Genomic DNA, 57,671 nt, shown 5'->3' on the forward strand with positions numbered 1-57,671 from the left:
CAGCTCTCAATGTAGGCCCGGGGCGGCTCTCCTGCCCGCTGTGCGGCGCCGGGGCGCACCCGGTCGGCCCTGTGGGCCCGCCGCGGTTCCTCCGCCTGTCGGGGCGGCGCGGGCGACGGCGCGCTCAGTGCGGCGCGGAGACTCCGGTCAGGGCGGTGAGGACCGGGTCGAGGGCCTGGTTGATCTCGTCGCCGATGGACCGGAAGAAGGTGATCGGGGCGCCGTACGGGTCGTGCACCTCGTCGGCCTCGACGGTGGGGGCCAGCAGCCAGCCGCGCAGCGCGGCGGCGGCGCGGACCAGCGCGCGGGCGCGCTCGACGACGCCTTCGTCGAGCGGATCGGGCAGGGTGGCGGGGTCTATCGCCCGGACCAGCCGGGTGAATTCCTTGAGGGTGAAGGTCCGCAGGCCGGCCGAGTGACCCATCGAGATCACCTGCGCGCGGTGGTCGCGGGTCGCGGTGAGCACGAGGTCGGCGCGGATCACGTGCTCGTCGAGGAGTTCCCGGCCGACGAAGCCGGTGGTGTCGGCTCCGAAGTCGGCGAGGACGATCTCGGCGTTCGCCTCCATGGGGGCGCCCTCGTGGCCCCAGGTTCCCGCGCTCTCCACGATCAGCCCGCCACCCAGCGGATCGCCGAGGCGGTCCACCAGGGCATGGCGGGTCAGCCGCTCGGTGATCGGCGAGCGGCAGACGTTGCCGGTGCTGACGTGGAGGATGCGGAAAGAGTCGGGCCGCCCCGCTATGCCACGCCCCTCAGGGGCGGTCAATTGGCCACCTCAAGGTCGGGTACCACCTTGCGGAGCTCCTCGGCCGAGAGCGCCCCGGCCCGCAGCAGGACGGGGACCTTGCCGGTGACGTCGACGATCGACGAGGGCACGATGCCGGGCGTCGGCCCGCCGTCCAGGTAGATGGAGACGGAGTCGCCGAGCATCTCCTGGGCGGCGTCACAGTTCTCGGGGGCCGGGTGGCCGGTGAGGTTGGCGCTGGAGACGGCCATCGGGCCGACCTCCGTGAGCAGCTCGATGGCGACCGGGTGCAGCGGCATCCGGATGGCGACGGTGCCGCGGGTGTCACCGAGGTCCCACTGGAGCGAGGGCTGGTGCTTGGCGACGAGGGTGAGGGCGCCGGGCCAGAAGGCGTCGACCAGCTCCCAGGCCTGCTCGGAGAAGTCGGTGACCAGTCCGTGCAGGGTGTTCGGGGAGCCGATCAGTACGGGGGTCGGCATGTTCCGGCCGCGTCCCTTGGCCGCCAGCAGGTCGGCGACGCCCTCGGAGCTGAAGGCGTCCGCGCCGAGTCCGTACACGGTGTCGGTGGGCAGCACGACCAGTTCGCCGCGGCGGACGGCCGACGCGGCCTCACGCAGGCCCGTCGTGCGGTCGGTCGCGTCGTTGCAGTCGTATCGCCGAGCCATCAGCCGGCCTCCTCAAGCGTGTACGGGTATGACGGGTGGGGCGGGTACAGGTGCGGGGGACGGCCGCCGGTCACGGCAGGGCCTTGCGGGCCGTGGCGAACCGCGGCCGGTTGTTCAGGTCGGGGTGGTCGGCCGCGTCGGCCCAGCCGCGTTCCTCGGCGAAGATCCACGGCACCTGACCGCCCTGGGTGTCGGCGTGCTCGATGACGACGAGGCCGCCGGGACGCAGCAGGCGGTGCGCGGTGCGCTCGATGCCGCGGATGGTGTCGAGGCCGTCCTCGCCGGAGAACAGGGCCATCTGCGGGTCGTGGTCGCGGGCCTCGGGGGCCACGTACTCCCACTCGGTCAGCGGGATGTACGGGGGGTTGGAGATGACCAGGTCGACCTGGCCGTCCAGCTCGGGCAGGGCGGTCAGCGCGTCGCCCTGGTGGACGGTGACGCGGGAGCCGTCGGCGTTCTTCCGGGTCCAGACGAGGGCGTCGTCGGAGAGCTCGACGGCGTGCACCCGCGAGCGGGGCACTTCCTGGGCGATGGCCAGGGCGATGGCGCCGGAGCCGCTGCACAGGTCGACGACGACGGGCTCGACCACGTCCATCGCGCGTACCGCGTCTATCGCCCAGCCGACGACCGACTCGGTCTCCGGGCGGGGGACGAAGACGCCGGGTCCGACCTGGAGCTCCAGGTAGCGGAAGAAGGCGCGGCCGGTGATGTGCTGGAGGGGTTCGCGGGCCTCGCGGCGGGCGATGGCCTCCCAGTAGCGGGCATCGAAGTCCGCGTCCGGCACCCGGTGCAGTTCGCCCCGCTTCACGCCGTGCACGAACGCGGCGAGTTCCTCCGCGTCGAATCGCGGCGAGGGCACACCGGCGTCGGCCAGCCGCTGGGTGGCCTGGGCCACCTCGGCGAGCAGCAGGTTCATCGCGGTTCTCCGTACGTCTACGGGCGGGCGGGGCGGGCTCGGCTCACGCGGCGGCGAGCTTGGCGGCGGAGTCGGCGTCGACGCACGCCTGGATCACTGCGTCCAGGTCGCCGTCGAGCACCTGGTCCAAGTTGTACGCCTTGAAGCCGACGCGGTGGTCCGAGATCCGGTTCTCCGGGAAGTTGTACGTGCGGATCTTCTCGGACCGGTCGACCGTGCGCACCTGACTGCGGCGTACGTCGGAGGCCTCCTGCTCGGCGGCTTCCTGGGCGGCGGCGAGCAGACGCGACCGCAGGATGCGCATGGCCTGCTCCTTGTTCTGGAGCTGGCTCTTCTCGTTCTGGCAGGAGGCGACGACGCCGGTCGGCAGGTGGGTGATGCGGACGGCGGAGTCCGTGGTGTTGACGGACTGGCCGCCGGGGCCGGAGGAGCGGTAGACGTCGATGCGCAGGTCGTTGGCGTGGATCTCCACGTCGACCTCCTCGGCCTCGGGCGTGACGAGCACACCGGCGGCGGAGGTGTGGATACGGCCCTGGGACTCGGTGGAGGGCACCCGCTGGACGCGGTGCACACCGCCCTCGTACTTCATCCGGGCCCACACGCCCTGGCCGGGCTCGGTGGCGCCGTTGCCGCCCTTGGTCTTCACCGCGACCTGGACGTCCTTGTAGCCGCCCAGCTCGGACTCGGTGGAGTCGATGATCTCGGTCTTCCAGCCGACCCGCTCGGCGTAGCGCAGGTACATGCGCAGCAGGTCACCGGCGAACAGGGCGGACTCGTCGCCGCCCGCGCCCGCCTTGATCTCCAGGAGCACGTCCTTGTCGTCGCTGGGGTCGCGCGGGACCAGCAGCAGCCGGAGCTTCTCGGTGAGCTCCTCGCGCAGCTTCTCCAGCTCCTTGACCTCGGCGGCGAAGTCGGGGTCGTCGGCGGCGAACTCGCGGGCCGTCTCGATGTCGTCGCCGGACTGCTTCCAGGAGCGGTACGTCGCGACGATCGGGGTCAGCTCGGCGTAGCGCTTGTTGAGCCTGCGCGCGTTGGCCTGGTCGGCGTGGACCGCCGGGTCCGCGAGCTGCTTCTCCAGATCGGCCTGTTCGCCGATCAGTTCCTCGACCGCCTCGAACATCTTCGGGCTCCTGTTTTCTTCACTCGGGCGTGCCTGCTGGGCTGCGTGATGCCGGCCGGGCGGGGGTGCGGGGACGGGCCCGTGTACCCCCGGCCGGAAAAAACGCCGGTCCCGACGCCCCCGGAAGAGGGCGCCAGGAACCGGCGCAGTGGCTCGCTACTTGCTGGCGGAGCCGGAAGCAGCCTTGCCGAAGCGGGCCTCGAAGCGGGCCACACGGCCACCGGTGTCGAGGATCTTCTGCTTGCCCGTGTAGAACGGGTGGCACTCGGAGCAGACGTCGGCGCGGATGGTGCCGCCGTCGATGGTGCTCCGGGTGGTGAACGACGCGCCACAGGTGCAGCTGACCTGCGTCTCGGCGTACTCGGGGTGGATGTCGCGCTTCAAGGGTTTCTCCTAGGTTCGGGAGGGCACCGGGTCGCACGCGCGGATTGCGCGTCCGTGAACCGGGGCCGACGTACCAGTCTGCCAGGACCGGCCGTATCTCCCAAAACCGGGGGCGGTCCGGAACTATTCCCCCGCCCGGGGGGCGGGGTTCCGGTCAGCGGACGACGCCGCCCGCGACGCCCTTGTCGCCCGCCGAGTGCTCGGTGGCGGAGGCGGGGATGGTCCGGTCCCCCGCGAGCGCGTCCCAGACCTGTCCGGCGCCGGGCTCCAGCGGTACGACGCGGTTCGGGTCGGCGGGGTCGTACCGCACGGGCAGGGTGACCATGTGGACGTTCTTGGAGCCGAGACTCTTGAGGCCGTTGGCGAAGGTGGTGAGTTCCTTCACCGAGCCGAGGTCGGAGTCGGTGGTGACGGTCCTGGTCGCGGTGTCCGCGAGGTCGAACAGGGTTTTCGGGTTGGAGAACACCCCGACGCTCTTGACCTGCTCCATCAGCGCCTTGATGAACGCCTGCTGAAGCTGGATGCGGCCGAGGTCGCTGCCGTCGCCGACGCTCTTGCGGGTGCGGACCAGGCCGAGCGACTGCTCGCCGTCCAGGGTGTGGGTGCCGGGGGCGAGCTTGAGGTGGCTCTTGGGGTCGTCGATCGGGGCGGTGGTGGTGATCTCCACGCCGCCGAGCTGGTCGATGAGCTTCTTGAAGCCGGTGAAGTCGACTTCGAGGTAGTGGTCCATGCGGATGCCGGACATCGCCTCGACGGTCTTGACCGCGCAGGCCGGTCCGCCGACCTCGTACGCCGTGTTGAACATCGCGCGCTGCTGTCCGGCGACGGCCTGTCCGGTGGTGTCGCTGACGCAGTCGGGGCGGGTGACGAGGGTGTCGCGCGGGATGGAGACGACGGAGGCCGTCCGGTGCCCCTTGTTGACGTGCAGGACCATCGCGGTGTCGGAGCGGGCGGTGCCCTCGTCCGCGCCGTACGCGGCGTTCGCGCCGGACCGGGAGTCCGAGCCGAGTACGAGGATGTCCTGGGAGCCGTTGTCGACGTCGCCGGGGCGGTTCTTGCCCAGGGCCGCGTTGATGTCGACGGACTTCAGATTGCCGTCGAGCCTGAGGTACGCGAATCCCAGCCCGGCGCCGCCGACGACCACGGCCCCGGCCAGGGTCCAGGCGGCTGCCACCGTCGCCCTGCGGCGGCGGGAGGGCTTCTTCCGGCGCTTGCCGGTGGGGCGTATTCGGCCGCCGCTCCCGTTCTGCTCGGTCATGGGTCTCCTTCGGTCCTCGGCCTTCCCCGGCTACCCCCAAGCAGCGGTGTGCGGGTCCGGAGACGTCGGGCGCCGGTCACGCCGACGGCACACACATCACCGACAACACCGACTTGTCGGTACTTCATGCGACGTCTCCCTAGGAAAAAGGGTTGCACAGCCACCCGTTGTGTCCGCGTGAGGACAGAACGGACTTCCGGCCCGCGCGGACACCCCGTGATCCGCCGCTCACCTGCGGTTTCTTGACCCATACAGCCATTTCGGCGCCCCTGGGCGACCGCCCGGGATGTGGCAAAGGTCTCGGAGCGGACACGGCGAACGGCACAGGGCCGCCCCCGTCACCGAAGTGGCGGGGGCGGCCCTGTGAAGCGGTCGGTCCGGTACGACGTCAGTCGTTGCCGTTGCCCGGAGCCGGCGTCGTCTTCTGGATCTGGAGCAGGAACTCCGCGTTGGACTGCGTCTTCTTCATCCGGTCCAGGAGGAGCTCGATCGCCTGCTGCTGGTCGAGCGCGTGGAGCACCCGGCGCAGCTTCCAGACAATCGCCAACTCATCGCTGCCCAGGAGGATTTCCTCCTTGCGGGTGCTGGACGCGTCGACGTCCACCGCCGGGAAGATGCGCTTGTCCGAGAGCTTCCGGTCGAGCTTGAGCTCCATGTTGCCGGTGCCCTTGAACTCCTCGAAGATCACCTCGTCCATGCGCGAGCCGGTCTCGACGAGCGCGGTGGCCAGGATGGTCAGCGAGCCGCCGTCCTCGATGTTGCGCGCGGCACCGAAGAAGCGCTTCGGCGGGTACAGCGCGGTCGAGTCGACACCACCGGACAGGATGCGGCCGGAGGCGGGGGCCGCGAGGTTGTACGCACGGCCGAGGCGGGTGATGGAGTCCAGCAGGACGACCACGTCGTGACCCAGCTCCACGAGACGCTTGGCGCGCTCGATGGCCAGCTCGGCGACGGTGGTGTGGTCCTCGGCGGGGCGGTCGAAGGTCGAGGAGATGACCTCGCCCTTCACCGACCGCTGCATGTCGGTGACCTCTTCCGGACGCTCGTCGACCAGGACGACCATCAGGTGGCACTCGGGGCTGTTGACCGTGATCGCGTTGGCGATGGCCTGGAGGATCATGGTCTTGCCGGTCTTCGGCGGGGCCACGATCAGACCGCGCTGGCCCTTGCCGATGGGGGCGACCAGGTCGATGATCCGCGTCGTCAGGACGTTGGAGTCGGTCTCCAGGCGGAGCCGGTCCTGCGGGTAGAGCGGCGTCAGCTTCTGGAACTCCGGGCGGCCACGGCCGGTTTCGGGCGCCATGCCGTTCACCGAGTCGAGACGGACCAGGGCGTTGAACTTCTCCCGGCGCTCGCCGTCCTTGGGCTGGCGCACCGCACCCGTGACGTGGTCACCCTTGCGCAGGCCGTTCTTGCGGACCTGGGCGAGCGAGACGTACACGTCGTTCGGGCCGGGCAGGTAGCCGGAGGTCCGGATGAACGCGTAGTTGTCCAGGATGTCCAGGATGCCCGCGACGGGGATCAGGACGTCGTCGTCGGAGACCGGGACCTCGCCCGCGAAGTCCTCGCGGCCACGGCGGCCACGGCGGTCGCGGTAGCGGCCACGGCGGCCACGGCGGCCACCGGCCTCGTCGTCGTAGCCGTCGTCCTGGGGGCCGCTCTGCTGGCTCTGGCCCTGGCTCTGGCTCTGGCGCTGCTGACGCTGGCCGCTCTGCTGGCCCTGCTCGTCGCTCTTGCCCCGGCGGTCGCGCTGGCGGTCGCGGCGGTCGCCACGCTCGCCACGGTCACCGCGCTCACCACGGTCACCGCGCTGGCGGTCACCACGACGGCCCTCGGCCGTGTCGGCGGCGGCCTCGGCGCGCTCCTCGCCCCTGGGCTCGGCCGGAGCCTCCGCCTTGGCCTCGGCGGGCTTGCTCTCCGCCTTGGTCTCCGCGGGGCTGCCCGCCTGCGCGGTCGCCCTGCGGCGACGGCGCTCGACCACGGGCTGGTCCTCGCTGGCCGGCTGGCCGGGGATGTCGATCTGCTGCTGGCTCGCGGCCTTCTCGGCGGGCTCGGCGGCGGACTCGTCCCCGGTGCGCGCCTTGGAGGTGGCGCGGCGCTTCGGCTTGGTCTCGGCCGTCGCGGCGGGCGCGGCGGCCTTGGGCGCGGCGTTGCCCGCCTGCGCCTCCTTGATGACCTCGATCAGCTGGCCCTTGCGCATCCGCGCGGTGCCCTTGATGCCGAGGCCGGACGCGACCTGCTGCAGCTCGGCCAGGACCATGCCCTCAAGGCCGGTGCCGGAGCGGCGGCGCCGTGCGGTGGTGCCAGTGGCAGCACCTTCGGCGGGCGCGGCGCTGTCGACGGTCTTGTCGGCAGTCACGCCCATCAGATCGGTGGTGTCGCTCACGAAGGGTCCTTCCCTGGAGCGGACGTCGGCCTTCTGGCTCGGCGACCGGTTGTGCTGTCCGACTGCGGTCTTCTTTGCTGACCGTGCCGGGGCGGTGGTCCGCCGGGGTACGGCGGAGAGATGAAAGTGTGCGTGGGGTCCGGCGCGAGCATCCCCCTGCTCGGCCCACTCCTGGACAAGCGAGGGGTGTCGTGCCGGTTCCGGAGCGTGCACGAAACTGCTCAGGCAGGCTGCTCAGGCAGTTGGGGAGGCTCCCGGAAGAATTGGTGGTCCCTGAAGGGGACACGAAGCAACGCGCCACTTAGACGTCGGTTGCAGACTTGAGGTTAACACTACCGGCTCCAACAAACATTCCCCCTCTCACTCACCGGCAATCTTCTCCGCTACGGAGCGAGCGGCAGCACACTCGCGCCCTGGGCGTCGAGGGCGAGGCGATTGGCCGCCCAGCCCTCGCCCGCCAGCCGTGCGGCCTTGTCGGCCGCACCGTCCTCGGTCAGTGCGAGCACGGTCGGCCCGGCACCGGAGATGACCGCGGGGACACCGTCCGCGCGCAGTCGGTTGACGAGTTCCACGCTCTCGGGCATCGCCGGGGCGCGGTACTCCTGGTGCAGCCGGTCCTCGGTGGCGGTGAGGAGCAGCTCGGGATTCCTGGTCAGCGCCTCGACGAGCAGGGCGGCCCGGCCCGCGTTGAAAGCGGCGTCGACATGCGGGACCGTACGGGGGAGCAGGCCCCGGGCGGTCTCGGTGAGCACCGGCTTGCCGGGGACGAAAACCACCGGAACGATGGATGGTGCGGGATCCATCCTGAGGGCGCGCGCCGCCCCGCCGTCCATCCACGCCAGTGTGAAGCCGCCGAGCAGACAGGCCGCGACGTTGTCGGGGTGGCCCTCGATGTCGGTGGCCAGTTCCAGCAGGGCCGCGTCGTCGAGCCGGGCCTCGCCGCCGGTGGTCACGGCGCGGGCGGCCACGATGCCCGCGCAGATGGCGGCGGAGGAGGAACCGAGGCCGCGGCCGTGCGGGATGCGGTTGGCGCAGACGATCTCCAGACCGCGGGGCTGGCCGCCCAGCAGGTCGAAGGCGGTGCGCAGGGAGCGCACGAGGAGGTGTTTCTCGTCGCGCGGCAGCGTCTCGGCGCCTTCGCCCGCGATGTCGATGTGCAGCCCGGAGTCGGCTACGCGGACCACGACGTCGTCGTACAGCCCCAGCGAGAGGCCGAAGGCGTCGAACCCCGGGCCCAGGTTGGCGCTGGTCGCGGGGACGCGCACCCGGACGGCGGCGGCTCGGAAGGCGGGACCGGCCATCGGTTGAACGACTCTCCTTGGGTGGCGGCGGGGGCGGTGAAGCGTTTTCTCCGTGTGGCGGGAAGTCGTGGTGACGGGGAGTGGATTTCCGGGAAACCCGACGGCCACAACGGCCCAGGCACCGCGGCAGACGCGGCGGGGCGGGTTGGGGACAGCTTATCGAAGGAAGGTTCTGTGGCGACATAGGGCGCACAGGAGGCGCACGATGCGTGTCGCACGCGGCGGGTGCGCTCTCGTCCCGAAAAGGGGTGATTGAGCTGGGTTCTTACGTCCGGGGCCGCACCCCGGGCGCGTGCCGGACCCCCCGGGCCCGGCACGCGCGGGGACTCTCAGACGAGACCCAGCTTCTCGGCGGCGGCGGCCGCGTCGACCGGGACCGTGACCGGCTGCGGTGCACCCGCGACGGCCCAGTCGGGGTCCTTGAGGCCGTTGCCGGTGACCGTGCAGACGATCTTCTGGCCGGGATCGACCTTGCCCTCCTCGGCGGCCTTCAGCAGGCCCGCGACGGAGGCGGCCGAGGCCGGCTCCACGAAGACGCCCTCCTGGGAGGCCAGCAGCCGGTACGCGGCCAGGATCTGGCGGTCCGTCACCTCGTCGATGAAACCGCCCGATTCGTCCCGGGCGTCCAGCGCGAACTGCCAGGAGGCCGGGTTCCCGATCCGGATCGCGGTGGCGATCGTCGACGGGTCCTTGACGACCTCGCCGCGCACGATGGGCGCGGAGCCGGAGGCCTGGAAGCCCCACATGCGCGGGGTGTGCGTGGCCAGGCCGTCCGCCGCGTATTCGCGGTAACCCCGCCAGTACGCCGTGATGTTGCCCGCGTTGCCGACCGGCAGGACGTGGATGTCCGGGGCGTCGCCGAGCGCGTCGACGATCTCGAACGACGCGGTCTTCTGGCCCTCGATGCGAGCCGGGTTGACCGAATTGACCAGCGCGACCGGATAGTTGTCCGAGAGCGAGCGGGCCAGCGTCAGGCAGTCGTCGAAGTTGCCGTCCACCTGGAGGATCCTGGCACCGTGCACCAGTGCCTGGCCCATCTTGCCGAGCGCGATCTTGCCCTGCGGGACCAGCACGGCGCAGACCATCTGGGCCCGTACCGCGTACGCGGCGGCGGAGGCCGAGGTGTTGCCGGTGGAGGCGCAGATGACCGCCTTGGCACCCTCTTCCTTGGCCCGGGTGATGGCCATCGTCATGCCGCGGTCCTTGAAGGAACCGGTGGGGTTGGCGCCCTCGACCTTGAGGTGCACCTCGCAGCCCGTGCGCTCGGAGAGGACCTGAGCGGGAACGAGCGGCGTACCGCCCTCACGGAGCGTGACGACGGGCGTCGTGCTCGTGACCGGAAGGCGGTCCCGGTACTCCTCGATGATGCCGCGCCACTGGTGGGTGCCCTTGCTGGTCATGGGTCCTTACTCCCCTTCAACACGCATGATGCTGGCGACACCGCGCACGGTGTCGAGCTGCCGCAGCGCCCCGACGGTTGCCGAGAGTGCGGCGTCGGACGCACGGTGGGTGACGACGACGAGTGACGCCTCGCCCCCCTTGCCCTGCTGACGGACCGTATCGATCGATACGCCCTTCTCGGCGAAGACCGTCGCGACCTGGGCGAGCACGCCCGGCTTGTCGGCCACGTCGAGACTGATGTGGTAGCGCGTGACCACGTCGCCCATGGGGCTGACCGGCAGGCGCGTATAGGCGGACTCGCCGGGGCCGGTGGCCTCGTTGAGCTTGTTGCGGCAGACCGCGACCAGGTCGCCGAGGACCGCGGAGGCGGTCGGCGAGCCACCGGCGCCGGGGCCGTAGAACATCAGCTGCCCGGCCGCCTCGGCCTCGACGAAGACCGCGTTGTACGCCTCGCGGACGGAGGCCAGCGGGTGGCTCAGCGGAATCATCGCCGGGTGCACCCGGGCCGTGACCGACTGCCCGTCCGCGGCGCGCTCGCAGATGGCGAGGAGCTTGACGGTGCAGCCCATGCGGCGGGCGGAGGCGATGTCGGCGGCGGTGACCTCGGTGATGCCCTCGCGGTACACGTCACCGGTCCGCACCCGGGTGTGGAAGGCGATGCCCGCGAGGATGGCGGCCTTGGCCGCGGCGTCGAAACCCTCGACGTCGGCGGTCGGGTCGGCCTCGGCGTATCCGAGGGCGGTGGCCTCGTCGAGCGCCTCGGAGTACCCGGCGCCGCTGGTGTCCATCTTGTCGAGGATGAAGTTGGTGGTGCCGTTCACGATGCCGAGGACCCGGTTGACCTTGTCACCGGCCAGGGACTCGCGCAGCGGGCGCACCAGCGGGATCGCTCCGGCGACGGCGGCCTCGTAGTAGAGGTCCCGGCCGTGCTGCTCGGCGGCGGCGTGCAGCACGGCGCCGTCCTCGGCGAGCAGGGCCTTGTTCGCGGAGACCACGCTCGCACCGTGCTCGAAGGCGGCGGTGATGAGCGTGCGGGCGGGCTCGATGCCGCCGATCACCTCGATGACGACGTCGATGTCGCCCCGTTTGACCAGGGCGGTCGCGTCGGTGGTGATCAGCGCGGGGTCGATGCCCTCGCGCACCTTGGAGGGACGGCGCACGGCGACACCGGCGAGCTCGACCGGCGCGCCGATGCGCGCGGCGAGGTCGTCGGCGTGCGTCGTCATGATGCGCGCCACCTCTGAGCCGACCACTCCGCAGCCCAGCAGCGCCACCTTCAGCGGACGCGTACGCATCATCCGACCTCGATTCCTTTACTTCTGATGTGTGGACCAGTCTCACTCACCGGACGGGCGATTCTGCCACCCGTCCGGATCCTGAGACATGTATTTCATCAGCCGACATCGAGACGCAGGAGATCTTCCTCCGTCTCGCGCCTGACGATGACACGCGCCTGCCCGTCGCGCACGGCGACGACCGGCGGACGCAGGGCGTGGTTGTAGTTGCTCGCCATGGAACGGCAGTACGCGCCGGTCGCGGGCACGGCGATCAGGTCGCCGGGGGCGAGGTCGGACGGCAGGAACGCGTCCTTGACCACGATGTCGCCGCTCTCGCAGTGCTTGCCGACGACCCGGACGAGCATCGGCTCGGCGTCGGAGGCGCGCGAGGCGAGCGTGACGGTGTACTCGGCGTCGTACAGCGCGGTGCGGATGTTGTCCGACATGCCGCCGTCGACGCTGACGTACGTACGCAGCCCCTCCAGGGGCTTGACCGTGCCGACCTCGTAGAGCGTGAAGGCGGTCGGGCCGACGATGGCGCGGCCCGGCTCGACGGAGATCCTCGGGGTGGCCAGCCCGGCGGCCTCGCACTCGCGGGTCACGATATCGCCGAGCGCCCTGGCGATCTCGTGCGGCTCGCGGGGATCGTCCTCGGAGGTGTACGCGATGCCGAGGCCACCGCCGAGGTCGATCTCGGGCAGCTCCACCCCGTGCTCGTCGCGCACCTCGGCGAGCAGCTGGACCACGCGCCGGGCGGAGACCTCGAAGCCGGCCATGTCGAAGATCTGCGAGCCGATGTGCGAGTGGATGCCGACGAGGTCGAGCCCGTCGAGGGTGAGCGCCCGGCGCACCGCCTCGGCGGCCTGCCCCCCGGCCAGCGCGATCCCGAACTTCTGGTCCTCGTGCGCGGTGGCGATGAACTCGTGGGTGTGCGCCTCGACGCCGACGGTCACCCGGATCTGCACGCGCTGGCGCTTGCCGAGCCGCTGCGCGACGTGCGCGACCCGGGCGATCTCCTGGAAGGAGTCGAGCACGATGCGGCCGACCCCGGCGGTGACCGCCCGCTCGATCTCCTCGACGGTCTTGTTGTTGCCGTGGAAGGCGATGCGCCCGGCGGGCATCCCGGCGTCCAGCGCGGTCGTCAGCTCACCGCCGGAGCAGACGTCGAGGTTGAGCCCCTCCTCCTGGAGCCAGCGCACGACGGCGCGGGAGAGGAAGGCCTTCCCGGCGTAGAAGACGTCGGCGTCCGGGCCGAAGGCATCGGCCCAGGCGCGGCAGCGGGCCCGGAAGTCGCTCTCGTCGAGGAAGTAGGAGGGGGTGGCGAACTCCTCGGCCAGCCGGGTCACTTGGATGCCGCCGACGGTGATCACGCCGTCCTCGTCACGGCTGACGGTGCGGGCCCAGACCTTCGCGTCCAGGGCGTTGAGGTCGGCGGGCGGGGCGCTGTAGTGCCCCTCCGTCATGACGTCGGCGTGGCGGGGCCCGGCGGGGTGTGCGGATCGGCTCATGGTGTGGTTCTGCTCTTTCGGGTCTCTCAGAGGACTTCGGGCGCGCTGATACCGAGCAGGGACAGGCCGCCGGCCAGCACCGTCCCGGCGGCTTCGGCGAGGGCGAGCCGGGAACGGTGGGCGGCCGAGGGTTTCTCGTCACCGACGGGGAGCGGGGCGGTGGTGTCGTGGAAGTCGAAGAAGGCCGCGGCGACGGCCTCCAGGTGACGGGCGAGCCGGTCGGGCTCGCGGTACCGGGCGGCGGCGGCGAGCACCGAGGGGTGGTCGGCGAGCAGCGCGCCGAGCGCCGGGGCGTCCACGGCGCACACGTAGGCGGCGCGGAAGCCGAGCTGCCCGGCGTTCCGGCTCAGGGCGCGGGTCCGGGCGTGGGCGTAGCGCACCCGGAAGAGCGGGTTGGTCTCCCGCTGGACGAGCAGTTCGCCGTTCCCGGTGGACCGCGGACGGTCGTGCGGGGCGGCCCGCAGCAGGGCCCAGCGCGCGGCGTCCTCACCGAGCCGGCCGAAGAGGTCGTGGTCGGCGGCGGGCACCGGGTGCACGTGGAGCGTCTCGCCGTCCGCCGTGCGGTCGCCAGTCCCGGCGTCCTGGGCCCTGAGCAGGCGCTCGACGGCGGCGGTGACGACCCGGGCGCGCAGCTCCGTGACGGGGGCGAAGGAGACGGTGGTGCCGGTGAGGGCGTCCCCGTGGCCGTACGCCGTGCCCCGCGCCCCGATGTCGCGCACCAGCGCGCCGAGGTCGCGGGCGGCGGGCAGCGTGAAGTTGAGGAATCCGGGACCGGTGACCTCGACGTCGGCGATGCCCGGCGCCTGGAGCACCCGTCGCCGCAGGATCTCGGCGACGTCCCTGGCGGGCAGCGCGGCGGGTCCGGACAGCTGGAGGGCGACGGCGCAGGCGAAGTCCCCCCGGCCGCCGGGCCTGGTCCGCTCCACCCGTACGCGCGCGGGCACGGCCACGCGCAGGGCGCCCTCGTCGACCGCGCGGCGCACGGCGTGCAGCACGGCCCTGGAGAGATCGGCGGGGGTCACAGCACAAGCGTAGGGGAGGAGGGGTGGCTCACCGCGACCCGGTTTCACCATGCGGTCACCCCGCGGCGCGCTCCGCGGTCCCGGCCCCCTGTCGTCCGGTCGGCGACGGCGGCTCCTCGCGTACCATCAGCCGCTGCACGAGCCGGACCAGCTCGGTCGGCTCGAAGGGCTTCGCGAGGAAGGCGTCGACCCCGGCGGCCACCCCGCTGTCCATCTCGTAGGACGTACAGGCACTGATGATCGCGACGGGCAGATGTCTGGTCCGTGGATCGGAACGCAGTCTGGCGGCGGTCTGCGGACCGTCCAGCCGGGGCATGACGACGTCGAGCGTGACCACGTCGGGCAGGACCCGATGCACCAGATCAAGACACTCGACACCATCGGCCGCGGTCACGACCTCGAAGCCCTCAAGCTCCAGGTTGACCCTGATCAACTGCCGGATGACCTTGTTGTCGTCGACAACAAGCACGCGGCCACACGCCCCTGACACACTCCGAGAGTAGGGGCGGATCCGGGGCTGCGTCCGGGTTTTACCCACTTCCGCCCCCGGACGGGTGGCGCGAAGGGTGGCCGGAAGCGTCCGGAACGCACCGCACGCCCCCCGCTTCTGGCCTGCGGCCACCCCGTTCGGCGCCGCGGAAATACCTGTTCACGGGCACCCCTCGGAAGCTGGTAGTGTTTCACCCGTCGCCGAGCAGGACAGCGACTCGCCCTCGTAGCTCAGGGGATAGAGCATCGGCCTCCGGAGCCGTGTGCGCAGGTTCGAATCCTGCCGAGGGCACCTCGAAGAGGTGTCAGGGGAAAGACCCTTCGATCAGGCTTGAAGCCGGATCGAAGGGTCTTTCTCGTTTCCTCCGCACCCGTGGACTCAGGCGATGCCCGATCCGCTGTCCGGGCCGTCCGGGCCCTCGGTGCCGATCTGTTCCGCGCGCAGGGCCAGGTCCTGGAGCACGTCGGCGGAGGTCACGTCGGTCTGCCCGGAATCGTGCACCTGGGCCAGCATCGCGAAGGCCAGGGTGAACGCGCCGACCAGCTGCTCCACCGCGCCGCCGACCTCCCGGGCGATCAGGGCCGCCACTTCCTGGACCGAGGCGTCCTCGGGTACGGAGATGCGGGGCATCGTCTCGTTCAGCAGCACGGTGACCACGCCGCTGTCGGGGTCCAGGTCGTCGCGGTCGACGTTCTCCTCCAGCAGCCGGCGGATCTCGCCCGCCTCCGTGAGGATGCCCACCACCCGCTTCACCACTTCGCTCTGCTCCATCCGGCGAGCATAGGCGGGCGGCCGCACGGACGGGTCCTGCCGTGCGGAAGAGGCGTGCGGCACGGCGCCGTCCGCACCCTTCCGCCGTCCGGCAGAACCGGCCATGGCCCGCGAAGACCTCGCGAACCACCTGGTGAACCCCCTGGTGAACCCCCTGGCGAACCCCCTGCGGACCAGGGCACTTGGACGATTCCTGGTCTGCTCGCGCCCCTCCCTCCGGGGCGACGACGGGGACAGCACCGGGCCGACCGGCACGCGACAGACCGACGTGCCGTCCCACTCCGCCTGGGTGACCTCCGTCGGCTGCACCGCGCTGGCGGCCGGCCAGCGCGGCACGTACCGGTGGGAGACCGGCTGGGGCACGCTCAGGGCGAGCCTGTCCGGGGACGGGAAGCCTCGCCCCCCTTCCGGGGCGGCCGTCTTGCGGGGCGGCCGTCGTAGGGGGCTGTCGTCGTACGGGGCTGTCGTCGTACGGGGCTGTCGTCGTACGGGGCTGTCGTCGTACGGGGGCGGGGCGGTTCAGGCGGAGGCGCGTTTGCGGGGGGCCGCCTTCTTCGCGGTCGTCTTCGCGGCGGTCTTCTTCCCCGACGCCTTTCCCGCGGCCTTCTTCTCCGCCGTCCGCCCGGTGGACTTCTTCCCCGTCTTCTTCGCCGTTCCACGCGCGGGCGCCGTCTTCTTCGCCGTGCGCTTCGTCGTTGCGCGGGCGGACGACGCCTTCTTCTTCGCTCCGGTGCCGCCGGACTTCCTGCGGCCGGCGAGCGAGGTCACCCCGGCGACCGGTGCACCCTCCTCCGGCTCCTCGCCGCGGGCCTCCTTCGCCTCCCGGACACTGTTCTCCAGGGCCGCGATCAGGTCGATGACCTTGCCGCCGCCGGTGCCCTGCGCCTCGGCCGGTTCGGGCGTCCGGCCCTCGGCCTTGGCGGCGATCAGCTGCTCGACCGCCTCGCGGTAGTCGTCGTGCAGCGCGTCCAGGTCGACCTCGCCGAGGGTGTCCATCAGCGCGTCCGCCAGGTCGAGTTCGGCTTCCCGGACCGTGACGCCGGACTGCGGGGCGACGCCCTCGGGGCTGCGGATCTCGTCGGGCCAGAGCAGTCCGTGCATGGCGATCACGTCGTCGACCACCCGCAGCATGCCCAGCCGCTCCCGGCCGCGCAGCGCGTACTTCGCGACGGCGACCTTCCGGCTCCGCTTCAGCGCCTCACGGAGCAGGGTGTACGGCTTGGCCGCGGTGACCCCGTCGGCGGAGAGGTAGTACGCCGCGTCCATCTGGAGCGGGTCGATCGAGGCGGCGGGCACGAAGGCCACGATCTCGATCGTCCGGGCCGTGGGCAGCGGGAGCGCGCCGAGGTCCTCGTCGGTGATCGGGATCATCGAGCCGTCGGCCTCTTCGTACGCCTTGCCGATCTCGGCGGCGGCGAGCTCCTGGCCGTCGAGTTCACAGACCTTGCGGTAGCGGACCCGGCCGCCGTCGGCGAGGTGGATCTGGCGGAAGGAGACCGAGTGGTTCTCGGTGGCGTTGAGCAGCTTGATGGGGATGCTGACCAGCCCGAAGGAGATGGCGCCGTTCCATATGGACCTCACCGTTCACCCCTTGTGTCCGGATGGATACCTGTAGATGGTGAATCATGTGATTCTTATCGTATGACGCCGATCACAGAGGTGGCGGGGCGGCGGCTGGCGCTCAGCAATCTCGACAAGGTGCTGTATCCGGCCACCGGGACCACCAAGGGCGAGGTGCTGCACTATTACGCGGCCACCGTGGCGGAACCGCTGCTCACCCACCTGCGTGACCGGCCCGTGTCGTTCCTGCGCTATCCGGACGGCGTGGACGGCCCGCGGTTCTTCAGCAAGAACCCGCCACCGGGCACACCGTCCTGGGTGCGGACCGCTCCGGTGCCCCGCCGCCGGGACGAGGCGGCCGGCCAGGTGCTCGTCCAGGATCTGGCCTCGCTGGTGTGGGCGGCCAATCTGGTGGTGGAGTTCCACACCCCGCAGTGGCGGGCGGCGGCGCCGGGGCTCGCGGACCGGATGGTCTTCGACCTGGACCCGGGCGGGCCCGCGACCGTCGTGGAGTGCTGCGCGGTGGCGCGCTGGCTGCGCGGGCGGCTGGCTGCGGACGGGCTGCGCGGCCACCCGAAAACGTCCGGTTCCAAGGGGCTGCACCTGCTCGTACCACTGGAGCCGACCCCCGCCGAACGGGTGTCGGCATACGCGCGGGAGCTGGCCGTACGGGCCGAGCGGGAGCTTCCGGAGCTGGTGGTGCACCGGATGAAACGGGCACTGCGCCCGGGGAAGGTCTTCGTCGACTTCAGCCAGAACTCCGCGTCGAAGACCACCGCCGCCCCCTACACCCTGCGCGCCCGCCCCGAACCGTCCGTCTCCGCGCCCGTCACCTGGGCGGAGGTCGAGGGCTGCCGCACCCCCGGGGAGCTGGTGTTCCTGGCGGACGGGATGGCGGCGCGGCTGGCACGGTACGGGGACCTGCTCGCGCCGCTGGCCGATCCGGCCGCGGCCGGGCCCCTGCCGGACGCTCCGGAGCGCTGACGGACCCGGTGCGCCGGAGCGCGGGTCTGCGCAGTGCGCCGGAGCGCGGGGATACGCGGTGCGCCGGAGCGCGGCTGACGCAGAAGCGCTGGAGCACGAGTGTCCGATTCACGCCGGTCCGATAGCGCATACCCAGCCGTTTGTCATGCCCGCCAGGAAAAGACCGCATGTGGAGCGCGGATCACCTGAGCCGTGGTGCACACTCCTGGCAGACACTGCTTCGTTGTCATACGTGGGGAGGCGATGGGGTGTTCGCGGGGATCGACGAGGTCGACTGGGTCTCGATGGAGCATGCCTACGGACCGGCCGGTGACGTGCCCGCGATGCTGTGGGGGCTCGCGTCCGCCGACCCCGAACGGCGCGAGGCGGCGCTCGACGGGATGTACGGCGCGGTGCACCACCAGGGCGACGTGTACGCCTGCACGCTGGCCAGCATTCCCTTTCTCTTCGAGCTGGTCGCGGATCCGGGCATCCAGGACCGGGGCAGCATCGTCGAGCTGCTCACCAGCATCGGCGGCATCGATCTGGACGAGGACGACGAGATCGACGAGGACGAGATCGAGGGCGCGGCCAACTACGCGATGGCGGCCACCGCGGTCACCGCGGGCGCCGGGGTGTTCTTCGAGCTGATGTCCGACGAGGACCCGGGCGTGCGTCTCAACGCGCCCCTGGCGCTGGCCGCGTTGCACGACCACCCGGACCGGGTGCTCGCGCTGCTGCGGGAGCGGCTGCCGGTCGAGCCGGACGAGGAGGTGCGGCTCGCCCTGGTCGAGGCGGCCGGGCGGGTCGCGCTGCGGCACCGGTCGCTGGCCGGGCAGGCGGCGACGTGGCTGACCCGGCTGGCGGGCGAGGGCTTCCCGGCCGGGCTGCGGCTGGCCGCGCTCGCCCAGCTGGCCCGGTGCGCCCCGGACGCGCTGCCCGGAGACGTGGTGCGTGTGGTGACGGGAGTGCTGCGGCAGCTGCGCGCGGTGCCGGTGCGCCGGCACGGGGCGGGACCGGCGGTGGGCGGACAGCCCGGTGTGGCCGAGGCGCACCCGGACACGGCCGGGGAGCCGCCCGCCGAGGAGCGCCTCGCCCCGGCGGCCCGGCTGCGGGCGCTGCCCGACGCGCCGGTGCCGCGCCCCGCCGCTCCGTGGACGGCGGACCTGCTGCGCACCCTGCACGCCGGACTCGACGACCGGGTGGCCGAGCGGACGGCGCTGCTGACCGACCAGCTGCGCAGCCCGGACCGCCAGCAGCGGATAGACGCGCTCCGGATGTGCGGCGGGCTGATCCGCACCTGGCGGGGCGAGTACGACGAGCTGGTCCGGCTGGCCGGTGAGCAGCTCGCCACCCCCGACCCACGGCTCGCCGAGGCCGCCTCGCACCTGCTGGAGGAGCTGTTCGGCCTCGCCGCGCCCGCGGCGGACGCGCTGGCGGCCCGGGTGGCGGCGGACCCGGAGTCCTGGGTGCGGGACTGGCCGAGCGGGCCGCCCGCGCTGGGCAGCGCCGTGAAGGCGCTGGCCCGGCTGGGCGACGTACGGGCCCTGCCCGCGCTGGCCGCCGCGCTGGAGCGGCCCGAGGTGCCGCACGACGCGGGCCTGGCCGTCGGCTGCCTCGGGGCGGCGGCGGACCCGCTGACCGGAGTGCTGCGCCGCGGGCTCGCCGCGCTGCCCCTCGACGAGCGGGCGCACGACCGGGCGGGCCCGCTGCTGACCGCCGTGGCCGCGCTGCGGGCGGACGAGGCGCTGCCGGAGGTGCTGCGGGTGCTGCGCGGCGCGCCGGAGTACCGGGGCGAGTGGGTGCGTACGGCGGCGCTGCGGGCGATCGGCTCGTTCGGGCCCGTGGCGCGCGCGGCCGTCCCCGAGCTGCGGACGCTGCTGCGGAGCCCGGGGGCCGCTTCGGCGACCGAGGTCGCGCGGGCGCTGTGGGCGGTCGAGGGGGATGCCGGGGCGGTGCTGCCGGTGCTGGTCGAGGGCTTGCGGGCGGAGCGCGTCCATGAGGTCAGGGGCGCGGTGCGGGCGCTGGGCGGGCTCGGTGAGCGGGCCTTCGTGGTCGCGCCGCGGCTGCGCGCCCTGCTGGGGCACGAGGAGCCGTGGCTGCGGGTGGACGCGGCGATCGCCCTGTGGGAGGTGTCCGGGCGGGCCGGGGAGTCCGTCGCGGCGCTGCTGGCGGCCTGGGAGCAGAATCGTCATGTTCGCGTCCGGGTGGCGGAGGGCCTGGCGCGGATGGGGGCGGCTGGTGCAGGGTCGGACGCGGCAGGGGTGCTGCGCGCCGAACTCGCCTCCGTACGCCGTCACCACGCGATGGACGGCGGGTACGGCAGCCAGGACATCCATGAGGACGAAAGGCTGCTGGCGTTCTGCCGGCAGGCGCTTTCGGGTACGACGGGGAAGGAACCCGCTACATGATCATTTTTGGTACGCGCGGCTATCTGTACCAGCTGGCCATCCTGACGCTGGTCTGCGGCTGGTGCGGGAACCCGGCCGCGCACACCCTGCGCAAGCGGGTCACGAAGTTCACGCTGTTCTTCGTGCCGCTCTTCCCCTTCTCGACGAAGTACGCCACGCAGTGCACGTTCTGCGGCGGCGAGCAGCAGATCGCGAAGGAGCAGGCCGATCAGCTGCTGGCCCAGCACGCGGCCGCGCAGCAGGGCAATCCGTACGGGCAGCCGCAGGGACAGCAGGGCTACGCCCCCAACGGCCAGGGCTCGAACCCGTATCAGGGCTGAGTCCGGCGGGTTCCGCCGAAACAGCCGTCCCCGCATGTACTAAATACACATAACCGACTTCCTTCCGCATACAGTCGTGGAAACCGGCCCCGGAAGGGAGGGAGTCATGCGTCGGCTGCGTTGCCGCGCGGCGGCGGTGGCCCTCGGGGCCGTCGCCGGTGCGGCGCTGCTGGCCGGGTGCGGTGACGACGGCGGGCTGCGCAGCGCCGGTACGGTCCCGGCCGCCATCGGGCCGGTACGGCTCTGGCCCGGACTGCCGGTCGCCTCCGCCGCCCCGAAGGACTACGGCGAGGGCGAGACCGCGCGCATCCCGGGGATCGTGGTGCCGGACGACGACGTGCGCCGACTGGACCCGGTGGCGGTGGTACGGGCCGGTCTGGCGGCCCGGCCCGCCCGGTCCAGCGGCACGGCCGCGCTGCCCGCCGACACCGTACGGCGGATCAACGCCTGCGGCAGCGAGCCCGCTTCCTGCCCGGTGCTCCGGCCGTACTACCGCGATCTGACCGGCGACGGCAAGGACGACCTGGTGCTCGGCATCCGGCTGACCGGCGGTCAGCTCTCGGTGCGGGCCTACACCGCCCGGCAGGGCGCGCTGACCCGCGTCCTGTCCACCTCCGACGCGGTGATCAGTGTCGAGCTGGCGGGCCGGGACCTGATCGTGCGGGCGCCTTCGGCGATCCCGGGCTACGAGTACCGCACGTCCTGGACCTGGGACGGCGGACAGCGGGCGATGCTGCCCGCGCGGGAGGAGATCCAGCGGATGCCGTCGCCCCCGGCACCGGTCCCCCGGCCCACCCCCGCGGCCTCCACCCCCGCCCCGCTCGCCGAATCCCCCGCGGGGCGGCGATGAGCAGACCGCGCCCGCCCGCGTGGACCGCGTCGCTCGCCTGGAAGGCGGGCCTCTTCATCACGGTGATGTGCTGCGCGCTGGCCGCACTGCTGGGCGCCCTGGTGCACACCGAGGTGACGCGCCGGACCGTGGGCCAGGAGCGGGACAAGGCGCTGTCCCGGCTGGCCGACGTCACCTCCGCGTACGAGACCGGCGAGGCGCTGCCGCCGGGCTCCGGGCTCGATCCCCCGGGCCTGCCCGCCGCGCTGCGCGCCCTGGCGGCGGGCGGCGGGCGCGGCACGCTGGTCGGCGACCGGGACGGACGGCCGGTCATGTGGGCGGCGGCCCCGGCCGACGGGCGGGCGCTGGCGACGCAGGTGGACTACGGGCAGAGCGCCCGCACCATCGAGAGTCTCGACGGGGCGATCGCCGGCTCCTCGGTGCTGGCCATCACCGCGACCCTGATGGCCGGGGCGTTCGCGGTCACCCGGGTCACCCGGCGGCTGCACCAGACGGCGCGGGTGGCCCGCCGGATCAGCGCGGGCGACCTCGACGCCCGGGTCGGCGACCCGCGGACGGCGGACGCCTCACGCCCGCAGGACGAGGTCGCGACCGTCGCCGCGGCGCTGGACACCATGGCCGCCACGCTCCAGCGCAAACTGCTGGCCGAACAGCGCTTCACCGCCGATGTGGCGCACGAGCTGCGCACCCCGCTGACCGGTCTCTCGGCCGCCGCCGAGCTGCTGCCGCCGGGGCGCCCCTCCGAGCTGGTGCGGGACCGGGTACGCACCATGCGGGCGCTGACCGAGGACCTGCTGGAGATCTCCCGGCTGGACGCCGGAACGGAACACGTCGACCTCGGGGTCTACGAGCTGGTTCCGCTGGTCGAGCGGGCGGTGCGCGCCTGCGGGACGGCGGTCACCGTCCGGGTCGAGGGGGCGGAGGACGGCGTGCCGGTGCGCGTCGAGACCGATCTGCGGCGGCTGGAACGGGTGCTGGGCAATCTGATCGCCAACGCGCACCGGCACGGCGGGCCTCCGGTGCTGGCGACGGTCGACGGGCCGGTGGTGACCGTGCGCGATCACGGCCCCGGCTTCCCGGACTATCTGCTGGCCGACGGGCCGCGCCGCTTCCGTACCGGGGGCGGCGGCAGGGGGCACGGCCTCGGACTGACCATCGCCGCCGGGCAGGCCGCGGTGATCGGCGCCCGGCTGGAGTTCCGCAACGCCCCGGACGGCGGGGCGGTGGCCCTCCTGACGCTGCCCGTGCACCAGCCGCCGGACCCTCCGCAGGACACCCCGCGCGACACCCCGCCGGGTGCGTGACAGCGCGCCACGCACCCGGCGCTCTTCGGACATACCCGCTACGACATAAGGGAAATACACACCAGGTCTTGCTACGTTTCCCGGCATGACCGCAACGACGGCGGACGCGCCTCCGCCCGAGCTACGCCTGCCCAAGCGGCGCGGGGTCGAGCTGCTGCTGCTCGTCGGGGCCGTCCTGATCGCGGTCTACGGGTACGCCTCCGTCGGCCTGGCGAAGAACGGAGCGGTCCCGCCCGATGTGGCCGGTTACGGGGCGGGGCTGGGGCTGCTGGCCCTGCTCGCCCATCTCGCGGTCCGTATCCGTGCCCCGTACGCCGATCCGCTGCTGCTGCCCATCGCCGTCCTGCTCAACGGGCTCGGCCTGGTGCTGATCTACCGGCTCGACCTGGAGACGCCGAAGGACCAGGCGGCGCCCGCCCAGCTGATCTGGTCCACGCTCGGGGTGGCCCTGTTCATCGCGGTGGTCCTCGTGCTCCGCGACCACCGGGTGCTCCAGCGCTACGCGTACCTCTCGGTGGCCACCGCGCTGGTCCTGATGATCGTGCCGATCTTCTTCCCCGCGGTGAACGGCGCCAAGATCTGGATCCGGGTGGGCGGATTCTCCTTCCAGCCCGGCGAGTTCGCGAAGATCCTGCTCGCCGTGTTCTTCGCCGCGTACCTCGCCGCGAACAGCAACGCGCTCGCCTACGCAGGCCGCCGCGTCTGGCGGCTCCAGCTGCCCACCGGCCGGGTGCTCGGCCCGATCGTGGCGATCTGGCTGCTCAGCGTCGGCGTCCTGGTCCTGGAGCGCGATCTGGGGACCTCGCTGCTCTTCTTCGGCCTCTTCGTGATCATGCTGTACGTGGCGACCGGCCGGACCGGGTGGATCGCGGTGGGGCTGCTGCTCGCCGCGGTCGGCGCGTTCGTCGTCGGCTCCTTCGAACCGCACGTGCACAGCCGGGTGCAGGACTGGCTCGCCCCGTTCGCGTCCATCGACGCGGGCCAGGGCCCCGGCCAGCTGGCCCAGTCGCTGTTCGCCTTCGCGGCGGGCGGGCTGCTCGGCACGGGGCTGGGACTCGGCCACTCGATCCTGATCGGCTTCGCCGCCAAGTCCGACTTCATCCTGGCGACGGCGGGCGAGGAGCTGGGACTGACCGGGCTGACCGCGATCTTCCTGCTGTACGCGCTGCTGGTGGCCCGCGGCTACCGGGCCGGGCTCGCCCTGCGCGACCCGTTCGGGCGGCTGCTGGCGATCGGCCTGGCCTCGATCCTGGCGCTCCAGGTCTTCGTCATCGCGGGCGGAGTGATGGGGCTGATCCCGCTGACCGGCATGGCGATGCCGTTCCTCGCCCAGGGCGGTTCCTCGGTGGTCACCAACTGGATCATCGTGGCGCTGCTGATCCGGGTCAGCGACCAGGCCCGCAGACCGCGGCCGGACACCGTGGAGGCCGGGATCGTCGCGGCGGACGTGGAGGACGGACGGTGATCCGCTACATCCGGCGGGCCGCCGCGCTGTTGCTGCTGCTGCTGGTGGCGCTGCTGCTGAACGCCGCCCGCATCCAGGTCCTGGACGCCGAAGAACTCGACAACAACCCCGCCAACCGCCGCCTCACGATCGCCCGTTACGACCAGCCGCGCGGCGACATCGTGGTGAGCGGCAGATCCGTCACCGGCTCGAAGGACACCGGGGAGCAGCTCGCGTACGAGCGCACCTACCGCGACGGTCCGCTGTACGCGCCGGTGACCGGCTACGCCTCGCAGACGTACGGCACGACCCTGCTGGAGAACGCCGAGGACTCCCTGCTCTCCGGCACCGATCCGATGCTCGCCCCGCTGCCGTTCTGGAACGAGATCACCCGCGGACGGCAGCCCGGCGGCCGGGTCGTCACCACGGTCGTGGACGCGGTGCAGCGGGCCGCGTACGAGGGCCTCGGCGGGCGGCGGGGCGCGGTCGCCGCCCTGGAACCGGCCACCGGGAAGATCCTGGCGCTGGTCTCGACGCCCTCGTACGACCCCGGACTGCTCTCGGGCACCGGAGCGCCGGTCACCGGGGCCTGGGCCCGGCTGAACGCGTCGACGAGCCGGCCGATGCTCAACCGGGCGATCCGGCAGACCTATCCGCCGGGCTCCACCTTCAAGATCGTGACGGCGGCCGCGGCGCTGGACGCCCAGGTCGTCACCGATCCCGACGCGGACACCGCCACCCCGTCCCCGTACGTGCTGCCGGGCACCACGACCACGCTGCCCAACGAGGCGCGCGGCTGCGAGGGGGCCTCGCTGGCCGAGGCGATCCGGATCTCCTGCAACACCGTGATGGCGGACCTGGGGGTGCGGGTGGGGCTCGACGGCATGGTGGACGCGGCGCGCGGCTTCGGTTTCGACGACACCGGGCTGCGGATCCCCTCGGGGGTGGCGAAGAGCAATTTCGACACCGAGATGAGCAAGGACCAGCTGGCGCTGTCCTCGATCGGGCAGTTCGACACCACGGCCACCCCGCTCCAGATGGCGATGGTGGCGTCCGCCGTGGCCAACGGCGGCGAGCTGATGCGCCCGTACCTGGTGGACCGTACGACCACCCACGAGGGCTCGCCCGTCCGCCGCGACGGCCCCCGCTCCTACCACCGGGCGATGAACCCGGGCACGGCGGTACAGCTGCGGCGGATGATGGTCGACGTGGTGCGGACCGGCACCGGGACCAACGCCGCGATCGACGGGGTGACGGTAGGCGGCAAGACCGGCACCGCGCAGCACGGTGTGGACAACTCGGGTCTGCCGTACGCCTGGTTCATCTCCTGGGCCCAGGCGTCCGACGCGGCGCGTCCGGCGGTGGCGGTCGCCGTGGTGGTCGAGGACGCGGCGGCGAACCGGGCGGACATCAGCGGGGGCGGCAGCGCGGCCCCGATCGCCCGTTCCGTGATGGCGGCGGCGCTGAAAGAGTGACCGGATGACGGAGCGGACGGACGCGGCGGTGCGGGCCCTGGAGCGGATCGGCCGGGAGGACCCCCGGCTGTGCGCCTTCCTTGAGGTGTGGCCCGAGCGGGTGCGCGCCGAAGCGGCAGGGGGCGGTGGGCTGCCCCTGGCCGGGATGCCGTTCGCGGTCAAGGGGCGCGCGGGCATCCGCGCGTACGCGGCGGGGCGGCTGATCGGGGCCGGGGCGGTGCCGGTCGGTTCCACCTCGGTGCCCGGTCCCGGCACGCCCTGGCAGACCTGGGGGCAGGGCGCCCTGGGCCGTACGGTCAACCCGTGGCGCGCCGACCGCACCCCGGGCGGTTCGTCGGCGGGCGCGGCGGTCGCGGTGGCGGCGGGTCTGGTGGACCTCGCGACCGGCGGCGACGGGGCCGGGTCGGTGCGGATCCCGGCGGCGTGGTGCGGGGTGTTCGGGCTGAAGACGACGAACGGTCTGCTGCCGTCGCCGGATCGCACGGGGCTGGCCTCCGCCGGAGTGCTGGCCCGCTCGGCGGCTGAGGCCGGGGCCTTCGTGCGCCATGTGCTGGACGTGGAGGTGCCGGTGGGACCGGTGGGACCGGTGGAGGCCGTGTACAGCGTGGATCTGGGGTTCGCGGAGGTCGATCCGGAGGTCGCGGAGGTGACCGGGCGGGCGGTGCGGCGGCTGGCGGCGGCCGGGGTGGTACGGCTGGCGGACGGAGGGTGCCCGCTGCTCGACCCCCGGGAGGCGTGGCAGACGGTCCGGGGCGGGACGGTGTCACCGCGCGGCGCGGAGATCCGGCGGGCGAACGACGCGGTGCTCGACGCGCTGTTCGCCCGTACCCCGCTGCTCCTCACCCCGACCACGCCGAACCGCCCGCACGGCCACGACGGCCCGGGGGAGACCTACTCGACCGCGCTGACCTGGGCGTTCAACCTGAGCGGGCATCCCGCCGCCAGTGTCCCGGCCGGGTTCACGGCGGACGGCTGCCCGGTGGGGCTCCAGTTGGCCGCACCGCGCGGGGCGGACGCGGCACTGCTCGCGGCGGCCGTCGCGGTGGAGCGCGCCCTGCCCTCCGTACGCCTGTGACGCCGGGCGCTAGGCTTCCGCGCCCTGGGCTATCGCCTCCTCGACCTCGGCGACCCGGGCCTGTTCCTCCGCGGCGAAGCGGTCCCGGTCGAGCTGTTCGGCTATCTCCTCGTCCTGGGCCATCAGCAGGTCCAGGTTGGAGTCGCCGAGTTCGAGGACGCCCATGTCGACGTAGGCCTTCTGGAGCCGTTCGCCCCACAGGCCGATGTCCTTGACGCACGGCACTATCCGGCTGAACAGCAGCTTCCGGAAGAGCTGGAGGAACTCCGAGTGCTCGGACAGTTCCCTGGCCTCCTGCTTGCCGATGCCGAAGTTCTCCAGCACCTCGACACCGCTGAGCCGGTCCCGCATCAGGTAGCAGCCCTCGATGACGAACTCCTCGCGCTCGCGCCGCTCGGCGTCGCTCAGCTGCCTGTAGTAGTCGCGCAGCGCCATCCGCCCGAACGCGACGTGCCGGGCCTCGTCCTGCATGACGTACGCCAGTATCTGCTTGGGCAGCGGCTTGGTCGTGGTGTCGCGGATCATGCCGAACGCGGCCAGTGCGAGGCCCTCGATGAGGACCTGCATGCCGAGGTAGGGCATGTCCCAGCGGGAGTCGCGCAGGGTGTCGCCGAGCAGGGACTGGAGGCTGTCGTTGACCGGGTAGAGCATCCCGGTCTTCTCGTGCAGGAACCGGCTGTACACCTCCGCGTGCCGGGCCTCGTCCATGGCCTGGGTCGCGGAGTAGAACTTGGCGTCCAGGTCGGGGACGGACTCGACGATCCGGGCGGCGCAGACCATGGCGCCCTGCTCACCGTGGAGGAACTGGCTGAACTGCCAGGAGGTGTAGTGCCTGCGCAGCCGGCCGCGGTCCTTCTCGGTCATCTTCGCCCAGTGCGGGGTGCCGTACAGGGTGAGGGCCTCGTCGGGGGTGCCCAGCGGGTCCTCGGGGTCGACCTCCAGGGACCAGTCGATGCGCTTGTTGCCGTCCCACTGCTTGTCCTTGCCCTTCTGGTAGAGGGCGAGGAGGCGTTCGCGGCCGTCGTCGTAGTCCCAGCTGAAGCGGGCCGCGCCGGAGGCGGGCACCTCCCACAGCGGTGCCCCGGGGGCAGTGGTGTAGAGGTCGTGTGTCGACACGGACGGCTCCTTCGCCTCGCTTGTCGCGGCAATTCCCCTGGCGATTACCTCAGTTGGCAGGTTCACACGTTGGTAGACGCCGGGTCAACAAGTCGTGCGGAAGGGATTGACGGCCTTGCTGACTGGGAGTCTCATAAGGAGTGACCGCCGGTAACCCCATGTGCGAGGTGCCCTCAGCATGACCCCCGTGACCGAAGCCGATGTCCAGCTGCTCCGCGACGCCCTCGGGCCGCTCCGGGACCGCGAGCAGGTCGCCGCGCGGCTCCTCGAATCCTCGGCCAAGCACTCCTTCGACCCGGACAAGGAGCTGGACTGGGACGCCCCGCCCGAGGAGGGCAAGTGGTTCTGGCCCCCCGAGCTGGTCTCCCTCTACGACACCCCGCTGTGGCGGCGGATGTCCCAGGAGCAGCGGATCGACCTCTCCCGGCACGAAGCGGCCTCGCTCGCCTCGCTGGGCATCTGGTTCGAGATCATCCTGATGCAGCTGCTCGTCCGGCACATCTACGACCGGCCGGTGACCAGCAATCACGTCCGGTACGCGCTCACCGAGATAGCCGACGAGTGCCGCCACTCGATGATGTTCGGCCGCATGATCACCTGGGGCGGCTCGCCCGACTACCCCGTGCCGCGCGTCTACCACAACCTCGCCCGGGTGCTGAAGACGATCTCCACCACCCCGGGCTCGTTCGCCGCGACCCTGCTGGGCGAGGAGATCCTGGACTGGATGCAGCGGCTGACCTTCCCCGACGAGCGCGTCCAGACGCTCGTGCGGGGCGTGACCCGCATCCATGTGGTCGAGGAGGCGCGGCACGTCCGCTACGCCCGCGAGGAGCTGCGCCGCCAGATGGTGACCGCCCCGGCCTGGGAACGGCGCCTGACCCGGCTGAGCTGCGGAGAGGCCGCCCGAGTCTTCTCCGTCTGCTTCGTCAACCCGCAGGTGTACGAGCAGGTCGGCCTGGACCGCCGCGAGGCCGTCGCCCAGGTGCGGGCGAGCGGCCATCGCGCCGAGGTCATGCAGTCGGGGGCGAAACGGCTGACCGACTTCTTCGAGGACATCGGCGTGCTGAACGGAGTGGGGCGCAGGCTGTGGAAGCGTTCCGGCCTGCTGGCCTGAACGGGTCGGGGCGTGGCCGGGCCCAGGCCCTAGGCTTCGGTTCATGACCCCTGTCGCCGCCGCGTCACCGGCCCGTGCGTACCGAAGGCTCAGTGTCGAGGAGCGCCGCGCCCAGCTGCTCGGCGCGGCGCTCACCCTCTTCGCCCACCGGGCACCCGACGAGGTCTCGCTCGACGAGGTCGCGAGCGTCGCCGGGGTGTCCCGGCCGCTCGTCTACCGCTACTTCCCGGGCGGGCGCCAGCAGTTGTACGAGGCGGCGCTGCGCTCGTCCGCCGAGGAGCTGGTCCTGTGCTTCGCCGAGCCTCCGGCGGGGCCGCCCACCGAGCGGGTGACGCGGGTCCTGGACCGCTACCTCGCCTTCGTGGACGAGCACGACACGGGGTTCAGCGCGCTGCTGCGCGGCGGCAGCGTCGTGGAGACCTCACGCACGTCGGCGATCGTCGACGAGGTGCGGCGGGCGGCGGCCGAGGAGATCCTGCGCCATCTGGGCGAGCGGTCCGAGCCGGGCCCCCGGCTGCGGATGATGGTGCGGACCTGGATCGCCGCGGTCGAGGCGGCCTCGCTGATCTGGCTGGACGAGGGGAAGCGGCCCGCCCCGGACGAGCTGCGGGACTGGCTGGTCGACCAGCTGATGGTGCTGCTGGCCGCGACCGCGGCGACGGACGCGCGGACCGCGGAGGTGGTGGCGGCGCTGCTGCCGCTGGAGAGGGCCGAGGGACCGGCGGGCCGCCTGGCCGGGCGGCTGGCCCCGGTGCTCGGCGGGGCGGGCCACCTGCTGCCCGGGACCGGGTGATCGGTCAGACTGAGGGGGTGCGAAGCGAGAACACCGCCTTCCGTGGCGGCCCCCTGGACGGCCGGGTGCTGCCCGTGCTGGTCGGCCCGACCGGCCATCCGCCCAAGTGGTACGAGGTCCCCGTGCCGTCCTCCGACGGCGGGCCCGCCACGGTGTACGCGTATCGCAGGACCCCGGCCGGGCACACGAAACGGCTGGGCATCCAGCGCGGCTGGGTGTACGAGTACGCCCCCGAAGGCCGGACGCGGCACACCCCCAAGTGGCCCTGGTCCACACGGAACTGACGGTGCGTCGTGGGGGCAGGCGCGGCCGGGCGTACGACACCGCCTAGGATCGACGCTCTGGTGCCCAGGGACGGTCAGCGAGGGGGTGCGCCATGGAGGCGCTGCGTCAGGACGATCCACGCCGCTTCGGCCCGTACACCGTGCTCGCGCGGTTGCGCGCGACCGCGGGCAGCGTGCTGTACCTCGCGCGCGGGGCGGCCCCGGACGAGGCGGTGGTGATCACCGCGGCCCGTACCGAACTGGCCCCGCAGCCCGCCTTCCGGCGCCGCTTCCAGGCGGAGGCCCGCACCGCGGAAGCCCTGGCCGGCCCCTGGGTCCAGCCCTCGCCGGACGGTCCGGGCGGCGCGGACGACGAGTTGCAGTGGACCGCCGCCGCGTATCTGCCCGCGCTGACCCTGGCGGAGGCGATCCGGACGGCCGGGCCGCTGCCCGAGTCCGCCGTACGGGTCCTGGGCGCGGGCCTCGCCGAGACCCTGGCACGGGTGCACGCCACCGGGGAGGTGCTCCAGGGGCTCGCTCCGCACACGGTGCTGCTGGCCGAGGACGGGCCCCGGCTCGTCGCGTTCGGACCGCTGGGCGCGGCGGCCGACGCGGAGGCGCGGCCCGGCGGCCAGTTGTCGGTGCGGCTCGGCTACCTGACGCCGGAGCAGGTGGCGGGCGAGGTGCCCGGACCGGCCTCGGACCTCTTCGTGCTGGGCCTGCTGCTCGCGTACGCGGCGACCGGGACGACCCCGCTCGCCGAGGGCCCGGCCGCCGAGGGCGCGGAGCGGATCGCCCGCACGGCTCCCGAACTGGGCGCGGTTCCCGAGGAGTTGCGTGGTCTGATCGGCCGTTGCCTGGAGAAGGACCCAGCGGACCGGCCCAGCGCCGACGAGGTGGCGGCGGAGCTGGCCCCTCGGGGCGCGGCACAGGCCGCGGAGGGCGGCTGGCTGCCGGAGGCGTCGGCGGCCGCGGTGACGGAGCAGGGAATCCGCGTGCGCAAGGCGGTCGCGTCCGGTGCGCCGGTCGAGGCGGCTGAGACGCCGGAGGCACCCGTGCCCGCCGCGACGCCGCCCGCGGACACCCGGACCGCCCAGTTCGGCGGCATCGCGCACCGGGCCCCGGCGGCGGACCGGCCCACGACACAACTGGCCGTCCCGCACGAGCTGACCGGCCGCACCGCGCTGCCGCCGCCCCCGGCACTGCCCGCGGCCCCGGCCCCGGGGCCCGTACCGGCGCTGCCCGCCGGGCTGTCCGCCGTACCAGCCGCCGGAGCGCTGCCCTCCGCTCCGCCCGCCGCCGCGCTGCCGGCCGTGCCCGCTCCGCCCGCCGTGGCGGACCCCCGGCCGCTGCCGCTCCCGCCGGGCCGCCGGGCCGCCCCGTCCTCCTCCGCCGCGCCGTCCGCCCTGGGGCGGCGCGGCCTGTTCACCGGGCTCGCCGCCGGGGCCGCCGGGCTGCTCGTCGGCGGGGGCGGCGCGCTGGCGCTGGCGGGCGGTGACGCGGATGCCGAGGACGGTGCCGGTCCCGCGCCGAGCCACGGCGGCCCGGTCGTCGCGGGCCTGCCGCCGCGGCCCCGCTGGGTGTACACGCACCCGTCCGCGGACGCGGAGACGCTCGCCGCCACCGTCTGGAACGAGCGGCTGCTGCTGACCGGCCGAACCGGCGCGTCCGCCGTCGACCTGCGGACCGGGCGCCGGATCTGGGAGAACAAGGACGCCGCCGGCGGCCGGGTCATACCGGACGCCGGGCAGGACTTCTGCTTCGTGGCGACCCCGTCCGCGTTTCTCTGGCTGTCGCCGAAGGACGGCAGGACCGTCCACCGGGCGACTCTCGCGGAGCTCTCCCCCGGGACGCCGAAGCTCGCCGGTCCCTCGGTCGTCGGCGCTTTCGGCACGGAGCTCTGGTTCACCGCCACCGAGACCGTCACCGTCAAGGCCCCGCCGCCGAAGAAGGGCAAGAAGCGCGGCAAGGACCAGCAGGTCGTCAAGGCCTATCTGTTCGGCTACGACCTCGCGCGCCGCACCCAGCTGTGGCGGACCCCCGTGCCCGCCGGACGCGGCGCCGCCGCCCCCGTCCACCAGCTCGTCGCGGTCCGCAAGGACGGCGTGGTGCTGCGCCAGACCCCGGCGACGCTCGACCCCGCCCAGGTCAGGGCCGCCAAGGGCAAGGCGGTCTTCCGCAGCTTCGACCGGCGGACCGGGAAGCCGCAGTGGAACCGGGCGTTCGGCGCGGTCGTGCCGGGCGCGGCGGCCGTGGGCGACGACCGGGGGCTGCTGTACGCGGCGGTGGGCGACACCCTCCAGGCGTTCGAGACCCCGGGCGGCAGGCCCAAGTGGACGCTGAACGGCACCGCCGGTGCGCCCTTCGGCATCCCCGTCGTGTCCGGGACGATGCTGCACACCACCAGCCGCAACCAGGAGGTCGGCGCCGTCGAGCGGGAGACCGGGCGGCTGCGCTGGCGGCGTTCGACGGAGGCGGCGATCGGCACCGCAGCCCCCGTGGTCACCCTCAGCGCCGGTGGCGGGACGCTGCTGGCCGCGGACGCCTCACAGGTCACCGCGTTCGCCGCGGAGGACGGACGGCGGCTGTGGAAGTTCCAGGACATCGGCGCCCAGGACCCCGAGGGCCCCACGGTCACCGCCCCCTACCGGGTGCTGACGGCCGCCCGCACGGCCGTGGTCCGGCGCGACCGGATCTTCTACGCCTTCCCGGTCGGCTGAGGCCGCCTTCCGGGCGAACTCCACGGCCGCCGCACCGGGCGGTTCTTGCATCTCCGGGCACCGGGTGACCCTATGGACGCGTTGCGCCCACTCGTGGGGTAGTCCCATGATCGCCCCGCCATCGGAGGTGATGTCATGTCAGGCGGAGTCTCTCGTACCGTCTGTGCGGCGGCCCTGGCCGCGCTCGTCCTCGCCCCGGCGGCGGCCGCCGCCCCCGTGCCGGTGGCCCCGGAGGACCGGAGCGTCGGCGGACTCCTGACAGACCTGCGGCAGTTGTACCAGCAGGCCGAGGAAGCCGCCGAGGCGTACAACGGGACCATGGCGGAGCTGAAGCAGCGCAAGGCGCAGGTGAAGAAGCTGGACGCCGCGCTCGTCACCGCCCGGACCGCGCTGGCCGACAGCCGCGACGCGGTGGGGCGACTGGCCCGGGAGCAGTACCAGGGCCGGTCCGACTACTCCGCCTATCTGCGGCTGCTGATGTCCAGGGATCCCGTGGGCCTCCTGGACCAGGAACACCTGATCCAGCGGGCGGCCACCGCGCGGACGGTGGCGGTGAAGCGGCTCACCGGAGCCGAGGAACGCGCCGACAAGCTGGCCACCGAGTCCCGTGCGGCGCTCGACCGCCAGCAGGTGCTGGCGTCGCAGCGGAAGAAGCAGCGCGACGCGGTCCGCTCCCGGCTGAAGAACGTCGAGGTGATGCTGGCCTCGCTCTCCGGCACCCAGCTGGGCCAGCTGTCCCGGCTCGAACAGCGCGAGACGGCGCGGGCGCAGCGCGCCCTGGCCGCCTCGGGCGCGCTGTCCTCCAGCGGCCGGCCGTCCGCGGCGGGCCGCCGGGCGGTGGCGTACGCGATCGACCAGATCGGCAAGCCCTACGTGTGGGGCGCGCAGGGCCCGAACTCCTTCGACTGCTCGGGGCTCACCTCGCGGGCCTGGGCGAAGGCGGGCCGCCCCATCCCGCGGACCTCGCAGGAGCAGTGGCGTCGGCTGCGGAAGGTGCCGGTGAACGCGCTGCGTCCGGGCGACCTGGTGATCTACTTCCCGAAGGCCACCCATGTGGCGCTGTACATCGGCAAGGGCCTGGTGGTGCAGGCGCCCCGGCCGGGCTCGCGGGTGAAGGTCTCGCCGATGGCGTCGAACCCGCTGCTGGGCGCGGTACGCCCGGACCCGGCGGGCGCACCCCTGTCCCGGTACCGGCTGCCGGAGCTCCCCTCGGGCGCCGCCTCCGGCTCGCACACGGGCTACGGCTCCGCGGCGGCCCCGGGGACCTGACACCGCACCGGGACCGGGAACGGCGGCAGGACCCGCGGCCGGGAGCGGCCCCGGTCCTCCCGCACCCGGACATCCGCGAGGGCGGCGGTCGTCTCCGCCCGCGGAAAGCCTCCCGGCGCGACGACCGGCGCGCGCCGCAGGGGGCCTGGCAACGGCCGCACCGCCGGGGAGCGCACGGCACGGATGGTCTCGCCGGGCGGGTCCTTCACCCCGCCGGCCTCGTGCCCGGCGGATTCGTGCCCGGCGGATTCGCTCTCGTCCCACGCCGGTTCCGGCGCCTGTCCGGCGCCCCGCACGCCGTACACCGGTCCGGCCTCGTACACGGCGGTCGGCCAGACCCAGGTGCTGAGGCCGCGACCGTCCGTGGGCCGCCGCGGAACCGGCCCACGGACACCGGGTACCTACGCGGCGCCCGAGACCTCGGCGAGGTAGGCGTTGGTCTTCTCGGGGTCGAAGAAAACGACCCACGGCCCCGCACCGGCTCTACCAGTGGGTTTCCCCCAACTGGCATGCCTGGGGGGGGGGCTGTGGGCCGTCTGTGAGCCGTCAGGACTCAGGCAGGGCCGCTTCGTACAGCGCGCAGCACGCGACCCTGACCGGCCTGGCATAGCGCCGACTCCGCTAGCCTCGCCAGGCACACTCATCAACCTCCTCAATGCTTCCCTCCTTCACTCAGGGACACAGGGGCTTCAAAAACACCATAAATCCCAAATATTGCACTCCCTAGCAGATTGACATTCAGCAGCCGATACACAAGGACGGAACGACACCTCGCCGCATTGCCGCATGAACAGCCAGAGCCTTCCAACCTACTCGAACATTCGCGAGATCAAGCCAATTTAGTAAAAATTTGTCCAGAAATTAACGTGCCAATCAGCCATATCCATGCTTCGATTCCAGAGTACTTCACTATCGCAACCAAGGAGAGAAAGTGAAGCGCTCACAAATGACACTCGGCCGATCTTTTGGGTTGATCCTGACTGCAACTGCACTGACCATGGTCACCGCAACGACCGCGAACGCATCCACCACCGCGGTGACCAAGACTGCAAGTTGCTCAACCACGGGAGCAAAAGGCTCTTCAGTGACCGTGAGACCCGCAAACGACCCGTACGCCACTATAGACGTGACCCTGAGTGTCACAGACACGTCAGCCGATGGACACCACGTCAGGGTCAGATTCATGCATAAGTCGAGCGGAGGGGGCGTAACCTACCCATGGTCGTGGCACTCCAACACCAGTGGCGCCAACACCACCAAGGAGTGGGCCACCACTGCACGGAGTGATTCTGGAATTTACGAGGTAGGGGTCCAAGTGGCCAGATTTGAAGGCGAAACACTACTCAATTCATGCACCGCCTGGGCGGCCTAGAGATTCAACCTCGCCGATCATCCCGCGAAGCCCAAACCGCATTTCACTGCACAATGTGAATCATTGATTCAATATCCCGCCTAGCGGCGAACCGCATCGTGCACTGAATTTCCTTGTGCGGACATTGGTTAATTGACTGCACCATCTCAACGGTCTTAACCTTGGGCCAGGTTCGCGCCGAGAGGCCCCGCCCCTGCACTCCATGCAGGCGAAGAGCCTCTCGGCGCCCCGTGAGCCGTCAGGACTCGGATCGGGCCGCTGCGTAGACGCTCGCCATGGCGCCTCACGTGCGCTCCTGGCTGCTCGGCATGAGGTGGGCGTAGATGCGCAGTGTCAGGGCCTCATTACTGTGCCCCAGATACTCACTGACCGCCTTAATGCCCTCCCTTCCGTCCAGGAGCGCGGAGGTGTAGAAGTACCGCAAAGCAGGCATTCTGTGCTCACGAACGGCCTGGTGCCGGTCTCCCTTGGTCTTCGGCCCAAGGAAAGACCGCCTCCACGAGAGCGGGCTTCCACGCCTTCTCGTTCAGGGAGGTGCGCCAGGCGTGATTACCTTCCGGCGCCATGAAGACGAGCCGCATGGCCACCTTGGTCCCGCCGACAGTCGTCCAGGGCATCGGAACCTCCACGGGCTGGCACAGCTTCATGTGCGCCTTAAGGGTGTCCGCCACGGGCCCAGACAGCCGCACGCCTCGGACTTGCCTCCCTTGGGAAACGCGAACACGGGTTTGCTGCAGCTGAGCTTAAGCTGCTGGTCGGCATGAAGCGTCTATGCGTCGAAGTCGATAGCGTCGGTCGGCAGACCGATGATTTCACCCTGCCGCATCCTGCAACCGGCGCCGAGGTCGACCATGGCGCAATACCGCTCGGGCATCGCCTGTCGCACGGCAAACACCCTTCCCCCGATCTAGGGCACGTGTCCGCGTACTTATCCGAGTGCTCCAGCGCGTACGAAGTTGCGTGCACCACTGATTGGTCTCAGCAAATCCGCTCTCATGGACCGTTCCACTCACCGTAGTCTCGTGTCGTGGCCGACGAGCATGGGGTGACTGACGCCTTCAAGAACCGATGCACGAATGCGGCGCGGACGTTGGAGTCCTGCATCAGCTACTTCATCGAGCGCGTCTCGTTGGACGAGTCCAACGAGGACCGCAAGGACAACACACTGGACGTATGGCTGCGCGAGGGGCCGCGGAAGCCCGATGTGATGGTCTCGCTGTCCAATCTCTACTCGGTTCGCCCGTGGGAACCCGGACTGGGTTTCTCCTTCATCGATGGGATCTCCCTCGTCCATCTGCCGAAGCAGCCGCTGCCCTGGCCCACTGAGGCGGTCGGCCGACTCGATCGCTCCGAGGGCCTGCCCGACCTAGTCTGGCTGAGGATCGCGGGACCGACCGAAGTCGATGCTGTGGCCGCGACCGTGACCGTTTACCAGGCGCAGAGCGATGATGCAGCCTCCGTGCTCCAGTGAAAGCCTGAAGCCGTTCGATGCTCAGGCAACAGCCAAAGCCTGTTGAGATGACTGGTCAAGCGCTCAGGCGACGTCGGTTTCCCGTTCGATGGCGGCGAGGCGATTTTTGAGCCGGTAGCTGGGGCCATTGATGGAGATCACGTCGAGGTGGTGGAGGAGGCGGTCGAGGATGACGGTGGCAAGGACCTCGTCACCGAACACCTGCCCCCATTCACTGAAGGGGCGTGACGGCGCTGTGATGCGGGTGTGCTGGTCGGCGTGACGCGCCCGTCACACCCGCTCCCGCCTAAAGGTTTGCGTGTGACGGTCCCGTCACACGTGACGCGTGTGCGGGGCCATGGCGAGCGCCAAACAGCGGGAGCCCGAAGACCATCTGCTGAACTTCACCTTCATCACCGCCGCAAGGTCTGGGGCCCGCAAGACGGGCGCACGGAAGCGCCTTTACCAGACAGGCTACCTTCCGTCAATCTCCTCTGGGGGCACCCGGATGCCAAGAGGACCGGTCCTGCGGCGTCAGGCCCTGGTGTCAGGGCGCGTGACACCTGCTCCCGCCTAAGGGTTTGGGTGTCACGGGCCCGTGACAGTGTCAGGCGTCACACGGATGTCAGACCCGTTCCCCGGGGCCGCCCTCTGGGCCGGCCAAGGCGGCCAACAGTCACCAACGCTGACCACTGCTTCGCAGGTCAGGCGGCTAAGCGGCGCCCGAGACCTCGGCGAGGTAGGCGTTGGTCTTCTCGGGGTCGAAGAAGAAGTTCTCGAAGTCCGCGGGGTTGTTGAAGCCGTTGGCGAAGCGGTTGGCGACCGGCTGGAGCTGACCGGCGGCGCCGATCAGGTTCAGCACGTGCTCCGGCGGTACGCCCAGCATGGCGTTGGTCCACTTCACGACGTGCTGCGCGGTGTCCCAGTATCGGTCGAACGTGGCCTGCATCCACGCCTCGTCGAACGCGCGGTCGCCGTGCTCGACGATCGAGTCCAGGTAGGCGTTGGCGCACTTGGAGGCCGAGTTGGAGCCCTGACCGGTGATCGGGTCGTTGGCGACGACGACGTCCGCGACGCCGAGCACCAGGCCGCCGCTGGGCAGCCGGCCGATCGGCTTGCGGACGGTCGGGGCGTAGCGGCCCGCCAGGGTGCCGTTGGCGTCGGTCAGTTCGACCTTGGTGGCGCGGGCGTACTCCCACGGCAGGAACTTCTCCATGAGCGCCAGGGTCGTCTCCAGGTGCTCGGAGGGGTCCTTGATCCCCTGGAAGACGTCCACGGGGCCGCCGGGGACGCCTTCCCAGAACAGGATGTCGGCGCGGCCGGAGGTGGTCAGGGTCGGCATCACGAAGAGCTCGCCGACACCGGGGACCAGGTTGCAGCGGACCGCGTCGAACTCGGGGTGCTCCGGGCGCGGGCCCATGCCGTGGACGTACGCGACGGCCAGGGCGCGCTGCGGGGCGTCGAACGGCGAACGGGAGGCGTCCCGGCCGAACATGGAGACCAGCTCGCCCTTGCCCGCGGAGACCATCACCAGGTCGTAGGCGCGGGAGAAGTAGTCCAGGTCGGAGACGGCGGCACCGTGGATGACGAGCTGTCCGCCACGCTGGGCGAAGGTCTCCATCCAGCCGGCCATCTTCACCCGCTGGTCGACGGACTGGGCGATGCCGTCCAGCTTGCCGACCCAGTCGACGGCGCGCGAGGAGTCCGGCGCCGCGACGGAGACGCCGAGGCCCTCGATGCGCGGGGCCTGGGACTCCCAGAAGTTGAGCTGGTAGTCCCGCTCGTGCTGGAGCGCGGTGTGGAACATGCACTGCGTGGACATGACCCGGCCGGAGCGGACCTCGTCGGCGGTGCGGTTGGACATGAGGGTGACTTCGTACCCCTTGGACTGGAGTCCGAGGGCGAGCTGGAGGCCGGACTGGCCCGCTCCGACTATGAGTATCTTCCGCATCGTGGTTCTCCGTGCTGTGTCTAGGCGGGGGTGGCGTCGAGGGCGTGGCCGACGAGGGCCAGCAGGGATTCGACGACGGTGATGCGGTTGCGCGCGTCCATGATCACGACAGGCACGTGCGACGGTATGGTCAGGGCCTCCCGGACGTCCTCGGCCTCGAAGCCGTGCGTCCCCTCGAAGTGGTTGACGGCCACGATGTAGGGCAGGCCGCAGCTCTCGAAGTAGTCGAGGGCGGGGAAGCAGTCGGCCAGCCGCCGGGTGTCGGCCATCACGACCGCGCCGATCGCGCCGCGCACCAGGTCGTCCCACATGAACCAGAAACGCTGCTGGCCCGGGGTGCCGAACACGTACAGCACCAGATCGTCGTCAAGGGTGATCCGGCCGAAGTCCATCGCGACGGTGGTGGTGACCTTGTCGGGCGTCGCGGAGAGGTCGTCGGTCTCCTCGCTGGCCTGGGTCATCATCGCTTCGGTCTTCAGCGGGGTGATCTCGGAGACGGACCCGACGAAGGTCGTCTTGCCGACGCCGAAGCCGCCCGCGACCACGATCTTCGTGGCGATGGGGGCCCGGGTGCGGTCCAGCTGCCAGGCCTGGAGCGATTCCTCGGCCTGGTCCGCGGTGCCCGGCTGTCGCGGGGCGAAGAGCGGCGACTCAGAGACGGCGGAGTCCATTGAGCACCCTTTCGAGCAGTGCGCGGTCGGGCTGGCCGGTGCCGTGACCGGTCCCGTACACGCGGATCTTTCCTTGGTCGGCCAGGTCGCTGAGCAGCACCCGGACCACGCCGAGCGGCATCTTCAGCAGGGCCGAGATCTCCGCGACGGTACGCATCCGGCGGCAGATCTCGACGATCGCCTGGAGCTCCGGCATGACGCGGCTGGCCAGATTGCCGTTGGTCAGTTCGCGGCGCTCCTCGGGGGCGTCGAGCGCGGCGACGAAGGTCTCGACGAGCAGGACGTGACCGAAGCGGGTGCGACCGCCGGTGAGGGAGTACGGGCGGACCCGTGCGGGCCTCCGGTCGGCCCCGCGTACGGGGAGCCTGGGCGCGGTTTCGGCAGCGGGCTTCACTGGGTGCTCTCCATCGATTTGCGCAGTTCACTGCGGAGTTCGGGGGTGAGTACGTGTCCGGCCCGGCCGACGAAGAGCGCCATGTGGTACGCGATGACGCTCATGTCGCAGTCCGGGGTGGCGTGCACCCCGAGCAGCGAGCCGTCGCTGATCGACATGACGAAGACGCTGCCTTCGTCCATGGCGACCATCGTCTGCTTGACGCCGCCGCCGTCCATGAGTTTGGCGGCGCCGATGGTGAGGCTGCCGATGCCGGAGACGATGGTCGCCAGATCGGCGCTGGAACCCTTGGGGCCGCTCTGGCCGTCGGCGTGCGCGGTGTTCGTGGCGGACAGGTGGCCGGGGTCGGAGGAGAGCAGCATCAGCCCGTCGGACGAGACGACGGTGACCGAGTGGACCCCTGGCACCTCCTCCACCAGATTGCTCAGCAACCAGTGCAGGTTACGGGCCTCGGTACTCAGCCCGAATGTGCTCGGCGCAGTCAACTGCGTGCCTCCTCGACTGTGTCCCCCGTCTCATCCGTCTGGTCGGTCCTGCTGCCGCCCGGACGGGCCGCGTCGCTGTGCTGATCGGTGGGTGTGGGGTGTGGTGCGGGGCGTGCGTCGGCGATCTCCGCCTCGACGTCCCGGCGGCCGTCCTTCGCGCCCTGGTGGAAGCCGCCGAGCCGACGGCGCAGCGCCTCCTTGTCCAGGCTCCCCTTGCGCTCGGTGGCGGCTGTTGTGGTGGGCTTGGTGATCCGGGGGGTGCGCTTGGGCAGCCCCTTGTCGGTGACACGTGCGGCCGGGGCCGTGGGCCCGGCCGGGGCGGCGGGCTCGGCCGGGGCGGCGGGCTCGGCCGGGGCGGCGGGCTCGGCCGGGGCGGCGGGCTCGGCCGGGGCCGTGGGGGTGGTCTCCCGCGCCGTTCCAGTGCGCTGTACCGGGATGCGGTCCTGGGGCTGGTCCGGGGTGCGCTCGTGGCGGTCGGGGCCGATGGCGTACGGGTCGGCCGTCTCGGGCGGCGGGGTGCCCACGGGCTTCGGCGCCACCGGGAGGCGGACCTGGAGGGTGACCTCGGACTCCGTCTCGACCGGGGCCGGGTCCGGGTCCGCCTTCGCCGGGGCCGGTGCGGATGCCGCGTCCGACGCGCGGATCGCCCGCTCGGCGGCGGCGATCAGCGGGTCCTCGGCGGGCCGGTGTCCGGGCGACGGCCGGTCCTCGGCGGGAGGCCGTGCGGCGGCCGGCTGCTCCGCGGAGGGCTGCTGTCCGGCGGCCGGCTGTGCCACGGAGGGCTGCTGCGGCTCGGCGGACGGCTGCGTGCGGGCGGGCAGCGCGTTGGAGTTGGCCTCGGCGACCGAGCCCGGGAGGTTCAGCGCGGGCGCGTCGCCCGGGGTCTTCACCGGGGGCGGTGCGGCGGCCGGGGACGCCTTCGGCAGCAGGGCCTGGGGCAGGATCACGACGGCGGTGAGCCCGCTGCCGGTGTGCTCGCGCAGCTCGACCCGTACGCCGTGACGCGCCGCGAGCAGCGCGGTGACCTGGAGGCCGAGTCCGGCGCCCTCCCCGCCCCGGCCGCCCGCGGCGAAGAGCGTCGGGTCGGCCAGCCGGGCGTTCAGCTCCGCCATCCGCTCCGCGGGCATCCCGAGCCCGTTGTCCTGCACGGAGAGCATCACCTCGCCGCTCTCCAGCAGCCAGCCGGAGAGCTCGATGCGGGAGTCCGGCGGCGAGAACGCCGTGGCGTTCTCCAGTAGTTCGGCGACCAGATGGCTGAGGTCGTCGGCGGCGAAGCCGGCGATCTGGGCGTGCGGCGGCAGGGACTGGATGACGACCCGCTCGTACCGCTCGATCTCGGAGACCGCCGCGCGCGCCACGTCGACCAGCGGGATCGGCCCCGCGTGCCCGTGGCCGTGCTCGGCGCCCGCGAGGACCAGCATGTTCTCGCTGTGCCTGCGCATGACGGTGGCCATGTGGTCCAGCTTGAACAGGGTGGCCAGCCGCTCCGGGTCCTGCTCCCGGTCCTCCAGCCCCTCGATGACGCCCAGCTGGCGGTCGACCAGGCCGAGCGTACGCAGCGAGAGGTTGACGAAGGTGTGGTGGACGGTGTTCTTCAGCTGCTCCAGCTCGGCCGTGAGCTCGGCGGTCGCGGTCTGGAGCTCGGCGCGCCGGGCGGCGAGCGCCTCACGCCCGGCGAGCAGCTCGCCGCGCTCGCCCTCCAGATCCGCGAAGCGGCCGTTGAACTCGCCGAGCAGGCCCCTGAACCTGCCGTGCAGGCTGTTGAGGGACCGTACGGCCTGGGCGAACTCGTCGTTGCGGCCGGTGTAGCGAATCGGTTCGGCGGTGTCGGGCTCCGCGGCGAGGCGGGCGGCGCCGATCCGCAGCACGGCGAGCGGCTGGGTGAGGGTGCGGGCCACGGCGGTGGAGACACCGACGGCGACCAGCAGGCAGCCGCCGAGCAGCGCGATGCGCAGTTCGAGCGCGGTGACGTCGTCGTCGCGCAGCTGCTCCAGGCGGCCGGTCCGCGCGGTGCCGAGGGCCGATTCGACGCTCCGCATCCGGTCGATCCGCGCGGAGAGCGCCGCCTGCGCCTTCTTGCGGCTGGTGGTCTGGTCGCTCTCCGACAGCTCGGGGCGGTCGGTGAGCCTGTTGAGGTACTTCTCCGCGCTGTTGACCTCCGGTCCGGTGACCGTGGAGGCCAGCTTCTCGCGGGCGGCGGTGCCCGCGGCCTGGTCGAAGTCGGCGAGCGCCCCGAGCTCGCGGACCCGGGACTGCTGGGCGGCGGCGCTCAGCTCGTCGCGGGTGCGGTCGTCCTTCGAGCCCGCACCGTCCTGGGGCTGGACCGGCAGCCCGGTCACCGGGTCGGTCTGCGGAACGGTGTCCGCGGGGGGCACCGCGAGCGCGGCGAGCAGCAGCCCCCGGGTGGCGGAGGCCTGCTCGGTGGCGCGCGCGAGGGCGAGCGGGGCGCGCGTGGCCTCGGCGGCGCGCGGCGGGGTCTTCTCGGCCAGCTCCTCGGCGAGGTCCTGGAGCTTGGCGATGATCTCGGAGTACGCCTGGTGGGCCTCCAGCGCCGTGCCCTTGCCGCCGAGTGCTTCGCGGCGCAGGGAGGGGATGCCGGAGAGGTCACGGCGGAGGGCGGCGGGCGCCGCGGGCCGGATCTCGTTGACCCGCTGGTCGACCCGGGCGCTCATGGCGTCCCCCGTGCCGGTGGCCGCGCCGGGCTTCCCGTCGTTCCCTGCGGCGAGCCTGGCGGTGACGTCGTCGCGCTCGTCCGCCAGTGCGTGGGCCAGGGCGAGGGCCTGCTGGTTCAGCTCAGCGAGGGTCACCAGCCGCTGGGATTCGTTCAGTTGGGAGGAGGCGGCGAGGATCACGGGCGCGCCCGCCGCGATGACGGTGATCCCGACGACCGCGACTCCGGCGACCAGCCGGCTCCTTACGCGTACGGGCCGCCGGGTACTCCCGCTCTCGGCGGGTACCGGTGACACCGCCCCGGAACCGTTCCGCTCATCGCCCTTGCTCCGAGGCCGCTTCTTCTGCACCGGTGCTCGCATTCTTGACTCGTCCGCCCTTGAAGCAGAGGTGACGCACGGTCACACGCAGCGAGCGTCCCTTCCCCTGGTACGGCTTCTGACCATTCCAGCGCTTATGGGAGGGGGACACGCAACGACCTCTCCGCCACCTGAAGGAGTGAACATCACTCCCGAGTTGGCGAACAAGTCTGCCCGGAGGGGCCTTCGACCACACCCGGTCCGCCAGGTGGAACTTCGGCCCAGGCTTTGGCAGGATGCCCGCCCGCACGCCCCCTGGAGCTTTGCCTTCCGTTCCGTCACCTGTGATGAACCGCAGGTTCAGGCCAATTCCACGGGAGTGCGGGGGGCGTGAAGGCATCGTGCAGACTGGCCGCATGCTTTTCGCGCTGGCCACGGCCCCCGGAAGTCCCGAACGTCCGAACGAGGACTGGGCGGCCACCGCGCTCCCCGCTTCCGGGCGGGGCGGGACGCTGGTCCTTCTGGACGGGGTGACACCGCCCCGGGGCGATGACGGTTGTGTGCATTCGGTTCCGTGGTTCACGGCCCGGCTGGGCGGCGCGCTGATCGAACTGTCCGGTTCGCGGCAGGATCTGACCCTTCAGGAGATCCTCGCCCTGTCCATTCGACGCACCGCCGACACGCACCGTTCCCTGTGTGACCTTTCTCACGCACGCACACCGCAGGCGACGGTCGCCATGGCCCGCTGGGACGAGCGCGAGATCGAACATCTGGTGCTCTCGGACTCCGTGCTGCTGTTCGAGAGGAGCGACGGGAGCGTGCTCCCGGTGCTCGACGACCGGCTCGACCGGCTGCCACCCGGGTCGCTGAGCTCCGTGGAGTACGTCGACAGCCGGCTGCGCAACCAGGAGGGCGGCTTCTTCACCGCGGCCGCCGACCCCGCCGTGGCCTCCCGCGCGGTCACCGGCCGCACCCCTGTCGACCAGGTGCGGGCCCTTGCCGCGCTGACCGACGGGGCGAGCCGCTGGACCGAGATGTTCCGCGAGGGCGACTGGGCGGACTGCCTCGGGGTGCTCCGCGAGGAGGGGCCGCAGGCGCTGATCGACCGGGTCAGGGCCCTGGAGGACGCGGACGCGGACACCGGACGCGCGCGGCTGGGCCGCGGCAAGACGCACGACGACGCGACGGTGGTCCACGCGGTGCTGTGACACCGGGCCCGCGCCGTCGGCCCCCGCGCGGGCCTCCGGGCCGTCAGTTCTCCGCTCGGTCGTTCAGGTGGTGGAGCAGCCGGGCCAGTTCGGCGACCTCGGACCGGTCCCAGTCGGCGAGCTTGCGCACGTACCGCTCACGGCGGGCGTCACGGACGCTGCGGTAGCGGTCCAGCCCTTCGGCGGTGAGGTGGACGAGGAAGGCCCGGCCGTCCGCCGGATCGGGCTCACGCGCCACCAGTCCGAGTGCCTCCAGGGCGCGGAGCTGACGGCTCATCGTCGCCTTGCCCACCCCGAAGTAGGCCGCCAGGTCGGTGGCCCGCTGCTGCCCGGCCGACTCCAGCTGGACGAGCAGGCCGTACGCGGCGGACTCCAGCTCGGGATGGACCTCGCGCGCCATCTCCCCGGAATTGGACCGTGCCCGGCGCAGAAAGACGGCCAACTCCCGTTCCAGCGCCAGGAATGCGTGGTCCACACCACTCCTTCCGGTCGCGCCCGGTTCACTACCGCTTTCGCTCCCGTGCACGTCAACACCCCTCATGAGCTTTCCGGCCGCTGAAAATTTCTTTCACCGCAGGTCATCACCGCAGCTTGCGCCAGTATTTCGCAGGAGTAGACCAACGGCGGCGCCCGGACCCCCTTCCCCAGCACGGGTCTACGTGCGTAGCGTCATGCCTGGCATGTTCACACCATTGCATGCCGACAGGGGGGTGTACCCCGCGTCTCCCTGGGATCAGCACGTCCCCCCACCTCGTCCTCGGAGGCACTTCCATGCCGGTGCTCAGATCCACTGCCCAGACCTCCCGCCGCTCCCGCTTCGCGGCGGCCGGAACCCTGCTCGCAGCCCTCTCGCTCATGCTCACCCTGCCCGGCGCGGCGAGCGCCGCCGACACCGACGCGGCCGCCCGGAAGCCCGCCAGGGGTACGGCCACGATGGGCATGGGCGTCATAGCCCACGACGGCGAGGCCGGGCTCCCGCGCGACACCCGCGCCGTCCAGACCGAAGGCGTGGACGTCGCCAGCTACCAGGGCAACGTCAACTGGTCCACGCTCTGGGGCAGCGGCGTGAAGTGGGCCTACACCAAGGCCACGGAGGGCACGTACTACACGAACCCCTACTTCGCGCAGCAGTACAACGGCTCATACAACGTGGGCATGATCCGGGGCGCGTACCACTTCGCCACGCCGAACACCACGAGCGGCGCCACCCAGGCGAACTACTTCGTGGACCACGGCGGCGGCTGGTCCCGCGACGGCAAGACGCTGCCCGGCGTGCTCGACATCGAGTGGAACCCGTACGGCGCCCAGTGCTACGGCCTGAGCCAGGCGGGCATGGTCAGCTGGATCCGCGACTTCGTGAACACGTACAAGGCGCGCACCGGCCGTGACGCGGTCATCTACACCGCGACCAGCTGGTGGAAGGACTGCACCGGCAACAACGCGGGCTTCGGCGCCACCAACCCGCTGTGGGTGGCCCGGTACGCCACCGCCGTCGGCGAACTCCCGGCCGGCTGGGGCTTCTACACGATATGGCAGTACACCTCGTCCGGCCCCTACGTCGGCGACCACAACCGCTTCAACGGCGCCCTCGACCGCGTGCAGGCCCTCGCCAACGGCTGAGCCTCCCCGCGCGCATCCTCCCCTTGTACGCGTCCTCCCCGCGTACGCCGCAGTGCCCCGGCGGGCCGCCGGGGCACTGCGCGTTGCACGTCTCCGAGCAGGGATTTCACCCCCCGGGGCGACAGCGGACCCCGTCACCTTCCGACGTATACACACTGTGTATAGTCCTCCTCCGGCGCACCCGGCAGACCGCGCCCCGCGCATCCTGTTCAGCCACGGAGGAGTGACCCGCCTTGCCCAAGAAGACGAAGTCGATCGGTAAGGGGTTGACCGCCGCCCTGGTGACGACGCTCACGCTGACCCTGGGCGGCTGCGCGATGCAGACCACGGCACCGGCCTCGGCGCGCACCGACGCGGGCTCCGACGCGAAGGGCTCCTTCGGCCCGGTGGACTGCCGTAAGGCCAAGTGCATCGCGCTGACCTTCGACGCCGGACCGGGCGAGGACACCCCGCGTCTGCTGGACATCCTCAAGGAGAAGAAGGTGCACGCGACCTTCTTCCTGCTGGGCAAGAACCACGTCAAGAAGCACCCCGGCACCGTGCGCCGGATCGCCGCCGAGGGTCATGAGGTGGCCAACCACACCTGGACCCACAAGATCCTCACGGACCGCGACCCGGCCGACATACGTGCCGAGCTGAAGCAGACACAGGACGCGATAACAGAGATAACCGGCAAGCAGCCGCGGCTGATGCGCCCGCCGCAGGGCCGCACCGACGACATCGTCTCGGAGATCAGCAAGGACCTGGGACTCTCCCAGATCCTGTGGAGCGCCACCGCCAAGGACTTCTCCACCACCGACTCCGCGCTGATCAAGAAGCGGATACTCGACCAGGCGGGCAAGGACGGCGTCATCCTGCTGCACGACATCTACAAGGGCACGGTGCCCGCGGTGCCGGGCATCATCGACGCGCTGCAGAAGCAGGGCTACACCTTCGTGACGGTGCCGCAGCTGATGGCGCCCGCCGAGCCGGTCCCGGGCACCATCTACCGCCCCTGACCCACCGGCCCCGCAGGCCGGGGCCGTCCCAGCCGCAGCCTCCTGCCGGGCGCTCCCGGGTCACCGGGCCGCTCCGGCCGGCCGTGCCGCCGGCCCGGACCGCTCTCCGGCCGCGTACACCGGCTCGCCGCGGTCGCAGGAGACCCGCCGGACGCGCGCGCGGCACGCCCCACCCGGCACCCCGGGAACGCCGCGCACCCGGCACGGTACGAGCAGGACACTCCGGGAACGCGGAACGGCCCGCTCCCCCGGAGTTCCGGGAGGGCGGGCCGTCCGTACCGGCCACGCGCGCGGCACCACGTCCGTCACGCCGTACTGCTCACGCCGCCGCCGGGACCTTCTCCCGCGCCGGGGCCACCGCCGGGGCCAGGGCGATCTCCAGGACCTGGCGGACGTCGGTCACCGGGTGGACCTCCAGGGTGTCCAGCACCTCGGCGGGGACATCGTCCAGATCGGCCTCGTTGCGCTTCGGGATGACCACGGTGGTGATCCCCGCCCGGTGCGCGGCGAGCAGCTTCTGCTTCAGTCCGCCGATCGGCAGCACCCGTCCGGTCAGCGAGACCTCACCGGTCATCGCCACGTCCGTACGGACCAGCCGCCCGGAGAGCAGCGAGGCCAGCGCGGTCGTCATGGTGATACCGGCGCTCGGGCCGTCCTTGGGGACCGCGCCAGCCGGGAAGTGGATGTGCGTGCCCCGGTCCTTCAGGTCCGCGACCGGCAGTTCCAGCTCCGCGCCGTGCGAGCGAAGGAAGCTCAGCGCGATCTGCGCGGACTCCTTCATGACGTCGCCGAGCTGACCGGTCAGGGTCAGTCCGGAGGCCCCGGTCTCCGGGTCGGCCAGCGAGGCCTCCACGAAGAGCACGTCGCCGCCCGCCCCGGTCACCGCGAGCCCGGTCGCCACGCCCGGCACCGCGGTCCGGCGCTCGGCCGGGTCCTGGGCCGACTCCGGGACGTGGTGCGGACGCCCGATCAGGCCCCGCAGGTCCGCCTCGGAGACCGTGAACGGCAGCTCCCGGTCGCCCAGTTCGTGCTGGGCCGCGACCTTGCGCAGCAGCCGGGCCACAGCCCGCTCCAGGTTCCGGACCCCGGCCTCCCTGGTGTATTCGCCAGCCAGCTTGCGCAGCGCCGACTCGTCGAGCGTGACCTCGTCCTTCTCCAGCCCGGCGCGCTCCAGCTGGCGCGGGAGCAGGTGGTCGCGGGCGATGACGACCTTCTCGTCCTCGGTGTAGCCGTCGAGCCGGACCAGCTCCATGCGGTCGAGCAGGGCCTCCGGGATGGCTTCGAGCACGTTGGCGGTGGCCAGGAAGACGACGTCGCTGAGGTCGAGCTCGACCTCCAGGTAGTGGTCGCGGAAGGTGTGGTTCTGCGCCGGGTCGAGGACTTCGAGGAGCGCGGCGGCCGGGTCGCCCCGGAAGTCGGAGCCGACCTTGTCGATCTCGTCGAGCAGGATGACCGGGTTCATCGAACCGGCCTCCTTGATCGCCCGCACGATACGGCCCGGCAGGGCGCCGACGTAGGTACGCCGGTGGCCGCGGATCTCCGCCTCGTCCCGCACCCCGCCGAGGGCGACGCGGACGAACGTGCGGCCCATGGCGTGCGCGACGGACTCGCCGAGCGAGGTCTTGCCCACACCCGGCGGACCCACCAGCGCCAGCACGGCGCCGCCGCGCCGTCCGCCGACGACCCCGAGGCCGCGGTCGGAGCGCCGCTTGCGCACGGCCAGGTATTCGGTGATCCGCTCCTTCACGTCCTGGAGACCGGCGTGCTCGGCGTCCAGGACCCGCTGGGCGCCGCGGATGTCGTAGGCGTCCTCGGTCCGCTTGGTCCAGGGCAGTTCGAGGACGGTGTCGAGCCAGGTCCTGATCCAGGAGCCCTCGGGGCTCTGGTCGGAGGCCCGCTCCAGCTTCTCGACCTCCTTGAGCGCCGCCTCGCGGACGTGCTCGGGCAGATCGGCGGCCTCGACGCGGGCCCGGTAGTCGTCGGACGCGTCGGCGGACCCGGATTCGCCGTTGAGCTCGGCGAGCTCCTTGCGCACGGCGTCGAGCTGGCGGCGCAGCAGGAATTCGCGCTGCTGCTTGTCGACGCCCTCCTGGACGTCCTTGGCGATGGACTCGGCGACGTCCTGCTCGGCGAGGTGTTCGCCGAGCCACTGGATGGCGAGCTTCAGCCGGGCGACCGGGTCGGCCGTCTCCAGGAGCCGCACCTTCTGGGCGGTGGTCAGGAAGGGGGAGTAACCGGAGTTGTCGGCGAGCGCGGAGATGTCCTCGATCTGCTGGACCCGGTCCACGACCTGCCAGGCCCCGCGCTTCTTCAGCCAGCTGGTGGCGAGCGCCTTGTACTCCTTGACCAGCTCGGCGGCGGCGCCGGGCAGCGGGTCGGGGACGACCGGGTCGATCCGGGCCCCCTCCACCCAGAGCGCGGCCCCCGGACCGCTGGTCCCGGCCCCGATCCGCACCCGGCCCCGGCCGCGGATCAGCGCGCCCGGGTCTCCGTCGGAGAGCCGTCCGACCTGCTCGACGGTGCCGATGACGCCGGTACCGGCGTACGTACCGTCGATCCGCGGCACCAGCAGCACCTCGGGCTTGTCCCCACCGGCCCGGACCGCCGCCTGCGCGGCCTCCACAGCACCCCGCACCTCCGCGTCGGACAGGTCCAGAGGCACCACCATCCCGGGCAGCACGACCTCGTCGTCGAGCGGCAGCACGGGCAGGGCGAGCGGGGTAACCGCGTTGGAATCCGTAGCCATGATCTCCCCTTCGGCAGTCAAGTTGAGCTATGCAGACTCAATGCTCCTGAGCCGCCCAATGTTCCCAGGGGGATGTTCGCTCTGAGCGATCGCCACCTCACCTCCTCTGGCTCCTGGCGCGACGCGCGAGCCCGAGGAGACGGACATCGGGATCCTCGTCGTACCGGGCGGCCCTCGCCGCCGCGCGCACGGCACCGGGGAGCTGACGCCCTCTCCCCGGCCCCCGGGATGCCCGCCCCTCCCCGGCGCCGCCGCCCCTCCTCCCCCGCCTGGCGCCGCGCCGCCCGGAGACTGCTCCGTACGGATGAGCAGCGGTGGTGCGGCGGGGCGTCCTGAGAACAATGGGGCCCATGTCCCATGTTTCGTCCAGTGGCGGCGGCGCGTCCCCGCACGGCGGGGAGACGCCCGCGGAACGTGCCGACCGCAACCTGGTCGAACTGCTCCAGGAGCTGCGGGTCGTGCAGACGGGTGTGCAGATCGTCTTCGCCTTTCTCCTCGGCGTGGCCTTCACCAGCCGGTTTCCGGACCTCGACACCTTCGAACGCGCCACGTACGTGGTGACGCTGCTGCTCACGGTGGTCGCCTCGGCCGTGCTCGCGACTCCGGTCGCCCTGCACCGCGGCCTGTTCCACCAGGGCGTCAAGGACCGGATCGTCGCCCTGTCCGCGCGGCTCGCCAAGATCGGTCTGGTCTTCCTCGCCCTCGCGCTCAACGGCGCCGTCCTCCTGCTCATGACCGTGGTCCTCGGCCGGGCCGCCGCCGTCGCGATCACGGCCGCCACACTCGCCCTGTTCGCCGGGCTGTGGTTCGTGCTCCCCAGAGCGCTGCTCCGCCCGCACCCGTGAACCGTCCAGCGGGAATCCGCCGGGGCGCGGCGACGGGCGGAGTTCTCCCCCGGGCGACGAGTGCAGCGGGCTCCACGACCACGACGGCGGCCGGGGACGGACCCGGTACCGGACGATCCGGCGAGGCCGGTAACCGGCTGGCTTCGGACCGTGCCGGGAGGCCAGGATGGCGAGGTCCCCGCCCGCTGCCATCGGAGATCCGCGCCATGTCCGGCTTCCCCCGCACCGAAACCCCCGCCCCCGTCACGCTCGACCGCCGCGAAGGCCCGTACGGGGAGGTCGTGCTGCGCAGACGGGGGGACGACTTCGAGATCATCGCCAACGGGTGCTTTCTGATGGACACCTCGGACGGCCGTTCCGAGCGGCTGCTGGTCGACGCGGCGCTGGCCGCGCTGCCCGCCGGCCGGCGGGCCCCGTCGGTGCTCATCGGCGGGCTGGGCGTCGGCTTCTCGCTCGGCCGGGCCGTCGCCGAGCCGCGGTGGGGGCGGATCGCCGTCGCCGAGCGGGAGCGGGCGATCGTGGACTGGCACCTGGAGGGGCCGCTGTCCGCGCTCTCCCGTGCGGCACTCGCCGACCCCCGGACGGGCATCCTGACGGTGGACCTGGTCGCCCACCTGCGGACGACTACCGACCGTTACGACGCGCTGTGCCTGGACATCGACAACGGTCCGGACTGGACCGTCACCGAGGACAACACCTCTCTGTACTCCCCCGCCGGTCTGGCCGCCTGCCGGGAGCGGCTGACGCCGGGCGGTGTTCTCGCAGTGTGGTCCGCACGGCCGTCCGCCGACTTCGAACAGGCCCTGCGGAATGCCGGATTCACCGGGGTAAGGACCGAAGAGGTCAGCGTTGCCCGAGGTGTGCCCGACGTGGTGCATCTCGCACTCCGGACGCCCTGAGATCCCCCACCGGGTATCAGCGGCCCCCCGGGCCCCGGGCGAGGGGCGGCGTACGACGGGTGCCGCGCCACTTCCGTGCGGCCGAGGCGTTACACCCTGCGTAGCCGAGAGCGGGCCGCTGCCTTTACGCTGGCGACCCGTATACGGGGACACCTACGAAAATCCACATGCGAAGACCGTGCGTCCGGGGGAATGGCCCCCGTGAGAACGGGGCAGGGGCGGGGCGATGGAACAGACACACACCACCCACACCGGTGTCGCGGCCACCCCGGGCGCACAGCGCCGGGTGCTGGTGGTCGAGGACGACGTCACGATCGTCGAAGCCATCTCCGCCCGTCTGCGGGCCGAGGGCTTTCTCGTACAGACCGCGCTCGACGGCCCCGCCGCGGTGGACGCGGCCGAGGCGTGGCAGCCCGATCTCATGGTGCTCGACATCATGCTGCCGGGCTTCGACGGCCTGGAGGTCTGCCGCCGGGTCCAGGCCCAGCGGCCGGTGCCGGTGCTGATGCTGACCGCCCGGGACGACGAGACGGACATGCTGGTCGGTCTCGGCGTGGGCGCCGACGACTACATGACCAAGCCGTTCTCGATGCGCGAGCTGGCGGCCCGGGTCCACGTCCTGCTGCGCCGCGTCGAGCGCGCCGCGCTGGCCGCGGTGACCCCGCGGAGCGGCATCCTGCGCCTCGGCGAGCTGGAGATCGACCACGCGCAGCGCCGGGTCCGGGTGCGCGCCGACGACGTCCACCTCACGCCGACCGAGTTCGACCTGCTGGTCTGTCTGGCCAGCACACCGCGCGCGGTGCTCTCCCGTGAGCAGCTGCTGGCCGAGGTCTGGGACTGGGCGGACGCCTCCGGCACCCGTACGGTCGACAGCCACATCAAGGCGCTGCGCCGGAAGATCGGCGCGGAGCGCATCCGTACCGTGCACGGTGTGGGCTACGCCCTGGAGACCCCGGCTCCATGACCCGGCCCGGCTCCGGCCTGCGTCCCTTCTCGATCAAGGCGAAGATGAGCACGCTGGTCGTGCTCTCGGTCTTCATCACCACCGGCCTGCTGCTGGTGGCCGTGCGCACCAGGACCGAGCTGCGGTTCATCACGGTGTTCTCGGTGATCGCGACCCTGCTGATCACCCAGTTCGTGGCGCACGGCCTGACCGCGCCGCTGGACGCGATGACCACCGTGGCCCGGTCGATCTCGCACGGCGACTACACCCGGCGGGTGCGCGGCGCCGGACGCCGCGACGAACTGGGCGACCTGGCGCAGACGATCAACAGGATGGCGGACGACCTGGAGGCGGTGGACCGGCACCGCAAGGAGCTGGTCGCCAATGTGTCGCACGAGCTGCGCACCCCCATCGCGGCGCTGAGAGCCGTGCTGGAGAACGTGGTGGACGGGGTCTCCTCGGCCGATCCCGAGACGATGCGCACCGCGCTGAAGCAGACCGAGCGGCTCGGACGGCTGGTGGAGACACTGCTGGACCTGTCCCGCCTGGACAGCGGCGTGGTCACGCTCAAGGCCGGCCGTTTCGAGGTGTGGCCCTATCTGTCGGGCGTACTGAAGGAGGCGAATCTCGCCGCCTCGCACCGCAGGCTGTCGTCCGGTTCCGGGAACCACAAGCGCAAGGACGTCCATCTGCACCTGGACGTGTCGCCGCCGGAGCTGACCGCCCACGCGGACACCGAACGGCTGCACCAGGTGGTGGCCAATCTGGTCGACAACGCGGTCAAGCACAGCCCGCCGCACGGCCGGGTCACGGTGCTGGCCCGCCGCGGGTCCGCCCCGGAGTCGCTGACGCTGGAGATCGTGGACGAGGGGCCGGGCATCCCGGAGGCCGAGCGGCACCGGGTCTTCGAGCGCTTCAACCGCGGCGCGGTGCCCTCTCCGCACGGTCCGGGCAGCGACGGCGGCACCGGGCTGGGCCTGGCGATCGCCCGGTGGGCGGTGGACCTGCACGGCGGACGCATTGGAGTGGCCGAATCCGAGCGCGGCTGCCGCATACAGGTCACTCTTCCGGGGGTACCGCAACCGCGCGGTTGACATAGGGTTCGAACCGGACGGGCGTGTTGTTCGCGTTCCGTTCGGGGGGTGCGGCCCAGAGGGTCGCAGCCGCGGTTCTGCGTACCCAAAAGGAGGCGGAACCATGCTTGTTTCCCGCCAATTCCTACGCCGAAACCCGCCTTCCCGTGTGACTTGCGCGACGAAGACCGGCCCGGCCTGCGTGTAACGGCCGGGGAGGCGTAGCCTTGATTTCCGCTGTCCATCACCTTGTGAAGCGGAAGAGGGCGGTTGCCGCCGTGTCGTCTCAGTCCCCCAGTAACTCGAGCATCTCGACCGACCAAGCCAGCCCGGGGTCGAACCCGGCCGCTGCTTTCGGGCCCAATGAGTGGCTCGTCGACGAGATCTATCAGCAGTACCTCCAGGATCCCAGTTCGGTCGATCGCGCCTGGTGGGACTTCTTCGCCGATTACAAGCCGGGCACGTCCGGCACGGCGGACAAGCCCGTTCCCGGTGCTCCGGCCACGGCGGCCGCGGTGACCCCGGCCCCGGCCACCTCCGCTCCGGCTCCGGCGGCGCCCGCCCCGGCGGCGCAGGCCCCGGCTCCGGCCGCCCCTGCCCCCGCCGCCGCTCCGGCGGCCCCGGCGAAGGCCGCCGCACCGGCCCCGGCAGCGAAGGCCCCCGCACCGGCCGCCGCCAAGCCGGCCGCCAAGCCCGCCGCCGCACCGGCCACCGAGGCCCCGTCCGGCCCCGAGTACGTGACGCTGCGCGGCCCGTCGGCCGCCGTCGCGAAGAACATGAACGCCTCGCTGGAGCTGCCGACGGCCACGTCCGTGCGCGCCGTCCCGGTGAAGCTGCTCTTCGACAACCGCATCGTCATCAACAACCACCTCAAGCGCGCCCGGGGCGGGAAGATCTCCTTCACCCACCTCATCGGGTACGCGATGGTGCAGGCCCTCAAGGCCATGCCGTCGATGAACCACTCCTTCGCGGTGAAGGACGGCAAGCCGACCCTGGTCAAGCCGGACCACGTGAACCTCGGCCTCGCGATCGACCTGGTGAAGCCGAACGGCGACCGCCAGCTGGTCGTCGCGGCCATCAAGAAGGCCGAGACGCTCAACTTCTTCGAGTTCTGGCAGGCCTACGAGGACATCGTCCGCCGCGCCCGCAACGGCAAGCTCGGCATGGACGACTTCACCGGCGTCACCGCCTCGCTGACCAACCCCGGCGGCATCGGCACCGTCCACTCGGTGCCCCGCCTGATGCCCGGTCAGGGCCTCATCATGGGCGTCGGCGCGATGGACTACCCCGCCGAGTTCCAGGGCACCTCCCAGGACACCCTGAACAAGCTGGGCATCTCCAAGGTCATGACGCTGACCTCGACGTACGACCACCGGGTCATCCAGGGCGCCGCCTCCGGCGAGTTCCTGCGGGTCGTCTCCCAGCTGCTGCTCGGCGAGAACGAGTTCTACGACGAGATCTTCAAGGCGCTGCGCATCCCGTACGAGCCGGTCCGCTGGCTCACGGACATCGACGCCTCGCACGACAACGACGTGACCAAGGCCGCGCGGGTCTTCGAGCTGATCCACTCCTACCGGGTCCGGGGCCACGTCATGGCCGACACCGACCCGCTGGAGTACCGCCAGCGCAAGCACCCCGACCTGGACATCACCGAGCACGGCCTCACCCTGTGGGACCTGGAGCGGGACTTCGCGGTCGGCGGTTTCGCCGGCAAGTCGCTGATGAAGCTCCGCGACATCCTCGGTGTGCTGCGTGAGTCGTACTGCCGCACCACCGGCATCGAGTTCATGCACATCCAGGACCCGAAGCAGCGCAAGTGGATCCAGGACCGGGTGGAGCGCACCCGCACCCAGCAGCCCGAGCGCGAGGAGCAGCTGCGCATCCTGCGCCGGCTGAACGCGGCCGAGGCGTTCGAGACCTTCCTGCAGACCAAGTACGTCGGCCAGAAGCGGTTCTCGCTGGAGGGCGGCGAGTCCGTCATCCCGCTACTCGACGCGGTCATCGACTCCGCCGCCGAGGCCCGCCTCGACGAGGTCGTCATCGGCATGGCCCACCGTGGCCGGCTGAACGTGCTGGCGAACATCGTCGGCAAGTCGTACGCGCAGATCTTCCGCGAGTTCGAGGGCAACCTCGACCCCCGGTCGATGCACGGCTCCGGCGACGTGAAGTACCACCTGGGCGCCGAGGGCACCTTCACCGGTCTGGACGGCGAGCAGATCAAGGTCTCGCTGGCCGCCAACCCCTCGCACCTGGAGGCGGTCGACCCGGTCCTGGAGGGCATCGCCCGCGCCAAGCAGGACATCATCAACAAGGGCGGCACGGACTTCACGGTCCTGCCCGTCGCGCTCCACGGCGACGCGGCCTTCGCGGGCCAGGGCGTCGTCGCCGAGACGCTCAACATGTCGCAGCTGCGCGGCTACCGCACCGGCGGCACCGTGCACGTGGTGATCAACAACCAGGTCGGCTTCACCGCCGCCCCGGAGTCCTCGCGCTCCTCGATGTACGCCACCGACGTGGCGCGCATGATCGAGGCGCCGATCATCCACGTCAACGGTGACGACCCCGAGGCCGTCGTCCGTGTCGCGCGGCTCGCCTTCGAGTTCCGCCAGGCGTTCAACAAGGACGTCGTGATCGACCTCATCTGCTACCGCCGCCGCGGTCACAACGAGGGCGACAACCCGGAGTTCACCAACCCGCAGATGTACACCCTGATCGACAAGAAGCGCTCGGTGCGCAAGCTGTACACCGAGTCCCTCATCGGTCGGGGCGACATCACCCTGGAAGAGGCCGAGCAGGCGCTCCAGGACTTCCAGGGCCAGCTGGAGAAGGTCTTCGCGGAGGTCCGTGAGGCCACCTCGCTGCCCGCCCCGGCCCACTCCCCCGAGGTCCAGCCCGAGTTCCCGGTCGCCGTGACCACCGCGGTCTCCCCCGAGGTCGTCAAGACCATCGCCGAGTCCCAGGTCAACATCCCCGACCGGATCACCGTCCACCCCCGCCTGATGCCGCAGATGCAGCGCCGCGCGGCCTCGGTGGAGAACGGCACGATCGACTGGGGCATGGGCGAGACCCTGGCCATCGGCTCGCTGCTGATGGAGGGCACCCCGGTCCGGCTCTCCGGCCAGGACTCCCGCCGCGGCACCTTCGGCCAGCGCCACGCGGTCCTCGTCGACCAGGTGACCGGCGAGGACTACACCCCGCTGCTGTACCTCTCCGACGACCAGGCCCGCTACAACGTCTACGACTCGCTGCTCAGCGAGTACGCGGCGATGGGCTTCGAGTACGGCTACTCGCTGGCCCGCCCCGAGTCGCTGGTCATCTGGGAGGCCCAGTTCGGTGACTTCGTCAACGGCGCGCAGACCGTCGTCGACGAGTTCATCTCCTCGGCCGAGCAGAAGTGGGGCCAGACCTCCGGCGTCACGCTGCTGCTGCCGCACGGCTACGAGGGCCAGGGCCCGGACCACTCGTCCGCCCGCCCGGAGCGCTTCCTCACGCTGTGCGCGCAGAACAACATGACGGTCGCCATGCCGACCCTGCCGTCGAACTACTTCCACCTCCTGCGGTGGCAGGTGCACAACCCGCACCACAAGCCGCTGATCGTCTTCACCCCGAAGTCGATGCTCCGCCTCAAGGCGGCCGCGTCGAAGGCGGAGGAGTTCACCACCGGCGGCTTCCGCCCGGTGATCGGCGACGACTCGGTGAACGCGGCCGACGTCCGCAAGGTCGTCTTCTGCGCCGGAAAGGTCTACTACGACCTGGAGGCGGAGCGCGTCAAGCGCGGCGTCACGGACACCGCGATCATCCGGCTGGAGCGCCTGTACCCGCTGCCGGGTGCCGAGCTCCAGGCCGAGATCGCCAAGTACCCGAACGCCGAGAAGTACCTCTGGACGCAGGAGGAGCCCGCCAACCAGGGCGCCTGGCCGTTCATCGCCCTGAACCTGATCGACCACCTGGACCTGGCCGTCGGCGCCGACGTCCCGCACGGTGAGCGCCTGCGCCGCATCTCGCGGCCGCACAGCTCGTCCCCGGCGGTCGGCTCGGCCAAGCGCCACCAGGCCGAGCAGGCCCAGCTGGTCGCCGAGGTCTTCGAGGCCTGACCCGCTGCCGTACGGAAAAGGGGCCCGTTCCC

General features: G+C 71.8%; 46 protein-coding genes, 1 tRNA gene and 1 pseudogene. 23 read left to right on the plus strand and 25 right to left on the minus strand.

What is annotated here, in order from left to right; all coding sequences use genetic code 11:
• Positions 1-124: 124 nt before the first annotated feature.
• From ACFVWY_RS27805 to ACFVWY_RS27865, 13 genes are all read right to left on the minus strand, one after another.
• Positions 125-766 (minus strand): protein-tyrosine-phosphatase, encoded by a 642-nt coding sequence (locus tag ACFVWY_RS27805; RefSeq protein WP_389877247.1) that lies wholly within the window; start codon positions 764-766, stop codon positions 125-127.
• The gene (locus ACFVWY_RS27810; protein ID WP_389877249.1) at positions 763-1,410 is read right to left on the minus strand and encodes an L-threonylcarbamoyladenylate synthase; all 648 of its coding nucleotides are present in this window, start codon (positions 1,408-1,410) and stop codon (positions 763-765) included. Before ACFVWY_RS27810 ends, ACFVWY_RS27805 begins: the two co-directional genes overlap by 4 nt.
• Positions 1,411-1,480: 70 nt before the next feature.
• Entirely contained in the window at positions 1,481-2,326 is an 846-nt protein-coding gene (gene prmC / locus ACFVWY_RS27815) for a peptide chain release factor N(5)-glutamine methyltransferase (RefSeq protein WP_389877251.1), read from the minus strand.
• A 43-nt stretch (positions 2,327-2,369) separates the two neighbouring features.
• A complete protein-coding gene (gene prfA / locus ACFVWY_RS27820; protein ID WP_389877253.1) occupies positions 2,370-3,446 on the minus strand; it encodes a peptide chain release factor 1 in 1,077 nt (358 codons plus the stop codon).
• Between the two features lie 156 nt (positions 3,447-3,602).
• Positions 3,603-3,830 (minus strand): 50S ribosomal protein L31, encoded by a 228-nt coding sequence (rpmE, locus tag ACFVWY_RS27825; RefSeq protein ID WP_389877255.1) that lies wholly within the window; start codon positions 3,828-3,830, stop codon positions 3,603-3,605.
• A gap of 154 nt (positions 3,831-3,984) precedes the next feature.
• Positions 3,985-5,088, minus strand: coding sequence for an LCP family protein (locus tag ACFVWY_RS27830; RefSeq protein WP_389877257.1), 1,104 nt, complete (start codon positions 5,086-5,088; stop codon positions 3,985-3,987).
• Between the two features lie 388 nt (positions 5,089-5,476).
• Positions 5,477-7,474 carry a transcription termination factor Rho gene (rho, locus tag ACFVWY_RS27835; RefSeq protein ID WP_389877259.1) on the minus strand — a complete coding sequence of 666 codons (1,998 nt, stop codon included), beginning with the start codon at positions 7,472-7,474 and terminating at the stop codon, positions 5,477-5,479.
• A 383-nt stretch (positions 7,475-7,857) separates the two neighbouring features.
• Complete coding sequence (thrB, locus tag ACFVWY_RS27840) at positions 7,858-8,775, minus strand: homoserine kinase (protein WP_389877261.1); 918 nt, start codon at positions 8,773-8,775, stop codon at positions 7,858-7,860.
• Between the two features lie 329 nt (positions 8,776-9,104).
• Positions 9,105-10,175 (minus strand): threonine synthase, encoded by a 1,071-nt coding sequence (thrC, locus tag ACFVWY_RS27845; RefSeq protein ID WP_389877263.1) that lies wholly within the window; start codon positions 10,173-10,175, stop codon positions 9,105-9,107.
• Between the two features lie 6 nt (positions 10,176-10,181).
• The gene (locus ACFVWY_RS27850) at positions 10,182-11,471 is read right to left on the minus strand and encodes a homoserine dehydrogenase (protein WP_389877328.1); all 1,290 of its coding nucleotides are present in this window, start codon (positions 11,469-11,471) and stop codon (positions 10,182-10,184) included.
• Between the two features lie 98 nt (positions 11,472-11,569).
• The gene (lysA, locus tag ACFVWY_RS27855) at positions 11,570-12,961 is read right to left on the minus strand and encodes a diaminopimelate decarboxylase (protein ID WP_389877264.1); all 1,392 of its coding nucleotides are present in this window, start codon (positions 12,959-12,961) and stop codon (positions 11,570-11,572) included.
• A 26-nt stretch (positions 12,962-12,987) separates the two neighbouring features.
• A complete protein-coding gene (gene nrtL / locus ACFVWY_RS27860; protein WP_389877265.1) occupies positions 12,988-13,983 on the minus strand; it encodes an ArgS-related anticodon-binding protein NrtL in 996 nt (331 codons plus the stop codon).
• Positions 13,984-14,038: 55 nt separating this feature from the next.
• A complete protein-coding gene (locus ACFVWY_RS27865) occupies positions 14,039-14,521 on the minus strand; it encodes a response regulator (protein ID WP_389877267.1) in 483 nt (160 codons plus the stop codon).
• A 171-nt stretch (positions 14,522-14,692) separates the two neighbouring features.
• Here ACFVWY_RS27865 and ACFVWY_RS27870 point away from each other — a divergent pair.
• Positions 14,693-14,764 (plus strand) — tRNA-Arg (locus ACFVWY_RS27870).
• Between the two features lie 87 nt (positions 14,765-14,851).
• On the opposite strand, the gene ACFVWY_RS27875 is transcribed toward ACFVWY_RS27870, so the two are convergent.
• Positions 14,852-15,244, minus strand: coding sequence for a hypothetical protein (locus ACFVWY_RS27875; protein ID WP_389877269.1), 393 nt, complete (start codon positions 15,242-15,244; stop codon positions 14,852-14,854).
• Between the two features lie 519 nt (positions 15,245-15,763).
• Positions 15,764-16,825, minus strand: coding sequence for a Ku protein (locus tag ACFVWY_RS27880; protein ID WP_389877271.1), 1,062 nt, complete (start codon positions 16,823-16,825; stop codon positions 15,764-15,766).
• Positions 16,826-16,885: 60 nt separating this feature from the next.
• Between ACFVWY_RS27880 and ligD the strand changes: the two genes are divergently transcribed.
• The 8 genes from ligD (at position 16,886) to ACFVWY_RS27920 (ending at position 26,646) form a co-directional block, all read left to right on the plus strand.
• Complete coding sequence (gene ligD / locus ACFVWY_RS27885) at positions 16,886-17,788, plus strand: non-homologous end-joining DNA ligase (protein WP_389877273.1); 903 nt, start codon at positions 16,886-16,888, stop codon at positions 17,786-17,788.
• A gap of 248 nt (positions 17,789-18,036) precedes the next feature.
• Positions 18,037-20,178, plus strand: coding sequence for a HEAT repeat domain-containing protein (locus tag ACFVWY_RS27890; RefSeq protein WP_389877274.1), 2,142 nt, complete (start codon positions 18,037-18,039; stop codon positions 20,176-20,178).
• Entirely contained in the window at positions 20,175-20,498 is a 324-nt protein-coding gene (locus ACFVWY_RS27895; protein ID WP_389877275.1) for a zinc-ribbon domain-containing protein, read from the plus strand. Before ACFVWY_RS27890 ends, ACFVWY_RS27895 begins: the two co-directional genes overlap by 4 nt.
• A gap of 106 nt (positions 20,499-20,604) precedes the next feature.
• Positions 20,605-21,348: a hypothetical protein gene (locus ACFVWY_RS27900; RefSeq protein ID WP_389877277.1), complete on the plus strand. Its 744-nt coding sequence runs from the start codon at positions 20,605-20,607 to the stop codon at positions 21,346-21,348.
• Positions 21,345-22,652: a histidine kinase dimerization/phospho-acceptor domain-containing protein gene (locus ACFVWY_RS27905; protein WP_389877278.1), complete on the plus strand. Its 1,308-nt coding sequence runs from the start codon at positions 21,345-21,347 to the stop codon at positions 22,650-22,652. The genes ACFVWY_RS27900 and ACFVWY_RS27905 overlap by 4 nt, the downstream gene beginning before the upstream one ends.
• A gap of 85 nt (positions 22,653-22,737) precedes the next feature.
• A complete protein-coding gene (locus ACFVWY_RS27910; protein ID WP_389877280.1) occupies positions 22,738-24,117 on the plus strand; it encodes an FtsW/RodA/SpoVE family cell cycle protein in 1,380 nt (459 codons plus the stop codon).
• A complete protein-coding gene (locus ACFVWY_RS27915; protein WP_389877282.1) occupies positions 24,114-25,571 on the plus strand; it encodes a penicillin-binding transpeptidase domain-containing protein in 1,458 nt (485 codons plus the stop codon). Before ACFVWY_RS27910 ends, ACFVWY_RS27915 begins: the two co-directional genes overlap by 4 nt.
• Positions 25,572-25,575: 4 nt before the next feature.
• Positions 25,576-26,646: an amidase family protein gene (locus ACFVWY_RS27920; protein ID WP_389877283.1), complete on the plus strand. Its 1,071-nt coding sequence runs from the start codon at positions 25,576-25,578 to the stop codon at positions 26,644-26,646.
• Positions 26,647-26,655: 9 nt separating this feature from the next.
• Here ACFVWY_RS27920 and ACFVWY_RS27925 read toward each other — a convergent pair whose 3' ends face one another.
• On the minus strand, positions 26,656-27,762 hold the full coding sequence (locus ACFVWY_RS27925; protein ID WP_389877285.1) for a ferritin-like domain-containing protein: 1,107 nt from the start codon (positions 27,760-27,762) through the stop codon (positions 26,656-26,658).
• 178 nt (positions 27,763-27,940) lie between these two features.
• On the opposite strand from ACFVWY_RS27925, the gene ACFVWY_RS27930 reads away from it, so the two are divergent.
• From ACFVWY_RS27930 to ACFVWY_RS27950, 5 genes are all read left to right on the plus strand, one after another.
• Positions 27,941-28,876, plus strand: coding sequence for a diiron oxygenase (locus ACFVWY_RS27930; protein WP_389877287.1), 936 nt, complete (start codon positions 27,941-27,943; stop codon positions 28,874-28,876).
• Between the two features lie 43 nt (positions 28,877-28,919).
• A complete protein-coding gene (locus ACFVWY_RS27935) occupies positions 28,920-29,669 on the plus strand; it encodes a TetR/AcrR family transcriptional regulator (RefSeq protein ID WP_389877288.1) in 750 nt (249 codons plus the stop codon).
• Between the two features lie 17 nt (positions 29,670-29,686).
• The gene (locus tag ACFVWY_RS27940) at positions 29,687-29,953 is read left to right on the plus strand and encodes a hypothetical protein (RefSeq protein ID WP_389877290.1); all 267 of its coding nucleotides are present in this window, start codon (positions 29,687-29,689) and stop codon (positions 29,951-29,953) included.
• 92 nt (positions 29,954-30,045) lie between these two features.
• On the plus strand, positions 30,046-32,652 hold the full coding sequence (locus tag ACFVWY_RS27945; RefSeq protein ID WP_389877292.1) for a PQQ-binding-like beta-propeller repeat protein: 2,607 nt from the start codon (positions 30,046-30,048) through the stop codon (positions 32,650-32,652).
• Positions 32,653-32,787: 135 nt separating this feature from the next.
• Positions 32,788-33,921 carry an NlpC/P60 family protein gene (locus ACFVWY_RS27950; RefSeq protein WP_389877293.1) on the plus strand — a complete coding sequence of 378 codons (1,134 nt, stop codon included), beginning with the start codon at positions 32,788-32,790 and terminating at the stop codon, positions 33,919-33,921.
• 1,655 nt (positions 33,922-35,576) lie between these two features.
• Here ACFVWY_RS27950 and ACFVWY_RS27955 read toward each other — a convergent pair.
• A pseudogene (locus ACFVWY_RS27955) lies at positions 35,577-36,191 on the minus strand (tyrosine-type recombinase/integrase); the annotation flags it as partial.
• Positions 36,192-36,320: 129 nt separating this feature from the next.
• On the opposite strand from ACFVWY_RS27955, the gene ACFVWY_RS27960 reads away from it, so the two are divergent.
• Positions 36,321-36,764, plus strand: a complete 444-nt coding sequence (locus tag ACFVWY_RS27960) for a hypothetical protein (RefSeq protein ID WP_389877294.1) — start codon at positions 36,321-36,323, stop codon at positions 36,762-36,764.
• 63 nt (positions 36,765-36,827) lie between these two features.
• Here the strand turns inward: ACFVWY_RS27960 and ACFVWY_RS27965 are convergent, their stop codons facing one another.
• The 6 genes from ACFVWY_RS27965 to ACFVWY_RS27990 all read right to left on the minus strand — a co-directional run bounded on the left by ACFVWY_RS27965 (position 36,828) and on the right by ACFVWY_RS27990 (position 43,264).
• Positions 36,828-37,004, minus strand: coding sequence for an ATP-binding protein (locus ACFVWY_RS27965; RefSeq protein WP_389877330.1), 177 nt, complete (start codon positions 37,002-37,004; stop codon positions 36,828-36,830).
• Between the two features lie 451 nt (positions 37,005-37,455).
• Positions 37,456-38,694, minus strand: coding sequence for a styrene monooxygenase/indole monooxygenase family protein (locus tag ACFVWY_RS27970; protein ID WP_389877296.1), 1,239 nt, complete (start codon positions 38,692-38,694; stop codon positions 37,456-37,458).
• A gap of 20 nt (positions 38,695-38,714) precedes the next feature.
• Entirely contained in the window at positions 38,715-39,365 is a 651-nt protein-coding gene (locus tag ACFVWY_RS27975; RefSeq protein WP_389877298.1) for an ATP/GTP-binding protein, read from the minus strand.
• The gene (locus tag ACFVWY_RS27980; RefSeq protein WP_389877300.1) at positions 39,346-39,759 is read right to left on the minus strand and encodes a DUF742 domain-containing protein; all 414 of its coding nucleotides are present in this window, start codon (positions 39,757-39,759) and stop codon (positions 39,346-39,348) included. Before ACFVWY_RS27980 ends, ACFVWY_RS27975 begins: the two co-directional genes overlap by 20 nt.
• Complete coding sequence (locus ACFVWY_RS27985) at positions 39,756-40,244, minus strand: roadblock/LC7 domain-containing protein (protein WP_389877302.1); 489 nt, start codon at positions 40,242-40,244, stop codon at positions 39,756-39,758. The genes ACFVWY_RS27980 and ACFVWY_RS27985 overlap by 4 nt, the downstream gene beginning before the upstream one ends.
• Positions 40,241-43,264: a nitrate- and nitrite sensing domain-containing protein gene (locus tag ACFVWY_RS27990; protein WP_389877331.1), complete on the minus strand. Its 3,024-nt coding sequence runs from the start codon at positions 43,262-43,264 to the stop codon at positions 40,241-40,243. The genes ACFVWY_RS27985 and ACFVWY_RS27990 overlap by 4 nt, the downstream gene beginning before the upstream one ends.
• Before the next feature lie 365 nt (positions 43,265-43,629).
• On the opposite strand from ACFVWY_RS27990, the gene ACFVWY_RS27995 reads away from it, so the two are divergent.
• Positions 43,630-44,421, plus strand: coding sequence for a hypothetical protein (locus ACFVWY_RS27995; protein ID WP_389877304.1), 792 nt, complete (start codon positions 43,630-43,632; stop codon positions 44,419-44,421).
• 43 nt (positions 44,422-44,464) lie between these two features.
• Here the strand turns inward: ACFVWY_RS27995 and ACFVWY_RS28000 are convergent, their stop codons facing one another.
• Positions 44,465-44,962, minus strand: coding sequence for a MarR family winged helix-turn-helix transcriptional regulator (locus ACFVWY_RS28000; RefSeq protein WP_389877306.1), 498 nt, complete (start codon positions 44,960-44,962; stop codon positions 44,465-44,467).
• Between the two features lie 230 nt (positions 44,963-45,192).
• Between ACFVWY_RS28000 and ACFVWY_RS28005 the strand changes: the two genes are divergently transcribed.
• Positions 45,193-46,041: a lysozyme gene (locus tag ACFVWY_RS28005; protein ID WP_389877308.1), complete on the plus strand. Its 849-nt coding sequence runs from the start codon at positions 45,193-45,195 to the stop codon at positions 46,039-46,041.
• A gap of 317 nt (positions 46,042-46,358) precedes the next feature.
• Positions 46,359-47,039: a polysaccharide deacetylase family protein gene (locus ACFVWY_RS28010; RefSeq protein ID WP_389877333.1), complete on the plus strand. Its 681-nt coding sequence runs from the start codon at positions 46,359-46,361 to the stop codon at positions 47,037-47,039.
• Between the two features lie 319 nt (positions 47,040-47,358).
• Here the strand turns inward: ACFVWY_RS28010 and lon are convergent, their stop codons facing one another.
• Positions 47,359-49,785 carry an endopeptidase La gene (lon, locus tag ACFVWY_RS28015; RefSeq protein WP_389877310.1) on the minus strand — a complete coding sequence of 809 codons (2,427 nt, stop codon included), beginning with the start codon at positions 49,783-49,785 and terminating at the stop codon, positions 47,359-47,361.
• A gap of 350 nt (positions 49,786-50,135) precedes the next feature.
• On the opposite strand from lon, the gene ACFVWY_RS28020 reads away from it, so the two are divergent.
• The 5 genes from ACFVWY_RS28020 (at position 50,136) to ACFVWY_RS28040 (ending at position 57,639) form a co-directional block, all read left to right on the plus strand.
• Positions 50,136-50,630, plus strand: a complete 495-nt coding sequence (locus ACFVWY_RS28020; protein ID WP_389877311.1) for a DUF6328 family protein — start codon at positions 50,136-50,138, stop codon at positions 50,628-50,630.
• A 206-nt stretch (positions 50,631-50,836) separates the two neighbouring features.
• A complete protein-coding gene (locus tag ACFVWY_RS28025; protein ID WP_389877312.1) occupies positions 50,837-51,529 on the plus strand; it encodes a spermidine synthase in 693 nt (230 codons plus the stop codon).
• 226 nt (positions 51,530-51,755) lie between these two features.
• Positions 51,756-52,493: a response regulator transcription factor gene (locus ACFVWY_RS28030; RefSeq protein WP_389877314.1), complete on the plus strand. Its 738-nt coding sequence runs from the start codon at positions 51,756-51,758 to the stop codon at positions 52,491-52,493.
• Positions 52,490-53,566, plus strand: coding sequence for an ATP-binding protein (locus tag ACFVWY_RS28035; protein ID WP_389877315.1), 1,077 nt, complete (start codon positions 52,490-52,492; stop codon positions 53,564-53,566). Before ACFVWY_RS28030 ends, ACFVWY_RS28035 begins: the two co-directional genes overlap by 4 nt.
• A 257-nt stretch (positions 53,567-53,823) precedes the next feature.
• On the plus strand, positions 53,824-57,639 hold the full coding sequence (locus ACFVWY_RS28040; protein WP_389877317.1) for a multifunctional oxoglutarate decarboxylase/oxoglutarate dehydrogenase thiamine pyrophosphate-binding subunit/dihydrolipoyllysine-residue succinyltransferase subunit: 3,816 nt from the start codon (positions 53,824-53,826) through the stop codon (positions 57,637-57,639).
• Positions 57,640-57,671 lie beyond the last annotated feature (32 nt).

It is taken from the genome of Streptomyces sp. NPDC058195 (genome assembly GCF_042883525.1).
Classification (GTDB): domain Bacteria; phylum Actinomycetota; class Actinomycetes; order Streptomycetales; family Streptomycetaceae; genus Streptomyces.

Coding starts and splice junctions, on each gene's coding strand:
- ACFVWY_RS27920 (WP_389877283.1), top strand. CDS start 25,576: ATGACGGAGCGGACGGACGCGGCGGTGCGGGCCCTGGAGCGGATCGGC.
- ACFVWY_RS28005 (WP_389877308.1), top strand. CDS start 45,193: ATGCCGGTGCTCAGATCCACTGCCCAGACCTCCCGCCGCTCCCGCTTC.
- ACFVWY_RS27810 (WP_389877249.1), bottom strand. CDS start 1,410: ATGGCTCGGCGATACGACTGCAACGACGCGACCGACCGCACGACGGGC.
- thrC (WP_389877263.1), bottom strand. CDS start 10,175: ATGACCAGCAAGGGCACCCACCAGTGGCGCGGCATCATCGAGGAGTAC.
- lon (WP_389877310.1), bottom strand. CDS start 49,785: ATGGCTACGGATTCCAACGCGGTTACCCCGCTCGCCCTGCCCGTGCTG.
- thrB (WP_389877261.1), bottom strand. CDS start 8,775: ATGGCCGGTCCCGCCTTCCGAGCCGCCGCCGTCCGGGTGCGCGTCCCC.
- ACFVWY_RS28025 (WP_389877312.1), top strand. CDS start 50,837: ATGTCCGGCTTCCCCCGCACCGAAACCCCCGCCCCCGTCACGCTCGAC.
- ACFVWY_RS27905 (WP_389877278.1), top strand. CDS start 21,345: ATGAGCAGACCGCGCCCGCCCGCGTGGACCGCGTCGCTCGCCTGGAAG.
- ACFVWY_RS27945 (WP_389877292.1), top strand. CDS start 30,046: ATGGAGGCGCTGCGTCAGGACGATCCACGCCGCTTCGGCCCGTACACC.
- prfA (WP_389877253.1), bottom strand. CDS start 3,446: ATGTTCGAGGCGGTCGAGGAACTGATCGGCGAACAGGCCGATCTGGAG.
- ACFVWY_RS27830 (WP_389877257.1), bottom strand. CDS start 5,088: ATGACCGAGCAGAACGGGAGCGGCGGCCGAATACGCCCCACCGGCAAG.
- ACFVWY_RS27930 (WP_389877287.1), top strand. CDS start 27,941: ATGACCCCCGTGACCGAAGCCGATGTCCAGCTGCTCCGCGACGCCCTC.
- ACFVWY_RS27950 (WP_389877293.1), top strand. CDS start 32,788: ATGTCAGGCGGAGTCTCTCGTACCGTCTGTGCGGCGGCCCTGGCCGCG.
- ACFVWY_RS28010 (WP_389877333.1), top strand. CDS start 46,359: ATGCAGACCACGGCACCGGCCTCGGCGCGCACCGACGCGGGCTCCGAC.
- ACFVWY_RS27975 (WP_389877298.1), bottom strand. CDS start 39,365: ATGGACTCCGCCGTCTCTGAGTCGCCGCTCTTCGCCCCGCGACAGCCG.
- ACFVWY_RS27935 (WP_389877288.1), top strand. CDS start 28,920: ATGACCCCTGTCGCCGCCGCGTCACCGGCCCGTGCGTACCGAAGGCTC.
- ACFVWY_RS27850 (WP_389877328.1), bottom strand. CDS start 11,471: ATGCGTACGCGTCCGCTGAAGGTGGCGCTGCTGGGCTGCGGAGTGGTC.
- lysA (WP_389877264.1), bottom strand. CDS start 12,961: ATGAGCCGATCCGCACACCCCGCCGGGCCCCGCCACGCCGACGTCATG.
- ACFVWY_RS28000 (WP_389877306.1), bottom strand. CDS start 44,962: ATGAGGGGTGTTGACGTGCACGGGAGCGAAAGCGGTAGTGAACCGGGC.
- ligD (WP_389877273.1), top strand. CDS start 16,886: ATGACGCCGATCACAGAGGTGGCGGGGCGGCGGCTGGCGCTCAGCAAT.
- ACFVWY_RS27875 (WP_389877269.1), bottom strand. CDS start 15,244: ATGGAGCAGAGCGAAGTGGTGAAGCGGGTGGTGGGCATCCTCACGGAG.
- ACFVWY_RS27910 (WP_389877280.1), top strand. CDS start 22,738: ATGACCGCAACGACGGCGGACGCGCCTCCGCCCGAGCTACGCCTGCCC.
- ACFVWY_RS28035 (WP_389877315.1), top strand. CDS start 52,490: ATGACCCGGCCCGGCTCCGGCCTGCGTCCCTTCTCGATCAAGGCGAAG.
- ACFVWY_RS28020 (WP_389877311.1), top strand. CDS start 50,136: ATGTCCCATGTTTCGTCCAGTGGCGGCGGCGCGTCCCCGCACGGCGGG.
- ACFVWY_RS27900 (WP_389877277.1), top strand. CDS start 20,605: ATGCGTCGGCTGCGTTGCCGCGCGGCGGCGGTGGCCCTCGGGGCCGTC.
- ACFVWY_RS27970 (WP_389877296.1), bottom strand. CDS start 38,694: ATGCGGAAGATACTCATAGTCGGAGCGGGCCAGTCCGGCCTCCAGCTC.
- ACFVWY_RS27895 (WP_389877275.1), top strand. CDS start 20,175: ATGATCATTTTTGGTACGCGCGGCTATCTGTACCAGCTGGCCATCCTG.
- ACFVWY_RS27995 (WP_389877304.1), top strand. CDS start 43,630: ATGCTTTTCGCGCTGGCCACGGCCCCCGGAAGTCCCGAACGTCCGAAC.
- ACFVWY_RS28030 (WP_389877314.1), top strand. CDS start 51,756: ATGGAACAGACACACACCACCCACACCGGTGTCGCGGCCACCCCGGGC.
- prmC (WP_389877251.1), bottom strand. CDS start 2,326: ATGAACCTGCTGCTCGCCGAGGTGGCCCAGGCCACCCAGCGGCTGGCC.